At 61.1% G+C, this 56,959-nt stretch carries 54 protein-coding genes and 3 pseudogenes (1 of these 57 cut by a window edge); 37 read left to right on the forward strand and 20 right to left on the reverse strand.

Annotated features, from left to right (window positions below; all coding sequences use genetic code 11):
• Positions 1-624: 624 nt before the first annotated feature.
• Positions 625-1,069: pseudogene (locus tag ASC86_RS24020) on the forward strand (SRPBCC family protein).
• 25 nt (positions 1,070-1,094) lie between these two features.
• Complete coding sequence (locus ASC86_RS24025; RefSeq protein WP_056327228.1) at positions 1,095-1,574, forward strand: VOC family protein; 480 nt, start codon at positions 1,095-1,097, stop codon at positions 1,572-1,574.
• A 108-nt stretch (positions 1,575-1,682) separates the two neighbouring features.
• Here ASC86_RS24025 and ASC86_RS24030 read toward each other — a convergent pair whose 3' ends face one another.
• The 5 genes from ASC86_RS24030 to ASC86_RS24050 form a co-directional block, all read right to left on the reverse strand.
• Positions 1,683-2,927, reverse strand: coding sequence for a CapA family protein (locus ASC86_RS24030; protein WP_056327231.1), 1,245 nt, complete (start codon positions 2,925-2,927; stop codon positions 1,683-1,685).
• A gap of 103 nt (positions 2,928-3,030) precedes the next feature.
• Positions 3,031-4,710, reverse strand: coding sequence for an ABC transporter ATP-binding protein (locus ASC86_RS24035; protein WP_056327232.1), 1,680 nt, complete (start codon positions 4,708-4,710; stop codon positions 3,031-3,033).
• On the reverse strand, positions 4,700-5,581 hold the full coding sequence (locus tag ASC86_RS24040) for an ABC transporter permease (RefSeq protein WP_056327234.1): 882 nt from the start codon (positions 5,579-5,581) through the stop codon (positions 4,700-4,702). The genes ASC86_RS24035 and ASC86_RS24040 overlap by 11 nt, the downstream gene beginning before the upstream one ends.
• Positions 5,582-5,596: 15 nt before the next feature.
• Positions 5,597-6,568 (reverse strand): ABC transporter permease, encoded by a 972-nt coding sequence (locus tag ASC86_RS24045; RefSeq protein ID WP_056327236.1) that lies wholly within the window; start codon positions 6,566-6,568, stop codon positions 5,597-5,599.
• Between the two features lie 10 nt (positions 6,569-6,578).
• On the reverse strand, positions 6,579-8,171 hold the full coding sequence (locus ASC86_RS24050; RefSeq protein WP_056327238.1) for an ABC transporter substrate-binding protein: 1,593 nt from the start codon (positions 8,169-8,171) through the stop codon (positions 6,579-6,581).
• Between the two features lie 408 nt (positions 8,172-8,579).
• Between ASC86_RS24050 and ASC86_RS24055 the strand changes: the two genes are divergently transcribed.
• Positions 8,580-8,780 (forward strand): helix-turn-helix transcriptional regulator, encoded by a 201-nt coding sequence (locus ASC86_RS24055; protein ID WP_056327240.1) that lies wholly within the window; start codon positions 8,580-8,582, stop codon positions 8,778-8,780.
• Positions 8,781-8,843: 63 nt separating this feature from the next.
• Here the strand turns inward: ASC86_RS24055 and ASC86_RS24060 are convergent, their stop codons facing one another.
• The 3 genes from ASC86_RS24060 to ASC86_RS24070 all read right to left on the reverse strand — a co-directional run bounded on the left by ASC86_RS24060 (position 8,844) and on the right by ASC86_RS24070 (position 12,245).
• A complete protein-coding gene (locus ASC86_RS24060) occupies positions 8,844-10,259 on the reverse strand; it encodes a hypothetical protein (RefSeq protein WP_156387184.1) in 1,416 nt (471 codons plus the stop codon).
• 1 nt (position 10,260) lies between these two features.
• The gene (locus ASC86_RS24065; protein ID WP_056327242.1) at positions 10,261-11,331 is read right to left on the reverse strand and encodes a class I SAM-dependent methyltransferase; all 1,071 of its coding nucleotides are present in this window, start codon (positions 11,329-11,331) and stop codon (positions 10,261-10,263) included.
• Positions 11,332-11,537: 206 nt separating this feature from the next.
• Positions 11,538-12,245 (reverse strand): LuxR family transcriptional regulator, encoded by a 708-nt coding sequence (locus ASC86_RS24070; RefSeq protein ID WP_244477691.1) that lies wholly within the window; start codon positions 12,243-12,245, stop codon positions 11,538-11,540.
• A gap of 155 nt (positions 12,246-12,400) precedes the next feature.
• On the opposite strand from ASC86_RS24070, the gene ASC86_RS24075 reads away from it, so the two are divergent.
• Both ASC86_RS24075 and ASC86_RS24080 read left to right on the forward strand, forming a co-directional pair.
• Complete coding sequence (locus ASC86_RS24075; protein ID WP_280136997.1) at positions 12,401-13,297, forward strand: MFS transporter; 897 nt, start codon at positions 12,401-12,403, stop codon at positions 13,295-13,297.
• 22 nt (positions 13,298-13,319) lie between these two features.
• Positions 13,320-13,583 carry a hypothetical protein gene (locus ASC86_RS24080; RefSeq protein ID WP_056327249.1) on the forward strand — a complete coding sequence of 88 codons (264 nt, stop codon included), beginning with the start codon at positions 13,320-13,322 and terminating at the stop codon, positions 13,581-13,583.
• A gap of 193 nt (positions 13,584-13,776) precedes the next feature.
• Here ASC86_RS24080 and ASC86_RS24085 read toward each other — a convergent pair.
• From ASC86_RS24085 to ASC86_RS24100, 5 genes and pseudogenes are all read right to left on the reverse strand, one after another.
• Positions 13,777-14,552 (reverse strand): annotated as a pseudogene (locus ASC86_RS24085) (amino acid ABC transporter ATP-binding protein).
• A gap of 15 nt (positions 14,553-14,567) precedes the next feature.
• A pseudogene (locus tag ASC86_RS27090) lies at positions 14,568-14,652 on the reverse strand (amino acid ABC transporter ATP-binding protein); the annotation flags it as partial.
• Positions 14,653-14,668: 16 nt separating this feature from the next.
• Positions 14,669-15,823, reverse strand: coding sequence for an amino acid ABC transporter permease (locus ASC86_RS24090; RefSeq protein WP_056327251.1), 1,155 nt, complete (start codon positions 15,821-15,823; stop codon positions 14,669-14,671).
• A 1-nt stretch (position 15,824) separates the two neighbouring features.
• A complete protein-coding gene (locus ASC86_RS24095; protein WP_056327253.1) occupies positions 15,825-17,033 on the reverse strand; it encodes an amino acid ABC transporter permease in 1,209 nt (402 codons plus the stop codon).
• A gap of 166 nt (positions 17,034-17,199) precedes the next feature.
• A complete protein-coding gene (locus tag ASC86_RS24100) occupies positions 17,200-18,228 on the reverse strand; it encodes an amino acid ABC transporter substrate-binding protein (protein WP_056327255.1) in 1,029 nt (342 codons plus the stop codon).
• A gap of 341 nt (positions 18,229-18,569) precedes the next feature.
• Here ASC86_RS24100 and ASC86_RS24105 point away from each other — a divergent pair, with 341 nt between their 5' ends.
• Positions 18,570-19,760, forward strand: a complete 1,191-nt coding sequence (locus ASC86_RS24105; protein WP_056327257.1) for a cystathionine beta-lyase — start codon at positions 18,570-18,572, stop codon at positions 19,758-19,760.
• Here ASC86_RS24105 and ASC86_RS24110 read toward each other — a convergent pair whose 3' ends face one another.
• On the reverse strand, positions 19,761-20,900 hold the full coding sequence (locus ASC86_RS24110; RefSeq protein WP_056327259.1) for an FAD-dependent monooxygenase: 1,140 nt from the start codon (positions 20,898-20,900) through the stop codon (positions 19,761-19,763).
• Positions 20,901-20,934: 34 nt separating this feature from the next.
• Positions 20,935-21,183: a zinc-finger domain-containing protein gene (locus ASC86_RS24115; RefSeq protein WP_056327262.1), complete on the reverse strand. Its 249-nt coding sequence runs from the start codon at positions 21,181-21,183 to the stop codon at positions 20,935-20,937.
• A gap of 179 nt (positions 21,184-21,362) precedes the next feature.
• On the opposite strand from ASC86_RS24115, the gene ASC86_RS24120 reads away from it, so the two are divergent.
• The 9 genes from ASC86_RS24120 (at position 21,363) to ASC86_RS24160 (ending at position 29,259) form a co-directional block, all read left to right on the forward strand.
• A complete protein-coding gene (locus tag ASC86_RS24120; RefSeq protein ID WP_056327264.1) occupies positions 21,363-22,148 on the forward strand; it encodes an alpha/beta hydrolase in 786 nt (261 codons plus the stop codon).
• A gap of 84 nt (positions 22,149-22,232) precedes the next feature.
• Complete coding sequence (cysE, locus tag ASC86_RS24125) at positions 22,233-23,060, forward strand: serine O-acetyltransferase (protein WP_056327265.1); 828 nt, start codon at positions 22,233-22,235, stop codon at positions 23,058-23,060.
• A 128-nt stretch (positions 23,061-23,188) separates the two neighbouring features.
• Complete coding sequence (locus ASC86_RS24130; protein WP_056327267.1) at positions 23,189-23,392, forward strand: DUF3126 family protein; 204 nt, start codon at positions 23,189-23,191, stop codon at positions 23,390-23,392.
• Between the two features lie 233 nt (positions 23,393-23,625).
• A complete protein-coding gene (locus ASC86_RS24135; RefSeq protein ID WP_056327269.1) occupies positions 23,626-23,982 on the forward strand; it encodes a phasin family protein in 357 nt (118 codons plus the stop codon).
• A gap of 243 nt (positions 23,983-24,225) precedes the next feature.
• On the forward strand, positions 24,226-24,579 hold the full coding sequence (clpS, locus tag ASC86_RS24140) for an ATP-dependent Clp protease adapter ClpS (protein WP_056327271.1): 354 nt from the start codon (positions 24,226-24,228) through the stop codon (positions 24,577-24,579).
• Between the two features lie 9 nt (positions 24,580-24,588).
• Positions 24,589-27,117, forward strand: a complete 2,529-nt coding sequence (gene clpA, locus ASC86_RS24145) for an ATP-dependent Clp protease ATP-binding subunit ClpA (RefSeq protein ID WP_056327273.1) — start codon at positions 24,589-24,591, stop codon at positions 27,115-27,117.
• Between the two features lie 74 nt (positions 27,118-27,191).
• A complete protein-coding gene (locus ASC86_RS24150) occupies positions 27,192-27,938 on the forward strand; it encodes an AzlC family ABC transporter permease (RefSeq protein WP_056327275.1) in 747 nt (248 codons plus the stop codon).
• Positions 27,935-28,279, forward strand: a complete 345-nt coding sequence (locus tag ASC86_RS24155) for an AzlD domain-containing protein (RefSeq protein WP_056327277.1) — start codon at positions 27,935-27,937, stop codon at positions 28,277-28,279. The genes ASC86_RS24150 and ASC86_RS24155 overlap by 4 nt, the downstream gene beginning before the upstream one ends.
• A gap of 71 nt (positions 28,280-28,350) precedes the next feature.
• Complete coding sequence (locus ASC86_RS24160; protein ID WP_056327279.1) at positions 28,351-29,259, forward strand: phosphatase PAP2 family protein; 909 nt, start codon at positions 28,351-28,353, stop codon at positions 29,257-29,259.
• 14 nt (positions 29,260-29,273) lie between these two features.
• Here the strand turns inward: ASC86_RS24160 and ASC86_RS24165 are convergent, their stop codons facing one another.
• The 4 genes from ASC86_RS24165 to ASC86_RS24180 are packed head-to-tail and all read right to left on the reverse strand — an operon-like array spanning position 29,274 to position 32,120.
• Positions 29,274-29,699 carry an HIT family protein gene (locus ASC86_RS24165; RefSeq protein ID WP_056327281.1) on the reverse strand — a complete coding sequence of 142 codons (426 nt, stop codon included), beginning with the start codon at positions 29,697-29,699 and terminating at the stop codon, positions 29,274-29,276.
• A 23-nt stretch (positions 29,700-29,722) separates the two neighbouring features.
• The gene (locus ASC86_RS24170; RefSeq protein WP_056327283.1) at positions 29,723-30,916 is read right to left on the reverse strand and encodes a GNAT family N-acetyltransferase; all 1,194 of its coding nucleotides are present in this window, start codon (positions 30,914-30,916) and stop codon (positions 29,723-29,725) included.
• Positions 30,917-30,918: 2 nt separating this feature from the next.
• Positions 30,919-31,647, reverse strand: a complete 729-nt coding sequence (locus ASC86_RS24175; RefSeq protein ID WP_056327285.1) for a glycerophosphodiester phosphodiesterase — start codon at positions 31,645-31,647, stop codon at positions 30,919-30,921.
• A 5-nt stretch (positions 31,648-31,652) separates the two neighbouring features.
• Positions 31,653-32,120, reverse strand: coding sequence for a RidA family protein (locus ASC86_RS24180; RefSeq protein WP_056327287.1), 468 nt, complete (start codon positions 32,118-32,120; stop codon positions 31,653-31,655).
• 148 nt (positions 32,121-32,268) lie between these two features.
• Here ASC86_RS24180 and ASC86_RS24185 point away from each other — a divergent pair, with 148 nt between their 5' ends.
• From ASC86_RS24185 to lpxB, 14 genes are all read left to right on the forward strand, one after another.
• On the forward strand, positions 32,269-33,096 hold the full coding sequence (locus ASC86_RS24185; protein WP_056327289.1) for a cell envelope integrity EipB family protein: 828 nt from the start codon (positions 32,269-32,271) through the stop codon (positions 33,094-33,096).
• 337 nt (positions 33,097-33,433) lie between these two features.
• Complete coding sequence (gene rpsB, locus ASC86_RS24190) at positions 33,434-34,201, forward strand: 30S ribosomal protein S2 (protein WP_056327291.1); 768 nt, start codon at positions 33,434-33,436, stop codon at positions 34,199-34,201.
• Positions 34,202-34,436: 235 nt separating this feature from the next.
• Positions 34,437-35,360: a translation elongation factor Ts gene (gene tsf, locus ASC86_RS24195; RefSeq protein ID WP_056327293.1), complete on the forward strand. Its 924-nt coding sequence runs from the start codon at positions 34,437-34,439 to the stop codon at positions 35,358-35,360.
• 154 nt (positions 35,361-35,514) lie between these two features.
• A complete protein-coding gene (gene pyrH / locus ASC86_RS24200; RefSeq protein WP_056327295.1) occupies positions 35,515-36,237 on the forward strand; it encodes a UMP kinase in 723 nt (240 codons plus the stop codon).
• 36 nt (positions 36,238-36,273) lie between these two features.
• The gene (gene frr, locus ASC86_RS24205; protein ID WP_056327297.1) at positions 36,274-36,834 is read left to right on the forward strand and encodes a ribosome recycling factor; all 561 of its coding nucleotides are present in this window, start codon (positions 36,274-36,276) and stop codon (positions 36,832-36,834) included.
• Between the two features lie 38 nt (positions 36,835-36,872).
• Positions 36,873-37,619: an isoprenyl transferase gene (locus tag ASC86_RS24210; RefSeq protein WP_056327299.1), complete on the forward strand. Its 747-nt coding sequence runs from the start codon at positions 36,873-36,875 to the stop codon at positions 37,617-37,619.
• Positions 37,619-38,452, forward strand: a complete 834-nt coding sequence (locus ASC86_RS24215; protein WP_056327301.1) for a phosphatidate cytidylyltransferase — start codon at positions 37,619-37,621, stop codon at positions 38,450-38,452. The genes ASC86_RS24210 and ASC86_RS24215 overlap by 1 nt, the downstream gene beginning before the upstream one ends.
• 36 nt (positions 38,453-38,488) lie before the next feature.
• Positions 38,489-39,622, forward strand: coding sequence for an RIP metalloprotease RseP (gene rseP / locus ASC86_RS24220; RefSeq protein ID WP_056327302.1), 1,134 nt, complete (start codon positions 38,489-38,491; stop codon positions 39,620-39,622).
• A gap of 247 nt (positions 39,623-39,869) precedes the next feature.
• Positions 39,870-42,212: an outer membrane protein assembly factor BamA gene (gene bamA, locus ASC86_RS24225; protein WP_056327304.1), complete on the forward strand. Its 2,343-nt coding sequence runs from the start codon at positions 39,870-39,872 to the stop codon at positions 42,210-42,212.
• A gap of 48 nt (positions 42,213-42,260) precedes the next feature.
• Positions 42,261-43,322, forward strand: a complete 1,062-nt coding sequence (gene lpxD / locus ASC86_RS24230; RefSeq protein WP_056327307.1) for a UDP-3-O-(3-hydroxymyristoyl)glucosamine N-acyltransferase — start codon at positions 42,261-42,263, stop codon at positions 43,320-43,322.
• Positions 43,315-43,782, forward strand: a complete 468-nt coding sequence (gene fabZ / locus ASC86_RS24235; protein WP_056327309.1) for a 3-hydroxyacyl-ACP dehydratase FabZ — start codon at positions 43,315-43,317, stop codon at positions 43,780-43,782. Before lpxD ends, fabZ begins: the two co-directional genes overlap by 8 nt.
• Before the next feature lie 3 nt (positions 43,783-43,785).
• Complete coding sequence (gene lpxA, locus ASC86_RS24240; protein WP_056327310.1) at positions 43,786-44,598, forward strand: acyl-ACP--UDP-N-acetylglucosamine O-acyltransferase; 813 nt, start codon at positions 43,786-43,788, stop codon at positions 44,596-44,598.
• Positions 44,599-44,603: 5 nt separating this feature from the next.
• Entirely contained in the window at positions 44,604-45,482 is an 879-nt protein-coding gene (locus tag ASC86_RS24245; protein ID WP_056327312.1) for an LpxI family protein, read from the forward strand.
• The gene (gene lpxB / locus ASC86_RS24250; protein ID WP_056327314.1) at positions 45,482-46,657 is read left to right on the forward strand and encodes a lipid-A-disaccharide synthase; all 1,176 of its coding nucleotides are present in this window, start codon (positions 45,482-45,484) and stop codon (positions 46,655-46,657) included. The genes ASC86_RS24245 and lpxB overlap by 1 nt, the downstream gene beginning before the upstream one ends.
• Before the next feature lie 30 nt (positions 46,658-46,687).
• Here the strand turns inward: lpxB and gltA are convergent, their stop codons facing one another.
• Positions 46,688-47,977 (reverse strand): citrate synthase, encoded by a 1,290-nt coding sequence (gene gltA / locus ASC86_RS24255; RefSeq protein ID WP_056327316.1) that lies wholly within the window; start codon positions 47,975-47,977, stop codon positions 46,688-46,690.
• A gap of 313 nt (positions 47,978-48,290) precedes the next feature.
• On the opposite strand from gltA, the gene ASC86_RS24260 reads away from it, so the two are divergent.
• The 8 genes from ASC86_RS24260 to ASC86_RS24290 all read left to right on the forward strand — a co-directional run.
• Complete coding sequence (locus ASC86_RS24260) at positions 48,291-50,423, forward strand: ComEC/Rec2 family competence protein (protein ID WP_082510447.1); 2,133 nt, start codon at positions 48,291-48,293, stop codon at positions 50,421-50,423.
• A complete protein-coding gene (locus tag ASC86_RS25440; protein WP_156387185.1) occupies positions 50,420-50,725 on the forward strand; it encodes a hypothetical protein in 306 nt (101 codons plus the stop codon). The genes ASC86_RS24260 and ASC86_RS25440 overlap by 4 nt, the downstream gene beginning before the upstream one ends.
• A gap of 179 nt (positions 50,726-50,904) precedes the next feature.
• Positions 50,905-51,921, forward strand: a complete 1,017-nt coding sequence (exbB, locus tag ASC86_RS24265) for a tonB-system energizer ExbB (protein ID WP_056327318.1) — start codon at positions 50,905-50,907, stop codon at positions 51,919-51,921.
• A 4-nt stretch (positions 51,922-51,925) separates the two neighbouring features.
• Positions 51,926-52,354 carry a TonB system transport protein ExbD gene (exbD, locus tag ASC86_RS24270; RefSeq protein WP_056327321.1) on the forward strand — a complete coding sequence of 143 codons (429 nt, stop codon included), beginning with the start codon at positions 51,926-51,928 and terminating at the stop codon, positions 52,352-52,354.
• 173 nt (positions 52,355-52,527) lie between these two features.
• The gene (locus ASC86_RS24275; protein ID WP_056327322.1) at positions 52,528-53,196 is read left to right on the forward strand and encodes a protein-L-isoaspartate O-methyltransferase; all 669 of its coding nucleotides are present in this window, start codon (positions 52,528-52,530) and stop codon (positions 53,194-53,196) included.
• Positions 53,197-53,445: 249 nt separating this feature from the next.
• Positions 53,446-54,762, forward strand: coding sequence for a TolC family outer membrane protein (locus tag ASC86_RS24280; RefSeq protein ID WP_348270780.1), 1,317 nt, complete (start codon positions 53,446-53,448; stop codon positions 54,760-54,762).
• Positions 54,763-54,932: 170 nt separating this feature from the next.
• The gene (locus ASC86_RS24285; RefSeq protein ID WP_056327326.1) at positions 54,933-55,736 is read left to right on the forward strand and encodes a PopZ family protein; all 804 of its coding nucleotides are present in this window, start codon (positions 54,933-54,935) and stop codon (positions 55,734-55,736) included.
• A gap of 276 nt (positions 55,737-56,012) precedes the next feature.
• Positions 56,013-56,959, forward strand: the start of a protein-coding gene (locus ASC86_RS24290; RefSeq protein WP_056327328.1) for a valine--tRNA ligase. It continues 1,894 nt past the right edge of the window; 947 of the gene's 2,841 nt are visible here — the first part of the coding sequence; its start codon is at positions 56,013-56,015; its stop codon lies beyond the right edge, outside the window.

Genomic DNA, 56,959 nt, shown 5'->3' on the forward strand with positions numbered 1-56,959 from the left:
GGACGCGGACTTCAGGAGAAAATTTGTTCGTCGTTTTGCTTGTCATAGACCCTACTTCTCACGAGTTGGGGTCTCCGGCAAAGCCGGGGCGGTTCAGGATGGACCATAGGGTCGGCCGGATTTGATCCCCAAAACGATCCGCAGCTGATCCATCCGGGTTGGATTGGCTCCCGCCGAAGACACTCTCAGTAGGTCCAACTGGAATTGCCCAAGACCATAGCCGCTAACTCGACGGTGGTAATTTTCTTGGTCTTCGCGCAGGTCGCTCATCTTCTCCTCGTGCTTAATCGTAGCACCTTACCCCTTTCGGCGCTGACTGGGGCCCCAATCTGATTCGGGTTAAAGGACAGCCGTTGTTCAGGATTTTGAAATACTGCCGGCGTCAACGCCCCGCGCTAAGAAAGTGTCAGATCCTCTGCCGAACATAAGGAAATTGGAACTCACCCAATTCTTTTTTCAATGCGGTGTCGATTTCTTTCGGCTCTGTTCGTCATGACCGTATCGACAGGCAGTGGCCGCCCAGCGAGAAATACCGCCAGGGAGGCATGATCGCTTGATGTGTTTTCGGGCCAGCGCCCGACACGATTGATCAAACCTGTGAAACGAAGCCAAAGGGAGAAAACCATGCCCAGCACGATCCATCTGCACCGCGTTATTGCCGCCGAGCCAGACAAACTCTACCCCGCGTTCTTGGAACCAGACGCGGTCGCAAGCTGGCTTCCACCCGTACGGGTTCACCTGCACCGTTCACGAGCTGGATGCTAAGGTTGGCGGCCATCATAGGATGTCGTTCAGGAATTTTACGACAGGCCATAGCCATTCCTTCGGCGGAGCCTATCTGGAACTGGTTCCGGGTGAGCGCCTTGTTTACACAGATAGTTTCGACGACCTCCACTTACCGGGTGAGATGAGAGTTACAGTGAAGCTGAAGGCTGTGTCGGTCGGCACAGAGGTGAATATCGAACAGCAGGGTGTGCCGGATGTTATCCCCGCAGAGGCCTGCTACCTCGGTTGGCAGGAGTCCCTCTACAAGCTTGCGAGGCTCGTTGAACCCGAGATCAATCAATAGGCGCGCCGGAAAAGGAGGATGAACAATGACGATCGCCAAGAACATCATATGCCTGTGGTATGACCAGGACGCTGAGGCCGCCGCCAGATTTTACGCGGCTACATTTCCTGGCAGCTCGGTTGGTGCAGTCCATCGTGCTCCCGGCGACTACCCGTCGGGAACGGCTGGCGACGTGCTGACGGTCGAATTCACGGTTGCCGGCATTCCCTGCCTCGGCCTCAATGGTGGGCCTATGTTCAAGCACAACGAAGCCTTCTCGTTCCAGATCGCCACAGACGATCAGGAGGAAACGGACCGCTATTGGAACGCCATTGTCGGCAACGGCGGCCAGGAGAGCGCGTGCGGCTGGTGCAAGGACAAATGGGGCGTCTCCTGGCAGATCACACCGCGCGTTCTGACCGACGCGATGGCTGCCGGCGGCGATGAAGCAAAACGAGCGTTCGCGGCGATGATGGATATGAAGAAAATCGACGTTGCTGCAATCGAGGCTGCTCGGCGCGGCTGACGAGAAAACCGAGCGGGCGACCGGTCTGTTACCGGTCGCCAAGCCATCATTCGCGCAACACAGCCTTGTAAGCAGGGACGACAATCTCCGCTCCGTGCGCCAATTCGCTTATCCCGGATAAATTTTCAGAAAGCCCATATTTCCAGAAATCTCGATTTCCGTACCGAACGTCGCGGACTGCTCCCGAAATCGACGGAGAATCCGTTCCGCGTCCGGGCCGTCGACGACCTCAGGAACGAGGCGCATCTCCAGATCATAGCTCCGCGCCACCTCATTGCCCCCGATAGCAACGGGATGGAAACACATACTGGCCAGTTTACCGTCTTCGCCGAAGGAGCAAAGTCCGACCACGCTTTCCCACACCTCTCGCGCCTTCCAGGGTGAATTCGTCGATCGGACATGGAAGACGAAATTCCCCAGGCTGTAGAAGATCGGCCGGCCACGATAGATCTCGACCGGCTGCAGGACGGGAGCGCCGTGGCTGACAAACATGGCCGCCCCGGCATCGATGCATTGTTTTGCCACCGTGCCGACCCACTCCGGGACCTGGGCCCAGATCGGCGCCCAGTGATGGTGATGGAGATAGGCGATCACGAGGTGCCCTTCCTCAGCCGCCGAGGTGATCGCGGCAAGGTTTCGCGACAGATCGGCTTCATCGACCCTGACGTTTCGGCCGAACCTGCCGGAGCGCCTGAACACCGCCCGCGCGATGCTGACCTCGCTCTCGGCGTCGACATAGGGGGTATCGTCCGGCTGGCTGTCATTGGCGAGGTCCATTGTCGTATACTCGACCTTGTCGCGGAGGACACTCAACTGTGCGAACGTGTCGGCATCGACGTCTATGACCTTGGTCAATTTCAGCCGGTTCACGCCCGGCCGCTCAGGGCGGTTGTTGGCGGCATCAGCCGCATACATGAAATCAGGTCCCGGACCACCGTCCATGGCGACGAGGGCAACTTTCCTGCCTCCAAACGAACCTTTCCCCACGCGCGCAGCCGCCGTTTGATTGCGTCCGATGCCGGCATGAAGGAAGCCGCGCCTTTCGACCTCCTCAAGGGTGGAGAGGATACCGGAGGGACCGAGATCGAAAGCATGATTGTTCGATAGCGACAGACCGTGGATGCCAATTGCCTGGAGCGCATCGAGAACGACCGGCTGGCTGCAGCCGAAGACGGACCCCTTGAGCGGCCATCCCCCGTGACTGCCGAGGATCGTGCTCTCGAAGTTGGTGAAGGCAAAATCGGCCTGGCCAAGCAACGCCCGCACGCCGGCAAAGCCCGGTGTTTCGACGTTGCGAATGTCATGCTTGATCAGAGATTGCCCGGTGACGGCGATGGTAAACGTATTCGTCATGACAGACCTTTCCTGTGCGGCGCGTGAGCGCAGCATGGGTGTGAATGATTGGAGAAAGTTCGCGGCGAGGCGTCGCCTCGCGGCTTTCAGCGCGTGACTGCCGTTAATGCGTGAATCGCCGTGGGCGAGCGTCGATCAAGCTGCGCGTGTACGGGTTTTGCGAGTGGCCGAAGATGAACCGCGACGGACCAGCGTCTTCCACTCTGCCGTCTTTGAAGATGTAGATCGAACTGCAAAGCTCCTGCACGAGCGCGAGATCGTGCGAGATGAACAGCATCGAGATGCCCTGCTCGGTGACGATCTCTTTCAGAAGCGTGACGATTTCGGCCTGGACGGAGACGTCGAGCGCGGAGGTGGGTTCGTCCGCGACGATGATCCGTGGGCCGGCAAGAAGGGCGCGCGCGATGCAGACGCGCTGTTTCTGTCCGCCGGACAATTGATGGGGATAGCGGGCAAGGAGGGTTCGCGCCAATCGGAGGCGGCCGATCATCGAGAGCACATCCCGCTTCGGGTCGTGCGCGTGACGGCTGCCGAACCTTATGCTTTCCGACAACGTATCGCCAATCGACATGCGCGGGTTCAGCGACAGCGCGGGGTCCTGGAAAATCATCTGGACCTCACCGAGCAGCCCGCTCCGCCGACCGGGGCAGGAAATCTCGAATTGCCGGCCGTCGATACCGAGTTTGCCGGCGTTCGCGGTTTCCAGCCCTGCGATGATGCGGCCGATCGTGCTCTTTCCGCTGCCGCTTTCACCGACGATACCGGTGATCGCACCGCGCGCCAACTCGACCGAAACCTCGCGAAGCGCAGATTTCCGAGTGCCATTGCGGAGCCATCCGAGCCCGCTGACGGCAAAAACTTTGGTTATCCCCTGTGCAACAAGGATCGGCACCTCCCTGGATGGAGCGCCACTGTCTTGGACAGCTGGGCCGATCGTATCACTTGCTCGCCTGATCTTTACGTCTGCGCCAGACAGACGCAATCTGGGAACGGCGGCGAGAAGCTCGAGGGTGTATGCGTTTTGAGGCCTGTCGAGCAGCGTCGACGTGACGCCCTGTTCGATCACCTCACCATGCCGCATGACGACGACCCTATCGGTCACGTCCGAGATTACACCCATATCGTGCGTGACGAGAATGATCGACACACCGGTTTCTTCGACAAGTTCGCGCAGAAGGGCGAGAATCTGCTTTTGCACGGTCGCATCCAGCGCCGACGTCGGCTCATCAGCGATGATGATGTCGGGCGCGCCCGCAAGCGCTATGGCAATAACGATGCGTTGTCGCTGGCCACCGGAGAACTGGTGGGGATAGCTGTGATAGCGCTCGCGCGCGTCTGGAATTCCCACCCGCACAAGCAGATCGACGGCGATGTCGCGTGCTTCGTGGCGCAGTGTCTTGTCATTGGTCGCAAGGATGGCTTCTTCCAGCTGGCGCCCGATTGCCATGAGTGGATCAAGCGATGCAGTATGGTCCTGGAAGATCGCGGCAATCCGGCGCCCTCGGATAGACGCCCATTGCTGCTTGTCGATGCGGTCCAGTGCCATTTCCTCGAACCGGATCGTGCCGGACGTCCGCTCGAAGTCAGCGGAAAGCAGGCCGAGGATCGCATTGCCGAGCGTTGATTTGCCGGCGCCGGATTCACCGATCAGTCCGAGGACTTCTCCGCGCTGAAGGTTGAGGCTGACGTCGTTGAGGATCGTTGTGGCGCTGGTCGCTGTGCGATGTTTCACGGTTAGGTTGCTGACCACCAGCAATTGATCTTGGGCGATATCATACGTCATGGGAACGGCTCCTTGGATCGAGGCGGCGCCGGACGTCTTCGCCGACGAAATTGATGCTTGCGATAAGCGCGAACAGGGCAAGGCCGGGAAACAGGCTGATCCAGTATTGGCCGGTCATGAGATACTGGAAGCCGTTGGCGACGGTGGAGCCGAGCGAAGGCTTGTCGATCGGCACGCCGAGGCCAAGAAATGAAAGCGTCGCTTCGAGCGCGACGGCGTGCCCGAGCTCTATCGGGATCAGCGTGATCGCCGGGGCAATGCTGTTGGGGAGCAGATGGCGAAAGATGATGCGCCAGGTCGGCAAGCGCAGGAGCCGGGCCGCGTCCAGGTATGGTTTGCCGGTCTCGCTGAGCGCAACGCCGCGCGCAAGCCTGGCATACGTCGCCCACTGCACGATGACGATGGCCAATATGATGCGATCGACGCCGGGTCCGAGCGTGACGATCGCGATGAGCGCGACCAGAATGGTCGGCAAGCTGAGCTGGAGGTCGACGATACGCATGATGACGGCATCGACCCATTTGCCGAAATAAGCAGCGCTGACGCCGAGGACGAGCCCGATGAAGGCCGCGATCGCGGTGCTGGTCATGGCGACGAGCAGGCTGAGGCGCAGACCATAGGCAATGGTGCTGACGATGTCGCGGCCAAGTCCGTCAGTCCCGAGCAGATAAATGTAGCCGCCTCCCCCCATTGTTCCCGGCGGCGATGATGCCTCCCACGCCTGGATCTGCAGCGGATCGTAGGGGTTTTGCGGAACAACCAACGGTGCCGCAAGCGCCACGAGAACATATGCGGCGAGCAACAGCGCAGACAGGCTGAGGCGGTACTGTCGCGGGTATTTCCAGAGCGCGCGAAGTGTATCGGCCTTCATGGACAAGGTCTCCTTTCATGCGGAGCGGCGCACGCGCGGATCGAGCACGGCGTAGAGGAGGTCGACGAGCGCGTTTAGCGCGACGAAAGCGACGGCGACAAAGGTCAGGGTCGCCATCACGACCGGCCGGTCGAGGAGCTGGATGGAGTCGATGAGTAGCTTGCCGACGCCAGGCCAGGCGAAGATCGTTTCCACCACCACCGCGAAAGCCAGCATGCCCCCAAACTGCATTCCGACGATGGTCACGATGGGAATGCTGATGTTGGGTAGAGTATGGCGGAAGAGAATCCGGCGCGGTGACAAACCCTTTGCCCGGCAGAACCGAATGAAATCCTGGCTTTCAACCTCGATCGTTCCCGCACGTGCCAGCCGGGCGATAAGCGCCACCTTCGGGATGGCAAGGGCCATGGCCGGAAGCGCCAGATGCCTGAGCCCGTCCAGTGTCAGAAAACTCCATTCCTGGCCGAGGAGCGAGAGTGTCGCGCCGCGACCGCCTGGCGGGAACCAGCCCATCGCAATGGCGCCGACGAGGATGAGCATCATGCTGAGCCAGAAGGACGGAATGCTGAGCGCGAACACGCTTGTTTTGAGAATGGCGCGGTCAAGCATGCCGCCCTGCCGGCGGCCGGCCAGAAGACCGAGTAGCGTGCCGCATGGGGCGGCGATCAGCATGGCCGTCGTCGCCAGTTCAAAGGTGGCCGGCAGCTTGCTCATGATCAGACCAAAGGCCGGGAGATGATAGATGTACGATTTCCCGAAGTTGCCGGTGACCACGTTGCCCATGAACAGCAGGTATTGCCGCCACAATGGCTGATCGAGGCCGAGGGCAATCGTCGCGTTGCGAATGTCCTCGGCGGTGGCCGTTTCAATATTGACGATGTTGTAGACGGGATTGCCGACGCTGTGGATGCCCGCAAAGCCGATCACCGACATGACGAGGAGGAGAAGGAAGGCTTGTGAAAGCCTTCCTGCGATCGTGGTCATCATGGCAGCGCCCTCACTTCACCGCGGGGGCGGCCTGCATGGCCGTTGTCCATCCGCGCGGATGGACCGCATAGGTGCCGACCTTCTGCCCATGTCCGACAATCAGGTGGAAGTGGTAGAGCGGAACAATCGGATAATCAGCCATGACAAGTTCGGTCGCTTCGGCAAGCGCAGCATTCCGGTCGGGGCCGTCCTCCATGTCCATCGCCTTTGTGAGCTTCTCGTCGAACGCCGGGTTATGGTACTTGCCATAGTTCAGCGAACCGGATCCCGTTTCAGCATCGGGAGTGCCGACGAGCGCCTTGAGGCAGAACGTCACTGCTTCGCCGGAGCAGCCGCCATACCAGACCGGAAAGTCTCCGTTAGACCGCTGTGTGGCGAAGACGGAAAAAGGAGAAACCACGGGTTGGGCATTCACGCCGATCCTCGCCCAGTTCTGTGCGATCGACTGGAGGGATTCGCTGTCGCCCGGATAGCGGCCTGCCGGCCCAGCGAGCACGACGTTGAAACCATCCGGAAAGCCCGCTTCAGCCAGAAGCGCCTTTGCGCCTTCATAGTCCGGCGGGGTCACCTTCAGGTTCGCAGAGGTGCCCGGTAGTCCCGGCGGAAACAGTTGGGCGGCCGCGGTGCCATAGCCGAGGAGGATCTTGTCGGCGATGAAGGCGCGGTCGGTCGCCATCGTCAACGCCTGGCGCACACGCTTGTTGTGGAACGGATTTGCGATGGGTTTGCCTGATTTGTCCGTTACGCCCGGCGGTTCCTCCCGACCGATATCGAACTGCAGGAAATTTGCCCGGGCAGCACTGGTGCTGTCGATCCGCAGACCGCGCTGCTTGACGCCTTCGACGTCACGTGCGGGGATGTAGTCTGCAATGTCCACGTCTCCCGTCGTCAGCGCCGCGACACGTGCTGCCGGGCTTTCGATCACCCGGAACGAGACCTTTGACCAGGCCGGCGCTCCGCCCCAGTAGGCATCGTTACGCGTCAGATTGAGCCCTTCGCCGGATTGCCAGCTTTCGAATTTGTAGGGACCGGTCCCGATGGGAAGTGTGCCGGCGTTGAGTTCGTCAGTCGTCGCGAAGCCGTTCGCCTTGTGAGGCATGATGAAAATCGGTGTAAGCAGCAGAGGCAATGTCGGAACGTCGCCGTTCGTCTCGATGACGACTGTCAGCGGGTCCGGCGCCGTGACCGACTTGATGGCTTGCGTATACGACTGGTAACCGCCGCTCGGGGGCTTCAGGAAATCGCGGATGCGTTCGATCGAGTAGATAACGTCCTGGGCCGTGAAGGCCGAACCGTCATGGAACTTGACACCCTTCCGAAGCTTGAACTCCCACCGCGTTTCCGACAACCGCTCCCAGGACGTCGCCAACTGCGGCTCGGCGTTCATCTGCTGGTTCTGGTTCACCAGGTGCTCGTAGATGTGGGAGAGCAGCGAGTTTGTTTCGCTCAGATCGGCATAATGCGGGTCGAGCGTCATCAACTTGAACTGGGTGCCGACGCGCAGGTCCTCCGCGAGCGCCGAGCCGACGGTGAAGCCGCCCGACAAGGCGGTGGCCAGTCCGATGACGAAGACGGTCGAACGAAAATGATGTAGTGATAACATTGTTATGTTCCCTCCTTGGTTTTTGGCGCCGACCCGCTGCGATGAAGGAGTTCTTCATCGCGCACGTTTCCGCTCTCCGGGCCGAGGTGGTTCGGTCCGCAAGGCAGGTTGGCGAGATTTGAATTGGTGTCGGGGGCGGCGTCACTCTGCCGTAGCTGCTCTACAGCTGGAGATGCCCAGACGCTGCGAGGAGGTTTCTATGGATGATTGCAGACAAAGTTCTGCTATTCTCAGAATCAGCCATGATCCGAGCTCCTACCAGCTTGATTGTGGTTAGGTCGGGCAGGTGTTCCAGCACCTTCTCGACCGCGAGTGTCAATGTTTCCTACAGAATGATAGAAGTCAATCAGAAAGTTTGCCTTGAGTAATAATCATCTTACGGTGGCACAGTGCCGGGGAGCCCGAGCAATGTTGGCCTGGAGCCAAGGGCAGCTCGCGGAAGCAGCCAACGTGTCGCGTCAAACGATTGCTGATTTCGAACGCGGCGCGCACACGCCCATAGGCAACAATCTGGCCAGTATCGTCGCGGCATTTGAAAAGGCGGGAATTAACTTTATTCCTGAAAACGGTGGCGGCGCGGGAGTTCGCTTTAAAAAGCCAGCCGAATAGGCGGGACGATTGTCACGACGAGTGTCGTCGGTTTCGAATGAGGGCTATGAAGGGGAGGGGGGATTAGATCCCCGACCATTTCCATTCGTCTGAGGTTCGCGCGATCGCGCCGGACCTGATATGCTCCGAAATCTCCGCCCAGATGGGGTCTCCCGTAAAGCTCGCGAGATCGCCGCTTGTCTCGACCAGCGGCATTTCCGCATATCGTGATAGGAGCGGTAAGACCCCGCCAGCCTGTTCGACCTCCTGAAACGGGTAGCCGTCGGCGAGCCGCAACACGCGATGCCCCCAAACTCCCGGTCGCTCGTCACCTTCCAGCGCCGCCAGAAGGTCGGTATCGCCGGCCCGCTGTGCGCCTATAGCGGTCAGATACCGCATCAACGGCAAATAGACCGTCTGCCGGCATCCCCCCAGAACCCTGACGCCGGGCAGTATCGAGACGACCAGATAGGCGATGAACATGCCGGGCAGGATCGCACGCCCACGAAGCGCGGCGGCAAGGCATGCCGGCGTGAACTTCACTTCGAAGCTCGGCGATCTCGACGTCCTGAGAACACCGTCATGCAGATGCAGCGGCACGACCTTGTGCTCCTCAAGGCGCCAGAAGAAATCTGTCGAGCGGAGGATCCAACCGCGCCATGGCCCGCTATTCAGGCGATCGATCGTATCAAGGATCGAAACCGCGCCCCCGCCGCCGTGGACGAATAGCGATGACACCCAAGATCCGACGTCCTCCAAATGGTCGGCGATCAGGTCCGCCATGTCGAAGTCATCGAGCTGAAGGAGCTTTGTGGGTGCGTGGAGAATGCCGTGCCAGAGTGCAAGATTGCCCATCCTGATCGCTTCTGCGGCACAGGAAAACGCGCTGTCGGGCAATTCGGCAAGCAGGCGCGCGGCGGACGCATTCGGCGCCGACACGTGTTTCGAGTTCGAGAGCCTGAAGCGATAGGGCCCGTTGAAGCAGGCGATGCTACTGTCGATCAGTCGCCGACGTGGAAGACCGAATACGTTGAGCGCTTCACCCTCAAGCCGCAGCCAGCCTGGGCCCTTTTTTGCACTTTCCTTGAATGCCGATGTCGAGACCGAGTAGTTGATCTGCCATTGTCTGCGGTGGGCCGCGAGACCCATGAGACTGAACAACTGCGTGTAGAAGGCGTCGGGTTCCACAATGAGCAGGGCGTGCGGCCCGGTCTGCATGACCGGTGCCGCAACAAGTTCCGCGCCCGCGCCTTTTGCCTCGTCGTCGCCATAGCCTGATCTGCGGGCCGCTCGCTCGACGCAGAGGCGGAGCAGGTTCATCGCATGGCGGCGCCTTGCATTCCCGGAATGAAATGGTTCGACGTCGTAGATTGCGGCCGCGTATTCGTGGAGCGGTCGCTCCCAGTACGGAACGAGGCGTGGCAGCAGATAAGACAGCGAGCGTCTGACGTCGGCCGCGCTGCAAAACAGGTTCGCATCAACCGATGGATCATCGGTCATCTCAGGCGGCCAATCGGGGCTTCGGCGCGATCGACGTCATCGTGTTGGCCCTGCGCCACGAAAGGTCCGGGGTAAGCGGCTCAGCCTCGGTATCGATCACCACTGTCGGAAGCTTTTCGTAGCAGAAGCCAGGCGGTATCGCCGGCTTCACCATCAGCGATACGAACTCGAGGATCGATGCCCGCGAATTTGAGGAAACGATGGTGTAGAAGTTCCCGCTGTTCCAGGTCAGCACCGCGTAGCGGAAGAACAACCTCAGCGCGGCCACCGTCGCCTGCAGATCGACCTGGCAGTCCGTCATTGTGGTCAGGACTTCGGTCTTCTTTTCCGCGATCTGGCTTCTCGAGAAGTACCGGCTCTTGAACAGATCATCCTTTTGGCGCTCGCGCTCCTCGTAGATGCCCTCGTCTTCATGTGCCAGTTTTTGAACCTGGACGAGCACGCCGCCTTGGCGAAGGCGAGGGGTGATGAATGCCAGTTGTGCTGCCCGATCCCGGTCATACATCTGGAAGGTCGTGTCTTCGAAAAGGATGTCGAAACCCTCCCTGAATGCCAGGAGATCCGGGTCGTCTGCGTAGCGTTTGGCGTCCAGCTCGAAAAACGGTCCGAGAAAGAAATGCGCGTGTTCGCTTCCCCGCTTGGCGAAGAACGCCTCGCGGTTGGCTGGCGTCGGACTGCAGGCAAGGGTCTCGATCCGCCCACCACCAAGCGCCGCCAGCGACCGGGCAAGGCATCCCGTGCCAGTACCCAGAGTATAGATCGTTGCCGGGCGGGCCGCCCGCGCCCAGATGCGTTGAGAGAAGGAGAAGATCGCCGCGCCCAAGCGACAGGTTTCCTCGAGGCGGTAGGGAATGCTGGCGTAGTAATGATTGTCGAAAATGCCAAAAAGACGTGTGTCCGTGTCGCCGTAGATCGCGCAATCAAGATCGAAATCGAGGAGGCTGAGGTCCGGTTCCGGCCGTCCGAGATCCGGGGCGCCCCCCTTGCCACTTGCGGTTCGCTGGAAGAAATCGGCAAAGGACGTCAGTCGCGGCGCGTTTCGCCAGCGTTCCAAAGTTTGCGGATCAATCATCATCGCCTCCCGTTGAGAAGTTCATGCGATGCGAAGCCGCTCGGTCTGGTGCCACGTCACGGTTCGCGCCATCGCTTGATGGTCTCTGCAGGAATAATCTTCGACGGCAGGGGAGGGGGCTGCAATCTATCGAAATCGTCAGATTGCCAGTTCGGGGAAGGGCGGGTTCACTAGGTTAAAGAGCGTCGCGTTCGACAGCCGTGTGACTAGACATCGATGAGTTCGAGGTAACTCGCCTTGGCGACGGCATGATAGCTGGTGGTGGCGCTCAGCTTGCGCCTTGCCTTGCGCACATAGAGCCGGACGGCGCTTTCGGAAATGCCCAGTGTGGCCGCGATCTGCTTATAGATCTTGCCGGAGCCGAGCAACTGCAGGCATTGGCGCTCTCGGCCAGAAAGGCTGCGAAGAAGGGCCGGTTGGCGAAGGCCGGAGATCTCGAGCACCTGCTCGTGCAGATAGTAGGACAGAATGTGCAGGTCGTGCAGGGCCGACCCACGGAGAGCCGACCAGTCCTTTTCCGGGAGGTCGGAGGTGACTGAAAACAAACAACGCTCACCATTTGCACCGCGAACCGGGATCGTCAGCCCATTTGGGCCGATGCCATTGGCAGCGGCCTCATCGAAGAGCCGCTCGGCCTGAACGGATCGCTGGTCGAGGGTGGACCAATCCACGGGTAAAAGACCCCAGCGTGCGACGTCGATTACGGGGTCGATCGTGAAATAGTCGTTGGCAAGATAGGTCCGAATCCAGTCCGTCGGATAGGTGCTGCAGTAGTAGGGTGATGCTAGTGGACCGTTCGCGATCCGGACGACCAGAAACGTCATGTGCGATACGCCGTACCGGGCGCAGATCGTATGAAGCGCTCCGGCGAGATCCCCAGGATACACCAATGCCTGAAGGTCTGCCAGCGACACCGATAGCCGTCCTCGTTGGTCCGTTCGCATCCCAGCTTCCCACTTTGCCGAAGCCCGGACGGGACCGGATGAATATCCAGCAACCTCAGAGGCGTTCGTGTGGAAGCTAGCCCCGGCCTCTCCTTCCCGAAACTGCTAAAAATGCGAGTCACATGATGCGACGTGAAACGCGGGTGCCATCCGAGGCTATTTTCCTCGTTGTCGGGACTGGAATAGCGACGACGGCGCGGGCGATGACCCTCTCCTTCGTCGCGATAAAGCTCCAGCAGGAATTTGATGTCGGCCCTGCTATGATCGGCTTTCTTCTGGGGATCGGCTCGTTGATGGGGGCGGTCGCCGCGCCACTGGCCGGCGCATCGTCCGATAAAACGGGTCGCAGGGTGGTGCTGACATCGGTCATGATCGTTGTTGCTATCGCGATGATGGCGCTTGCTTTTGCCGAGACGGTACTGTTTTTTTGTGCCGCCCGAGCCCTCGCCGCTATCGGGATTTCTATTTTCGGGCCGATATCGCGAGCGCTGATAAGCGACGTCTGTCCAGAACCGCTACGCCTCAGGTGCTTTTCGTGGCGTCACATGGCGTCGAACGTCGGGTGGGCGGTCGGTCCGCTCATAGGAATTGCAGCGGGTGCAGCATCCAGCTCTGTGTTCCTGATGGCGGCTGGAATTTATGCGGCGCTTGCCTTCACTTTTCAGTTCCTGAGTTCGTCATCCACCGTTCGGGAGAACGATCTGTCGGCTGCCGAAGCGGTATCGCTAGCGGACAGTATCGGAGCCGCGATGAGAGACCGTCGGTTGCTCCACTACACGGGGGGCGGGGCCTGTCTACTCGCGGTATACGGACAGTGGACTGCTACGCTGGCGCCTTACCTTGCAGTCCGGTTCCCTGATGGGGCTGAAATCTTCGCCTATCTCGTTTCAATAAACGGTGCGGGTGTACTTATCGGCAACCCGATCGCGGCGCTTCGTTCAGTGCGTGGGGCCGCTGAAGGCCCTAGTGACGGGGTGCATATTCTTCATTGTCAGCCAGGTCGGCTTCATCGCGTCGGGTGACCTGGTGGGGCTGGCGACGTCGATGCTGATCTTCACCATCGGAGAAATACTTGTGATCCCGTCGGAATATGTCCTGGTCGACAACATCGCGCCGGCGCGCAATAGGGGCAGCTGTTTTGGTGCTCATTCAATCTCGGCGGTGGGCAGCTTCATTGGGCCGACGCTTGGGGGACTGATCCTTGGAATGCTTGGGGGGCCGGCGATGTTCGTTCTTTCCGCCGGGTTCGCAGCCGCAGGTTCTCTTCTCTTCGTGCGGGGTAGCCGCATTCGTGCCCCAGTCCTCTAGGCGAGAATTGTCGCGGTGCTGCGATAATCGGGGGGTCGATAGCGAATACCATGACCTTAGATCCGGAACTTCCTCCAGATTCTGGGGATCAGAGGAGATACTGTGATAACTCCGCATCAAGGCGCCATCCAGACATGACATCACCCCCGCGGTTTCAGTCAATCTTCATTTCGCAAGCACGAGAACACGGTCCTTAGTGCAGGATCTGGCTGAGGAACAGCCGGGTGCGCTCGTGCTGCGGATTGTCGAAGAATTCGGCCGGCGAGTTCTGTTCGACGATCTGGCCCTGGTCCATGAAGATCACGCGGTTGCGACCTGGCGGGCAAARCCCATTTCGTGGGTCACGCACAGCATGGTCATGCCTTCTTCGGCRAGCGAGACCATCGTATCCARCACTTCCTTGACCATTTCCGGRTCGAGGGCCGAGGTCGGTTCGTCGAACAGCATGATCTTCGGCTTCATGCACAGCGACCGGGCGATCGCCACACGCTGCTGCTGRCCGCCGGAGAGCTGRCCCGGATATTTGTGGGCCTGTTCCGGAATCTTGACGCGCTTGAGGTAGTGCATCGCCACTTCCTCGGCTTCCTTCTTCGGCATCTTGCGCACCCAGATCGGCGCCAGCGTGCAGTTTTCGAGGATCGTCAGGTGCGGGAAGAGGTTGAAGTGCTGGAACACCATGCCGACTTCGCGGCGCACTTCGTCGATCTTCTTCAGGTCGTTGGTCAGTTCGATGCCGTCAACGACGATCTGRCCCTTCTGGTGCTCTTCCAGACGGTTGATGCAACGGATCATCGTCGACTTGCCGGAGCCCGACGGGCCGGCGATGACGATGCGCTCGCCCTTCATCACCTTCAGATTGATGTCGCGCAGCACGTGGAAATCGCCGTACCACTTGTTCATGTTGACGATTTCGACGGCGACGTCGGTCGCCGAGACCGTCATCTTTTGCGCCTGGGCTTGGGTTGCCATACTTGTTTCCTCTCNCGTACCACTTGTTCATGTTGACGATTTCGACGGCGACGTCGGTCGCCGAGACCGTCATCTTTTGCGCCTGGGCTTGGGTTGCCATACTTGTTTCCTCTCTTTTATCGTTTGTGGCCCTTGTCGAGCCGGCGTTCGAAGAAGGCCGAATAGCGCGACATGCCGAAGCAGAAAATCCAGAACGTGAAGCCAGCGAAGATCAGGCCCGTCAAGGGCGTGACCGGCGTGATCCAGCCCGAATCCCCAAAACTCGCCTTCACGATGCCGAGCAGGTCGTACATCGAGATGATCGTGACGAGGGAGGTATCCTTGAACATGCCGATGAAGGTGTTCACGATGCCGGGGATCACGAGCTTGATGGCCTGCGGAAGCACGACGAAGGTCATTTTGTGGAAGTAGTTTAGACCAAGCGCATCGGCCGCTTCATATTGCCCTTTCGGAATGGCTTGAAGCCCGCCGCGAATGACCTCCGCCATATAGGCGGATGCGAAGATCGACACGCCGATCAGCGCGCGCAGGAACTTGTCAATATTGTTGCCGGGCTCCAGGAACAGCGGCAAAAGCACGCTGGCCATGAAAAGCACGGTGATCAGCGGCACGCCGCGTATCAGCTCGATGAAGGTGATGCAGACCGTTTTCAGGATCGGCATGGTCGAGCGCCGCCCGAGCGCCAGCAGGATGCCGATCGGTAGCGACGAGACGATGCCGACGAAGGAGATGATCAGCGTCACCATCAACCCGCCCCAGAGCGAGGTTTCCACATGCCGGAGGCCGAACACGCCGCCCAGCAACAGGAAATAGGAAATAATCGGGAAGACGACGAGTAGCAGCAGTGCGTTGAGACCCTTGCGTGGCGCCTTGGGCATCAGCATGGGGATGAGCAGCGCCACGAACATGGCGACGACCAGGAGGGGCCGCCAGAGTTCGTCACGCGGATAGGAGCCGAACATGAACTGCACGAACCGGTCGTTCACATAGGCCCAGCAGGCGCCACTCCAGCCGGACGGAAGCTGGCCACCCTGATCGACAGTCAGGCAGGCGGTGCGGTCGGTGCCGGACCAGACGGCCGAGAAGAACAGCCAGTTGAGGGCCTTCGGGATGTAGTAGACGATCGCCGTGATGGCGATGACCGTCAGGATGCCGTCCTTCCACGAGGGGAACAGGTTGTTGCGCACCCAGGCTAAAGCTGATTTTTCCGAAGCCGGCGGCTTTTCTGCGTCGATGAAGCGGTCGCGGACAAAGGTGATGTTTTCAGCCATCTCAGCGCTCCACCAATGCCATTTTGGCGTTGAACCAGTTCATGAACAGCGAGGTGATGAGGCTGATCGAGACATAGATCAGCATCCAGATCGAAATGATCTCGATCGACTTGCCCGACTGGTTGAGGATGGTGCCGCCGACCGCGACCAGATCGGCATAACCGACCGCGACCGCCAGCGAGGAGTTCTTGACGAGGTTGAGATATTGCGAGGTGAGCGGCGGAATGATGATCCGGAGCGCCTGCGGCAGCACGACGAGGCGCGTCGCTTGGCCGGGCCGAAGGCCGAGCGCGTAGGACGCTTCCGACTGGCCCTTTGAGACGCCACGGATGCCGGCGCGCACGATTTCGGCGATGAACGAGGCAGTGTAGAGCGACAGAGCGAGGTAAAGCGCCAGGAACTCCGGCCCGATGACCATGCCGCCCTTCATATTGAAGGAGCCGGGTATCGCATAATCGAGCGTCATCGGCTGGCCCATGACGATGAAGACGCCGAGCGGGAAGAGCACAATGAGCGCGAGATTGATCCAAAGCACCGGCGGGCGCTGGCCCGTGGCGCGCTGGCGGGCATTGGCCCAGATGGTGAAGGCGATGGCCGCGACGATGCCGATGGCAAGCGCGATCAGCACGACGCCGAAACCTTCGCCAAAGACCGGGGCCGGCATGTAGAGGCCACGGTTGGAAACGAAGAAGATAGAGCCGGGATCGTCCTTGACGCTCTGGAAGATCGAGCGGATCGACGGCAGCAGGGCAAGGACGCCGAGATACCAGAAGAAGATGACGAGCAACGGCGGGATGTTGCGGAAGATTTCCACATAGACGGTGCAGAGCCGGGCGACCAGCCAGTTGTGTGACAGTCGGCCGATGCCGACGAGAAGCCCGACGATGGTCGCGGTGATGATGCCGGCGACGGCGATGACCAGTGTATTGACCAGACCGACCTGCAGCGCGCGGAAATAGGTCGAATCGCTCGAATAGGAGATCAGCGTCTGGGCGATGTCGAAGCCGGCGCGGCTGTTCAGAAAGCCGAAGCCGGCGGTCATATTGGCGCGGGCGAGGTTCTGGACGACGTTGGACCACGCATACCAGACCGCTGAAACGATGACGACGACCGTCACGACCTGGTAGATGACGCTTCTCAGCGCCGGATTATAGAGTAGAGATACCTTCGGCGGTTCGCCGGACCCTGTTCGGGCATCCGCAAGAGCCATACATTTCCCCTGACTTATGTTCGCCCTGTTTTCCGGGCGTTTGTTTTTAGAGCGTTTTCGCCTGTTCTATTTCAAAGGCGAAACCGTTTCGGTCCGTATCGGAACGGACGCGAACGTTCCGAATATGCAATGAAGGGAGGGCAGTGACCTGCCCTCCCGCAGGATATCAGCGGATTGGCGGTGCGTATTGCAGGCCGCCCTTGCTCCACAGCGCGTTCAGGCCGCGGTCGATCTTGAGCGGCGAGCCCTGGCCGACGTTGCGCTCGAAGCTTTCGCCATAGTTGCCGACAGCCTTGATGATCTGCACGGCCCAATCCTTCGGCAGGCCGAGGTCGGCGCCGATGGTCGAATCGGCTTCTTCGCCGAGGAAGCGCTTGATGTCCGGGTTGGCGGACTTCTTCATTTCCTCGACATTGGCCTGGGTGATGCCGAATTCTTCGGCGGCCACCATCGCGTAGTGCGACCAGGTCACGACGTCGAACCACTTCGAATCGTTCTGGCGAACGGCCGGGCCGAGCGGCTCCTTGGAGATGATTTCCGGCAGAACCATGTGGTCGTCGGGGTTGTTCATCTTCAGGCGGATCGAATAGAGGCCGGAAGCGTCGGTGGTGTAGGCGTCGCAACGGCCGGCATTGTAGGCGGCGTCGGCTTCGTCCTGGGCTTCGAATACGACGGGCTTGAAGTCCATGTTGTTCGAGCGGAAATAGTCGGCGAGGTTGAGTTCGGTGGTCGTGCCGGACTGGACGCAGACCGAAGCGCCCGACAGTTCCAGCGCCGACTTCACGCCGAGTTCCTTCTTCACCATGAAACCCTGGCCGTCATAATAGGTGACGGGGCGGAAATCGAAGCCGAGCTGCGAATCGCGGCTGACGCTCCAGGTGGTGTTGCGCGACAGCACATCGACTTCGCCGGACTGCAGCGCCGGGAAACGATCCTTCGCCGAAAGCGGCGTGTACTTGACCTTGGTCGCATCGCCGAAGACGGCGGCAGCGACGGCCTTGCAGAGGTCAACGTCGAGGCCGGCCCAATTGCCTGCCGAATCCTGTGCGCCGAAGCCGGCGAGGTTCGAACCGTTGACGCCGCACTGTACGAAACCCTTTGCCTTCACGTCATCAAGCGTTCCGCCGAACGCCGTCTGAGTGCCAATCCCCATCACGGCAACGCCAAGCAGCGCTGTCAGGATTTTTTTTCCCATTTTTATAAACCTTTTTTAAGTTGTCGTTCTCGGTCCTGTGCCGTCTCTCCGAAGAAGACGGCTTCAGCCCCCGCCATCCTCCTGGCGCGAGTACCGGCTATCACATGCTTAAATGCCCGCAGGGTCAAGACTTCCTGCCGTTTTTTTGCCTTAAAGCAGATCAGACCTTGGACGGGCTTGCCGTTATCCCGGTTTTCTGCCGGCCCGGATCGATGCGTGTCGCAAGGCCGCAGATAGGATAGCGACCGTTGTTGTTTCTGTGGCAAGTTGAGGGCTTGACCCGCACCGACGACGGTAAGACAAGTCACACCACCCAATTGCCCCGCAGACGGAAATCCCCCATGAGCGATAAGAAAAATTTCCTCGACGACGCCGGCGTCAACACGCGCCTTTCGCATATCGGCAACGATCCCTCCAGCTATCACGGCTTCGTCAACCCGCCGGTGGTTCGCGCCTCGACGGTGCTGTTTCCGAATGCCCGCACGATGGAAACGCGTGCTCAGAAATACACCTATGGCACGCGCGGAACCCCGACCACGGATGCGCTTTGCGAAGCGATCGATGCGCTCGAAGGCTCGGCCGGCACCATCATCGTGCCCTCGGGCCTGGCGGCGGTCACGGTGCCGTTCCTCGCTTTCCTTTCGGCGGGCGACCATGCGCTGATCGTCGATTCGGTCTATGGCCCGACGCGGCTTTTCTGCGACACGATGCTGAAGCGGCTCGGTGTTTCCGTCGATTATTACGATCCCTCGGTCGGCGCCGGCATCGAGGCGCTGATCAAGCCGAATACGAAGCTGGTTCACACCGAAGCGCCGGGTTCGAACACCTTCGATATGCAGGATATCGGCGCGATTTCCACCGCCGCCCATCGCCACGGCTGCGTCGTGACCATGGACAACACCTGGGCGACGCCGGTCTATTTCAAGCCGCTCGATCATGGTGTGGATATCTCCATCCACGCTTCGACCAAATATCCGGCCGGCCATTCGGATATCCTGCTCGGCACGGTTTCGGCCAATGCCAAGCATTGGGAACAACTGCATGAGGCGACCATCACGCTGGGCATCTGCGGCGCTCCTGATGATAGCTACCAGGTGCTGCGCGGCCTTCGCACCATGGGCGTGCGGCTGGAGCGGCATCAGGAAAGCGCGCTCAATCTCGCCCGCTGGTTGGAGCAGCGCGAGGATGTGGCGCGGGTGCTGCATCCGGGGCTGCCGAGTTTTCCGGGCCATGAGCTGTGGAAGCGCGATTTCAGGGGCGCGAGCGGCATCTTCTCCATCGTGCTGAAGGTCGATGCGCCGGAGCGTTTCAAGGCGAAGGCCCATGCCTTCCTCGATGCGCTGAAGCTGTTCGGGCTCGGCTATTCCTGGGGCGGTTATGAAAGCCTCGCCCTCCATGCCTATCTCGGCGACCGCGTGATCGCCAAGGGGCCGACGGAAGGGCCGGTGCTGCGTCTGCAGATCGGTCTGGAAGATGTCGCCGATATCCGCAAGGACATCGAAGCGGGCCTTGCCGCGGCAGCGCAGGTCTGATCAGTCGAGCGCGCGGTAGCCGTAGAGCCAGTCGAAATCTCCGGCGAGGCTCTGCGGCTTGCGCAGCGATAGCACTATGTCGCGGCCGAGCTTCAACGGGCCGGCGGCGTGATAGGCAAAGCGGTTGAAGGCGCCGCGGGAGCGGACGCGGGCGATACGCCTACGGCGATGTTCTTCGAAAGCCTGCAGTGCGGCGGCCCTGTCCGCGCCGTTTGCGAGAAAATGCGCAAGCTCGAAGGCATCCTCGATCGCCATCGCCGCGCCCTGGGCGGCAAAGGGCATCATCGCATGGGCCGCATCGCCGATCAGCACCGTTTCACCGCCGTTATGCCATGCGCCGTCGGTGACTTCGTGCAGCGGCCAGCGGGTGATTTCGGGCGCGTGGCGGAGAAGGGCGGTCAGTTCCGGGTGCCAGCCGGCGAAGGCCCGCTGCAATTCGCCGCGATCCGGCACTTCGGAATTCCAGTTTTCGCCGAGGGCCGCGCCCTTCGAAATCGCGACGATGTTGAAGCGCCCACCGCTCAGCGGATAGGCGACCATATGGGCGCCGCCGCCGAGAAAGGCGGTGACACGGCTGATATCGAAGAAAGACGGCAGATCTGCCTGCCGCAACGTCATACGCCAGGCGATATTGCCGGAAAATCTCGATTTACCAGCGCCTTGCAGATGGTTTCTGGTCTTCGACCAGACACCATCGGCGCCGATCTGCAAGCCATGGCCGGCGGGCGGGCCGCCGCTGTCTATGCGCTGTGAAAGGGTCACATTGCAGCGAGGTTCGTTCGAAACCGCTTCGAGAAGAATGCGCTGCAGGTCGCCGCGATGAAAGACCGCATAGGGGCTTCCCCAGCGTTCGCGCGCGAAACGGCCTGCGGGCACGGTGGCAAGCCTGCGCAGCGATTTGCCATCCGCGAGATCGACGGTTTCCGGCAGTTGCCAGACGGATTCGAGCGCTGGGCGCAGGCCAAGCGTTTCAAGGACGCGGGTAGCATTAGGGGAAAGCTGTAGCCCGGCGCCGACTTCGCTCAGCGTCGTCGCCTGATCGAATATCGATACGGAAAACCCTTTTCGCGCAAGCGAAAGCGCCGCCGTCAGGCCGGCAATGCCGGCCCCCGCGATCGTGATGGGACCGGCTTCAGCCATGGGGTGTCCGTGAGGCGGGATCGCGCGGGCGCGATCAGGCGGCCTGGGTGTCGTGGAAGATGCAGCCGTCCGGCACCGTCTGCTCGGCCTTCAGCGCCGGATTGTAGCGGTAAAGCGTCGAGCAATAGGAGCAGACTTTCTCGTTGTCGTCGCCCATATCGATATAGATGTGCGGATGATCGTAGGGAACCGAGGCACCCGTGCACATGAATTCCTTCACGCCGATCTCGATCACCTGGTGACCGCCGTCGTTCTGGAAATGGGGAATACCGTGCCCGGCCATGTCATGCTCCACTTGCAAGTCTGGATGTTCGTCTGTTGGCGCGCACCATAGAAAGCTTTGACGCAAATGTGTAGCGGCAAAGATGTCGCTGCCCCGCGTTTTTTAGCGTGCCGGGGGTTTTCTCGCTGCCGAAGAGGGCATAGGTTCCCGCCGAATTCAGACCCGCCCGGACAGATCACATGGACCTCAACCCGCCGCCCTTCTCGACATTCCAGCACGACGGCCTGTCGATCGCCTATTTCGACGAAGGGGATGCGGCCGGCGAGCCGGTGCTGCTGATCCACGGCTTTGCCTCCAGCGCCAATGTCAACTGGGTGTTTCCAGGTTGGCTGAAGACGCTGGGCGACGCTGGCTACCGGGTGATCGCGCTCGACAATCGCGGCCATGGCAAGAGCAGCAAGCCGCGCGATCCTGCTGTCTATCATCCGCCGGCCATGGCATCGGATGCGATCGCGCTGCTTGATCATCTCGGCATCGCGACCGCTAATGTCATGGGCTATTCCATGGGCGCGCGCATCACCGCCTTCCTGACGCTTGCCAATCCGCACCGGGTGCGCAGCATCATCTTCGGCGGGCTCGGCATCGGCATGGTGGAGGGCGTCGGCGACTGGGACCCGATTGCCGATGCGCTCCTTGCCCCGTCGCTCGATGACGTCAGCCATGAGCGCGGCCGCATGTTCCGCGCCTTCGCCGATCAGACGAAGAGCGACCGACAGGCGCTGGCCGCCTGCATCTCCACCTCGCGCGATCTCCTGACGCCGGAGGACATGGCCCGCATCGACGTGCCGGCGCTGATCGGCGTCGGGACGAAGGACGATATTGCCGGTTCCCCTGAGGCGCTTGCGGCGCTGATGCCGCATGCTACGGCGCTCGACATCCCCGGCCGCGACCATATGCTGGCCGTCGGCGACCGGGTGTTCAAGAAGGCGGCGCTGGAGTTTCTGGAGGCGCACGGCCGGGGCTGAGGCAAGGCCGTGAGCCGCCCATTTCTATTGGCGGCGATTTGCCTTATATCTTGAGAAGACGACGGATCACGAAGGAGAGCGACGATGGTCGCCAGGACTGACATTCGCCCGACCGAAACCGTGAAGATGATGGACCCGATCTGGGACAGTCTTCAGGAAGAGGCGCGCGTTGCCGCGCTCGAAGACCCGCTTCTAGCCGCCTTTCTCTATTCGACGGTCATCAACCAGCGTTCGCTGGAAGAGGCCGTGATCTACCGCATCTGCGAACGGCTCGATCACCCGGACCTGCAGGCCAATCTCCTGCGCCAGACCTTCGTCGAGATGATGGAAGACTGGCCGGAATGGGGCTCGATCCTGCGTGTCGATATCCAGGCGATCTACGACCGTGATCCCGCCTGCACCCGCTTCATCGAAGCCGTTCTGTATTTCAAGGGTTTTCACGCGCTGCAGACCCATCGGCTGGCCCACTGGCTGCTGGAGCGCGGCCGTCGCGATTTCGCGCTCTACCTGCAAAGCCGTTCCTCCTCGGTCTTCCAGACGGACATCAACCCGGCAGCCCGCATCGGCAAGGGAATCTTCCTCGATCACGCGACCGGCCTCGTCGTCGGCGAAACCGCCGTCATCGGCGACAACGTCTCGATCCTGCACGGCGTGACGCTTGGAGGGACCGGCAAGGAGGGCAGTGATCGCCATCCTAAGATCGGTAACGGCGTGCTGATCGGTGCCGGCGCGAAAATCCTCGGCAACATCCATATCGGCCACTGCTCTCGGATTGCGGCCGGGTCGGTCGTGCTGAAGCCGGTGCCGCCGAAGACCACGGTTGCCGGCGTGCCGGCCCGTGTGGTCGGCGAGGCCGGCTGCTCGGAGCCCTCGCGCTCGATGGACCAGATCCTCGCCTCTTACGAAATCTGATCGAACCCTCCGCGTTTTCCGGTTGCCGGTCCAGTGTGAATTGGCAGCCCGGAGCGGCTTTATGGGTTTACACCGCTGGAATCTCTGTGCGAGAAGCGACGCACTTTCAAAGCTCATGGAGAAAAGACTTGAAGCCCGAAGAAATCCGCAAGCTCGAAGCCTATTTCAAGCGCGCTATCAATCCGTCGATCGTCATCAAGGCGCGTCCGCGCAAGGACGAATCTGCTGAAGTCTATCTGGGCGACGAGTTTCTGGGCGTGATCTTCCGCGACGAGGAAGACGGCGAACTGTCCTATAATTTCTCGATGGCCATCCTCGACATCGATCTCTGATCGTCGAACATCGCCCTTTTGAATTCTACCCGGCCCGATACTATCAGGCCGGGTTTTTTGTAAAAATCGTACTTTTCACGCCTATTTTGATGAATTTTTTGGTGAACTAGCCGAATTGCCGGCAAGTCGTTGACACGCCTGTATTTTATTGCGGCGCACCGATACATTGACTTTATTGTGCAGTGCACATAAACTTACGGGTATCAACGGGCTGAACTAAGGAGCACCCAGGAATGTTCAATTTCGAAGATGCCAATAAGAAGAGCAAGGAAACGATCGACACGATGCTGAAGAACTACGCATCGGTGACGAAGGGCTTCCAGGCGATCGCGACGGAAGCTGCCGACTACTCCAAGAAGGCCTTCGAAGACAGCGTTTCCCATTTCGAAAAGCTTGCCGGCGTCAAGAGCGTCGAAGCCGTTTTCGAGCTTCAGACCAACTACGTGAAGTCCGCTTACGAGGCTTATGTCGCTGAAGCCCAGAAGCTCGGCGAAATGTATGCCGATCTCGCCAAGGACGCCTACAAGCCCTACGAAGCGCCGGTCGCCAAGACCACGGCTGCTGTCAAGGCTGCTGCTGCGGCTGCCTGATCGACCGATCGAGCCTCTATCGCATGAGTGATGACCGGCCGTGGTTTCCACGGCCGGTTTTTTTGTTGTTTGCCGCCGGGGAACGGCGGGATAAAAGTAGTCAATCTTCGCGATGACGACGCAATTGTGATTGCAGTGCGGAAGAACGGCCTTAAAATCCGGAAAAGAACCACTAGATTATGTGTCACGTAGGGTCGCGGACCACTCGCCCTTCGCGCGATACGACCAAGGGAATGAAGACGCATGAAAGTGATGCCGGTCCGGCTGCAGAATGAGGATGGCGGGGATGCCGGCAACGGTAGTCGCGGCACCTCCGTTATTACCCGGACAAAGCCGAAGACGAAGAAGCCGAGTCTATATCGCGTGCTGCTTCTCAATGACGACTACACGCCGATGGAGTTCGTGATCCACATTCTGGAGCGTTTTTTCCAGAAGGATCGCGAAGCGGCGACCTTGATCATGCTGCATGTCCACAATCACGGCGTGGGCGAATGCGGTGTCTTTACCTATGAGGTCGCCGAAACCAAAGTGACGCAGGTGATGGATTTTGCCAGACAGCATCAGCATCCGTTGCAGTGTGTCATGGAAAAGAAATGAGGAACGAACGTGCCAACATTTTCGACCAGCCTTGAAAAGGCGCTGCACCAGGCTCTGACACTGGCCAACGAGCGTCATCACGAATACGCGACGCTGGAGCACCTGCTCCTGGCGCTGATCGACGATTCGGATGCGGCGGCGGTCATGGGCGCGTGCAACGTCAATCTCGACAGCCTTCGCAAGACCGTGTCGGATTACGTCGATAACGAACTCGGCAATCTGGTGACGGGCTATGACGAGGATTCCAAGCCCACGGCCGGCTTCCAGCGCGTCATCCAGCGCGCAGTGATCCATGTGCAATCCTCCGGGCGCGAAGAGGTGACCGGCGCCAACGTGCTCGTCGCGATCTTCGCCGAGCGCGAAAGCCACGCCGCCTATTTCCTGCAGGAGCAGGAGATGACCCGTTACGACGCGGTCAACTTCATCTCGCACGGCATCGCCAAGCGCCCCGGTTCCACCGAAGCGCGCACGCCGCGGGGTGCCGAAGAATCCGAATCGGAACAGAAGGCCCCGCGTAGCGGCGGGGACCAGGAAGAGGGCGGCGCCAAGAAGCAGCAGGATGCCCTGACCGCTTACTGCGTCAACCTCAACGAGAAGGCCAAGGTCGGCAAGATCGATCCGCTGATCGGCCGTCATGCCGAGGTCAACCGCACGATCCAGGTCCTGTGCCGCCGTTCGAAGAACAACCCGCTCTATGTCGGTGATCCCGGCGTCGGCAAGACCGCGATCGCCGAAGGCCTCGCCAAGCGCATCGTCGAAAAGAAAGTGCCTGAAGCGTTGCAGGATGCGACGATCTTCTCGCTCGACATGGGCACGCTGCTCGCCGGCACCCGCTATCGCGGCGATTTCGAAGAGCGCCTGAAGCAGGTCGTCAAGGAACTGGAAGACTATCCGGGTGCCGTGCTGTTCATCGACGAAATCCACACCGTCATCGGTGCGGGCGCGACCTCGGGCGGCGCCATGGATGCGTCGAACCTGTTGAAGCCGGCTCTGTCCTCCGGGGCGATCCGCTGCATCGGCTCGACCACCTATAAGGAATACCGCCAGTTCTTCGAAAAGGACCGGGCGCTCGTCCGCCGCTTCCAGAAGATCGACGTCAACGAGCCGACCATCGACGACGCCATAGAGATCATGAAGGGCCTGAAGCCCTATTTCGAGGACTATCACAAGCTGAAATACTCGAACGAGGCGATCAAGTCGGCAGTCGAGCTTTCGGCACGCTACATCAACGACCGCAAGCTGCCGGACAAGGCGATCGACGTGATCGACGAGACCGGTGCGGCCCAGATGCTGCTGCCCGCCAACAAGCGCCGCAAGCTGATCACCGAAAAGGAGATCGAAGTCACGATCGCCACCATGGCCCGCATTCCGCCGAAGACCGTTTCCAAGGACGACGAGACCGTTCTCGCCAACCTCGAAAAGGAACTGCGCTCGGTGGTCTATGGCCAGGATCTGGCGATTGAGGCCCTGTCGTCGGCGATCAAGCTGGCGCGTGCGGGCCTGCGCGAACCGAACAAGCCGATCGGCTCTTACGTCTTCTCCGGCCCGACCGGCGTCGGCAAGACGGAAGTCGCCAAGCAGCTTGCCGCCTCGCTCGGCGTCGAACTGCTGCGCTTCGATATGTCGGAATATATGGAACGCCACACGGTCTCGCGACTGCTTGGCGCACCTCCCGGCTATGTCGGCTTCGATCAGGGCGGTCTCCTGACCGATGGCGTCGATCAGCATCCGCATTGCGTGCTGCTGCTCGATGAAATCGAAAAGGCGCATCCGGACCTGTTCAACATCCTGCTGCAGGTCATGGACCACGGGTCGCTGACGGACCACAACGGCAAGAAGATCGACTTCCGCAACGTCATCCTGATCATGACGACCAATGCGGGCGCGTCTGAAATGGCCAAGGCCGCCTTCGGCTTCGGTTCGTCGAAGCGGGAAGGCGAGGATGTGGAGGCACTGAACCGCCTGTTCACGCCGGAGTTCCGCAACCGTCTGGATGCGGTGATCCCGTTCGGCTCGCTGCCGACGCCGGTCATCCATCAGGTCGTGCAGAAGTTCGTCATGCAGCTGGAAACGCAGCTTGCCGAGCGCAACGTCACCTTCGACCTGCATCCCGATGCAATCGCCTGGCTGGCGGAGAAGGGGTACGACGAAAAGATGGGTGCCCGTCCGCTGGCGCGCGTCATCCAGGAAAACATCAAGAAGCCGCTCGCCGACGAAATCCTCTTCGGCAAGCTGAAGAAGGGTGGCGTCGTCTCCGTCTCGGTTGGCATCAAGCCGGACGGCACGAAGGGTATTCTGCTCGATGCCGTGCCGGAAACCGCACGCATCAAGCCAAAGGCCGAGATCGTCACCCCGGTCAAGAAGTCCAAGGCCGTAAAGCCGAAGGACGTCGAGACTGTCGGCGCCGAAAACGACGTCAAGCCGAAGCCGAAAAAGGCCGCCGCGAAGGCGACCGCCAAGGCGGAAGCTCCGCCGGCCGTCGCCTCCGATGCGCCCCGTAAGGGCCGCACGGTTCCGAAAGTGCCGCGCAAGAAATAAGCATCGGTAGCAAAACAGGAGATGCCGGGTTAAAAGCCCGGCATCTTTTTTATGAACAAGACGCAGGCAGATTGATGGATCAGGAAAACAGCGCGTCGCATGCCCATTGGTTTCTAATGGGCATGCGCGGCATTGCCAGCCTTCCGGCCATGATCCTGATGCTGTCCTTCGTCGGGTTCTGCGCGCTGACGGTGCAGGCCGGCATTCCCGTCGAGCAGGTGGTGTTCATGGTCGGCGCGGTCTGGGCGCTGCCTGCCAAGGTCATTCTCGTCAGTTCGATGATGGCCGGCGCCAATTTGCTCACCGCCTTCATCGCCGTCACCCTGTCTTCCGTGCGCATGATGCCGATGGTCGCGGCCCTAGTGCCGGAAATCCGCGGGCGCCGCACCCCCACCTGGCTGCTGCTGTTCCTGTCGCATTTCGTGGCGATCACCGCCTGGGTCTATGCCATGGAAAAGGTTGTGAGCGTGCCGCGGGAGCGCCGCATCGCCTTTTTCGCCGGTTTCGGTATCACGCTCGTTCTGGCGAACATGCTGCTGGTCGCCGTCGCCTACCGCTATGTCGCAACCTTCCCGCCGATCGTCGCCGGCTGCCTCTTCTTCCTGACGCCGGTCTATTTCCTCGCTTCGATCTGGAATTCCGCGCGCCATCGCGTCGTCCATATCGCGATGGTGCTCGGGCTTGTCGGCGGGCCGCTGTTTTACTGGCTCGTCCCGGAGTTCGACATCCTGCTGGCGGGGCTGATCGGTGGCACGCTCGCCTGGGCCGTCGAACGGACGTGGCGGGTCCGGCAGGCGGAAAAAGCGGAGATCGAAGCATGACAGCGCTCGACGGCTGGTGGCCCTATGTCTTCATCGCGGTTGCCGGCTGGTTGGCAACCGATATCTGGCGCTGGCTCGGCGTGCTCACCGGCAATCGCCTTCGGGAGGATTCCGAAGCCTTGAACTGGGTGAGGGCGGTCGCGACCGCACTGGTCGCCGCCGTCGTCGCAAAGCTCATCGTCTATCCGACAGGCGTTCTCGAAGCCTCACCGCTCTGGCTGCGGTTGGGGTCCGTGACCGTCGGGGCTGCCGCCTTCTTCGCGGCCGGCCAGAGGCCTGCTGTCGGGATCGGCACGTCGATCACAGCGCTTGCAGTTGGCCTGTATATGCTCGGGTTCTGAGGTTGGCGTACCACGGCTTATGACAATCTTAAAATTAATCGGCTATCTGCTGTCTGAAGCAGGAGGCAGCCATGCACGTTCTTCCGGTCGAGCGTTTTATCCTCATACTGATTACGACGCTGGCTGTTCTCGATGCCGGCCTGATGGTGCTGAACGGCGTAGCGGTTGATGTCGTGGGCTATGCGGCGCTGCTATCCTGCGGCATCCTTTGCCTCGCGATCGGCCAGTTCTATCGCGGTGTGCGCAGCGAGGCCCGGATTTCGGTTCCGGTGACGGCTGCCGGCCTCTTTATCCTGTTTTCGATCGTCGGCTCGGTTTTCAACTATCTGCTGCTGCCGGTCCGCTTTCCGCCGATCGATGCCATGCTGGTACGGTCGGATGCGGCGCTCGGTTTCGATTGGCCGGGCTTGATGACCTGGATGGCGCACTATCCTGTCGTTGTAAGGGCACTCGGCTTCGTCTACCAGACGTCGCTGGTGCAGATGATCGCGGTGATCCTCATTCTTGGCTTTTCCGGAAAATTCCTGCTGCTGCACCGCTTTTTGCTGACGGGTATCGTCGGTTCGCTGCTGGCAATCGTCTTCTGGTTCTTTTTCCCGGCCTTCGGGACATCCTATGTCTATGATGTATCGGCGATTGCGGGACTGCCGCTGGTGGTCAACTCCGGCTATGGTGAGGAACTGCGGCACCTGGCGCAAAATGGTATCGCCATGCTGATGCCGGGAAAGGTGCTCGGGCTCGTCGCCTTTCCCTCCGTCCACACGCTGATGGCTTGCCTCTCCGTGTTTTTCCTCAGGGGCAACCGGTTTATCTTTCCGGTGGTGGCATGCCTCAACCTGTTGATGCTGCCCGCCATCATCATTCATGGCGGGCATCATCTGAGCGACATGCTGGGCGGTTTCGCCCTATTTGGCGTGGCCTACGGCCTGACAAGCAGGCTGATGCGGGTAAGCGCCGGAGAGCCGGTTGTCGCCGCCTGAGCGATGGAAGCACGTTATCGGCCGAGCGCCGCCTTGATCTTCTCGGCATTGGCCGCAAGCACCGCACCATCTTCCATCGTGCCGGAATGCGGTCGCATCGCAATGCCGTCCCAGCGCGGCACGACGTGGAAATGCAGATGAAAGACGGATTGTCCGGCCGGCGCTTCGTTGAACTGCAGTATGGTGATGCCATCGGCATCGAAGGCCTTCTTGGCGGCCACCGCAACCTTCTGCACGACCGGAATGAGCGCTGTCAGCGTCGCCGGATCGGCGTCGAGGATATTGCGCGACGCTGCTTTCGGCACGACCAGCGTGTGGCCTTCCGCCTGCGGCATCACATCCATAAAGGCGACCACGTTGTCATCCTCATAGACGCGGTGCGAGGGGATTTCGCCGCGCAGGATCTTGGCGAAGATGTTATTGTCGTCGTAGCCTCTCATGGCCTCTTCCTTCCCTGTGGATGTCAATCGTCGTGCTGCTGGCGCTCGCCCTTGCGGAAAGGGCTGTGCTCGCCAAGGATTTCCCCGATCTCCTCGATCTCGTGCCGCTCGCGCACGAGATAGTCGGCAACGGCGCGCCGGAGGCCCGGATGGGTGATGTAATGCGCCGAATGGGTGATGACCGGCATATAGCCGCGCGCCAGCTTGTGTTCCCCTTGAGCGCCGGCCTCGACGCGGGAAAGGCCCTTGCTTATCGCAAAATCGATCGCCTGATGGTAGCAGACCTCGAAATGCAGGAACGGATGATCCTCGATCGCCCCCCAATGACGGCCGTAAAGCGCATCACCGCCGATGAAATTGATGGCGCCGGCAATGTATCGGCCGTTGCGCTTCGCCATGACGAGCAGGATATCGTCGGCCATGCGCTCGCCGATCAGCGAATAGAATTTGCGCGTGAGGTAAGGCCGGCCCCACTTGCGGCCGCCGGTATCCATGTAGAAGGCGAAGAACTGATCCCAGATTTTTTCGGTGAGATCGGAACCGGTCAGCCAGTCGATGGTGATGCCGTTTTCCAGCGCCGCGCGGCGTTCCTTCTTCAGGGCCTTGCGCTTGCGGGAGGCGAGCGTTTCTAGAAAATCGTCATGGCTGCCATAGCTGGCATTTGTGAAATGGAATTGCTGGTCGGTCCGGTGAAGGAAGCCGGCCGCTTCGAGCACCGGCAATTCGTTTTCGGGCAGGAAGGTGATGTGGGCGGACGAGGCGTCGTGGCGGCGTGTCAGTTCCATCAGGCCGGCGGCAAGGGCCGCCTGTGTAGCCTGCCGGTCTTCGCCGGGTCGCACGAGAAGCCGTGGGCCGGTCGCGGGCGTGAAGGGTACCGAGCTTTGCAGTTTGGGATAATAGTGTCCGCCGGCGCGGGTAAACGCATCCGCCCAGCCATGGTCGAAGACATATTCGCCCTGGCTGTGGTTCTTGAGATAGCCGATCAGGCCGCCGGCCATCCGGCCAGCCTGATCTTCGATCAACAGATGTTGTCCAAGCCAGCCCGTTTCCGCCGTCGCCGAACCCGATTCCTCCAGTGCCGAGAGATAGGCGTGCGACACGAACGGATTATAGACGCTTTCCGGCTGGCCCTTGGCCGCGCCGGAAAGGCTGTTCCACTCGTCCTTCGCGATATCGGCGAAGGAGGTTTCTACGCGGATTTTTATCTCGCCGGTCATCCTTAGGCGATAGTTCCTTCCCTGGGGTCGAAGCCCTCGAATGTCATCTGGTCGGCATGGGCGTAGGTGTAGTCGACGGCCTTGCCATCCCGAACCGTCCAGGTGATCACCGGACGGCCCTGCGCACGCTGCGCCGTGATGAAGGAATTTGGCAGATCTCCATAGAAATAGGAAATGAAATCAAGCCCGAGCTGCATCGCTTCTTCGTGAAGGAAGAAAGTTTCAGGAGTCGAGCCCTCCGCCGTCAAGCCGATCGGGTAGGGCGGATCGAGCGCCTTCAGGTCCTTCAGCAGCCAGTGGTCGAAGCTCATCAGCGCCACATGGCCCTGATAACCCTCCAGCGCCTCGACAATGGCATCGGCAAAACCGTCGTCATCGCCTTTGCGGCCCTTGAGTTCGATGATGAGGGGCACACGGCCCTTGACGAGACGCAGCAATTGGCCGAGCGACGGCACCTTGTCGGCGGTACCGCCAACGGCCATCAGCGCCAGTTCGCCGACGCTTTTGGCACGCACGTCACCCTTGATGCCGCAGAGCCGCAGCATGTCGTCGTCATGAAAGACGACCGGAACGCCATCGGCCGAATATTGCACGTCGCACTCGATGGCGTAGCCATTTTCGACCGCGCGTGAAAAAGCCGAAAGCGTGTTTTCCCAGATCGCGTGGTTCATGTCATGATAGCCGCGATGGGCGATCGGTTGCGCGGTCAGCCAGGAGATATCCTTCGTCATGGCAATCAGGCGATTTCGATCACGGCGTCGATCTCGACGGCGGCGTTGAAGGGCAGGGCGGCCATGCCGACGGCGGCGCGGGCATGCTTGCCGGCATCGCCGAGAACGCCGGCGATCAGGTTCGAGGCGCCGTTGAGAACGAGATGCTGCTCGACGAAGCTCGGTACGGAGGCGACGAAGCCGTTGAGCTTGACGACGCGCTTGATGCGACCGAGATCGCCGTTAAGCGCCGCATTTGCCTGCGCAAGGATGTTGATGGCGCAAAGTTCGGCGGCGCGCTGGCCGGTCGGGACATCGACGCCGTCGCCGAGATGACCGGTAACCGCAATCTTGCCGTTTTCCATCGGAAGCTGGCCGGAAATATAAAGATGCGAGCCGCTGATGACATAGGGCACGTAATTTGCGGCGGGCGCTGCGGCCTGCGGCAGGGTGATTCCCAGGTCTTTCAGGCGGGCTTCGATGGATGCGGACATGGATGACTCCCGGAGAATGTTGTCTTTTCCTTGTAAATACGGCATGCACAGCCGAGATTCACGAGGTCGTCGCGTAAGCGTCGCGAGTGGATGTGCCTCGCTTCCGATGTTCTATCGCATCGCAGGCGAGTCCAACAGGAGGAAACGGATGTTTCGTGCAGGCGCCCTCATGGCGTTGCCCTTCGTAACGGGGGCATGTATCTCGGGTGTGACGGCAGCCCATGCCGCGCCGGGCAGCGGGCTCGTGCCGCATCGCGCCGTCTACGATCTCGAACTGAAGGACGCCTCCGAACGCTCCGGCATTTCCGGCATGTACGGTCGCATGGTCTATGAGTTCAACGGCTCGGCCTGCGAGGGATATACCGTCAGCTTCCGCTTCGTTACCAAGGTCGATACCGGCGAAGAGGTGAAGCTCACCGACCAGCAGACCACGACCTACGAGGATATCAAGGGCGGCAATTTCCGTTTCCTCACGCGCTCCTTCACCGATGAAAAGCTCGACAAGGAAGTGCGCGGTTCCGCCCATGACGATAAGAAAGGCGTTGTCGTCGATCTGACCGAGCCGGAAAAGCGTAAGGTCGATCTCGCCCAGAGCCTGTTCCCGACAGAGCATATGCTCGAAGTCATCGACCGGGCGAAAAAGGGGCAGACGCTGTTCGAATCGCGCATCTTCGACGGCTCGGATTCCGGCGACAAGACGCTGATCACCACGACGCTGGTCGGCAAGCAGCGCAAGCCATTGGCCGACGATCCCGATGTGAGCAAAGCCGGCGAAATGGCCGATAAGGTCTATTGGCCGGTGACGATCTCCTACTTCGACGACGACCAGAGCGGCGATGCCCTGCCGATCTACCGCATGGAGTTCAAGCTCTACGAGAACGGCATCACCCGCGATCTCACTATGGATTACGGCGATTTCGTTCTGAGCGGCAAGCTGGCCGATCTTGAGCTTTTCCAGCCGGCTGATTGCAAGTAATGTGTTCCAAGGAGCGTGTGTCTCTCTCCTCCGTCATGGTCGGGCTTGACCCGACCATCTTCCACGGACTCCGCGCTGACGAGGGGCCGGCAGATCCTCAGGACAAGCCCGAGGATGACGAAGGAGAGTGAGGGGGAGGGAGTGTTCCCTTCCTCGATACCTTCGTGTTTTCTCACCCCAGGGCTTGATTAATCGAGCAGTCCGCTGTATGGCGACCCCATTCCACACGTAGGGTTTGGGATTTTCCGGGAGAAATCCGGAAGGTTCCGCCGGTGGCGTTCTTCAAGAGAAGACGCTGTTTGCCCTGCGGAGGTTAACCGGAAAAGGAGAAAAAGGCATGGCATTGCCTGATTTCAGCATGCGCCAGCTTCTGGAAGCTGGTGTTCACTTCGGCCACCAGACCCACCGCTGGAACCCGAAGATGAAGCCGTACATCTTCGGCGAACGTTCCAACGTCCACATCATCGACCTCGCGCAGACCGTGCCGATGCTGTCGCGCGCCCTGCAGATCGTCAGCGACACCGTTGCCAAGGGGGGCCGCGTTCTGTTCGTCGGCACCAAGCGCCAGGCTTCGGAAATCATTGCTGACGCTGCCAAGCGTTCGGCCCAGTACTACGTCAATGCTCGCTGGCTCGGCGGCATGATGACCAACTGGAAGACCATCTCGAACTCGATCCAGCGCCTGCGCAAGCTCGACGAAATCCTCGCTTCGGAAGGCTCCGGCTATTCGAAGAAGGAGCGTCTGAACCTCGAGCGCGAACGCGAAAAGCTGAACCGCGCTCTCGGCGGTATCCGCGACATGGGCGGCGTTCCGGACCTGATGTTCATCATCGACACCAACAAGGAATCGATCGCCATCCAGGAAGCCAAGCGTCTCGGCATCCCGGTTGTCGCCATCATCGACTCCAACTGCGATCCGGACCAGATCGACTTCCCGATCCCCGGCAACGACGACGCTTCGCGCGCGATCTCGCTCTACTGCGACCTGATCTCGCGTGCCGCTCTCGACGGCATTGCCCGTCAGCAGGGCGCTTCGGGCCGTGACCTCGGCGCTGCAGAAGACCTGCCGCTCGAGCCGGCTCTGGAAGAATCTGCCGAAGCCTGATCGTGTCGGGCGGCCGGATGACCGGCCGCTCCTCGATATAAAATCTGGACGAGGCCGTTTGCGATCGAAGAAGTAAACGGCCTTGTTCTTTTGCACGGGACGAAGGTTCGCGTTGCACCGTCGCGATGGCTTTCATCACGATGTCACATTCAGGGGTCATTCCCTGCCACACCCTCCTGGTCGGGCGCCGGAACTCTGGCAGCACACCAGCCGAACAAGCAAAGAGGCAAAGAAGATGAGCGTTACTGCAGCAATGGTGAAGGAACTGCGCGAAAAGACCGGCGCAGGCATGATGGATTGCAAGAAGGCCCTGGCCGAAACCAACGGCGACATGGAAGCCGCGATCGACTGGCTGCGCGCCAAGGGCATCGCCAAGGCCGACAAGAAGTCGGGCCGTGCAGCCGCTGAAGGCCTGATCGGCATCGCATCCGCCGGCACCAAGGCCGTCGTCGTCGAACTGAACTCCGAAACCGACTTCGTTGCCCGCAACGATGCCTTCCAGGATCTCGTCCGCGGTATCGCTGGCGTTGCCGTCAACACCGACGGCTCGGTCGAAGCGATCAGCGCTGCGACCTATCCGGCAACCGGCAAGCCGGTTTCCGAAACCATCGTCGACGCGATCGCGACGATCGGTGAAAACATGACGCTGCGCCGCTCGGCTCTGCTGTCGGTCGAAGACGGCGTTGTCGCCACCTACATCCACAACTCGGTTGCCGACGGCCTCGGCAAGCTCGGCGTTCTCGTCGCGCTGAAGTCGACCGGCGACAAGGACGCTCTGACTGCCATCGGCCGCCAGGTTGCCATGCACATCGCTGCGACCAACCCGCTCGCCATCCGTTCGAGCGAAGTCGATGCCGCCGTCGCCGAGCGCGAGCGCAACGTCTTCATCGAGCAGGCCCGCGAATCCGGCAAGCCGGATGCGATCATCGAAAAGATGGTCGAAGGCCGCATGCGCAAGTTCTTCGAGGAAGTCGCCCTTCTCTCGCAGGCTTTTGTCATGAACCCCGACCTGACCGTCGAAGCCGCCGTCAAGGAAGCTGAAAAGTCGGTTGGTGCGCCGATCGAAATCACCGGCATGGCCCGTCTTCTCCTCGGCGAAGGCGTCGAGAAGGAAGAAAGCGATTTCGCAGCCGAAGTGGCAGCCGTCGCCAAGGGTTGATTTCTTCATCCCGATTTGGAAAACCAAGGGGCATCGCGTGACAACGCGGTGCCCTTCGTGTATCCGGCATCACCATAATTTGGCGCAGGCCCGCTTTCGGATCGTTTCGAGAGGCGAGAGGCCGCGCGGATACGATCATAGCTCAGGAGCGACAATGTCGGCGAAACCACTCTACAAGCGCGTTCTGCTCAAGGCTTCCGGCGAAGCCCTGATGGGCAATCAGGGCTTCGGCATCGATGTCGCCGTGGCCGACCGCATCGCCAGCGATATCGCCGAAGCGCGCGCCATGGGCGTCGAAGTCGGCGTGGTGGTCGGCGGCGGCAACATTTTTCGCGGTGTCGCTGTTGCTTCGAAGGGCGGCGACCGGGTGACCGGCGACCACATGGGCATGCTGGCGACCGTCATCAACGCGCTGGCGCTGGCGACCTCGCTGCGCAAGCTCGATATCGACACCGTCGTTCTCTCGGCCATCGCTATGCCGGAAATCTGCGAGAGCTTCTCGCAGCGCGCCACGCTCTATCACCTGTCTCTCGGCCGCGTGGTGATCTTTGCCGGCGGCACCGGCAATCCGTTCTTCACCACCGACTCGGCCGCAGCCCTGCGCGCGGCTGAAATGGGCGCTGAGGCGATCTTCAAGGGCACCCAGGTCGATGGCATCTATTCGGCCGATCCGAAGAAGGACCCGACCGCGACCCGCTACGACCATCTGACCCACGATCAGGTTCTGCAGCAGGGCCTCGCCGTCATGGATGTTGCAGCCGTGGCGCTGGCGCGCGAAAACAGGATACCGATCATCGTCTTCTCGATCCACGAGAAGGGTGGTTTTGCCGAAATTCTGACCGGCGGTGGCCGTGCAACCATTGTAACCGACAACTAATCCACGATCTCGACGTCGAAAACCGGAGTTTGATCCATGAGTGAAGGTATTGATCTGGGTGATGTGAAGCGCCGTATGGATGGCGCTGTGAACGCCTTCAAGAGCGACATCGCCTCGTTGCGCACTGGCCGCGCCTCGGCCAACGTTCTCGATCCGGTGATGGTCGAGGCCTATGGTTCGCGTGTGCCGCTGAACCAGGTCGCCAACATCACCGTTCCGGAAGCCCGCATGCTCGGCGTTTCCATCTGGGACAAGTCGATGGTCAATGCCGTCGATCGTGCCATCCGCGAATCGAATCTCGGCCTCAACCCGATCGTCGATGGCCAGAACCTGCGCATTCCGCTACCGGAACTGAACGAAGAGCGCCGCAAGTCGCTGGTCAAGGTTGCCCATGATTATGCCGAAAAGGCCAAGATCGCGATCCGCAACGTGCGCCGCGACGGCATGGACACCTTGAAAAAGGCGGAAAAGGACGGTGATATCGGGCAGGACACGAGCCGTAGCCAGTCGGAAAAGGTCCAGAAGATTACCGATGACATGATTTCGGACATCGACCGCTTGCTCGTCGAGAAGGAAAAAGAAATCATGCAGGTGTAGTCTGCATTTTTTCCGAGTCTCTTTTTTCCGGGCCGTCGATGTCGATACCTCCCTTGAGCAATGTTCCGACCCACGTGGCCATCATCATGGATGGCAATGGCCGCTGGGCCAACAAGCGCGGCCTGCCGCGCACCATGGGACATCGCAAGGGTGTCGAGGCGGTCCGCGAAGCGGTGCGCACGGCGGGTGAAGTCGGCGTGCGCTACCTCACCCTCTTTGCCTTTTCGTCCGAAAACTGGACACGGCCGGAAGACGAGATTTCCGATCTGATGGGCCTGCTCAAGGCTTTCATCCGCCGCGATCTTGCTGACCTGCACCGCCAGAACGTCCGCATCCGCGTCATCGGTGACAAGACCAACCTGCGCAGCGATATTCTGCCACTGCTGCTGGAGGCCGAGGAAACGACCCGCAACAACTCGGGAATCACCCTCGTCATCGCCTTCAACTACGGCGCCCGCGATGAGATGGCGCGCGCCATGCGCTCCCTGGCCGTCGATGTGAAGGAAGGGCGGATGCTGCCCGAGCAGATCACGCCGGAGCGGATCGCAAGCCGTCTCGACACAGCCGGCATTCCCGACCCAGATCTGGTGCTGCGCACCAGCGGCGAGGAGCGGCTTTCCAATTTCCTGCTCTGGCAGGCGGCCTATTCCGAGCTTTTGTTCGTGCCGGAGCTTTGGCCTGATTTCAATCGCGACAGTTTCCTGGCGGCGCTTGAGCGCTACGCCACGCGCGAGCGTCGTTTCGGCGGTCTTTCCAAGCCGGCGACACTGGCGGTCGGCTCCTGATGCAGAAAGAACTCAAGCTTCGCATCGTCTCCGGCATCGTACTGGCCGTGGTCGCCCTTGCGGCCACCTGGGCCGGCGGTCCGGCCTTCCGGCTGCTTTCGGTGGCCATCGCGCTGCTCGTCTATTCCGAGTGGTCGACGATCACCAGGCTCGGCGAACAGGATTTCAAGGGCAATGCCTTCGGATGGCTGAGTCAGGCCGTGTTGGCTGGCCTCGTGCTTCTGGGTGAAACAAGCTGGACGTTGCCGGTGCTCGGCGCGGCCGCAGTTCTGTCCATCGCCTGGGTGCTGGTTCAGAAGACAAGCTGGTGGTTGCCGGGCGGCATCGTCTATGCGGGCCTCACAGGCATCTCGCTGTCCGCCATCCGCGATGACGCCCATATCGGCCTGATCGCGATGATTTTCGTCTTCGCCATCGTCTGGGCCACCGATATCCTCGCCTATTTCGTCGGACGGGCGATCGGCGGGCCAAAACTTGCGCCGAAAATCTCGCCTGGCAAGACATGGTCTGGCGCGATCGGTGGAACCGTGTCGGGCATCATCGCCGGGGTCGCTATCTATATGGCGGAGTTTTCCACGCTCGATTGGCGCATCCCGTTGCTGGCACTGTTCCTGTCGGTATCGAGCCAGATCGGCGATTTGTTCGAATCCTTCATCAAGCGCCGTTTCGGCGTAAAAGACTCCGGTCGTATCATTCCGGGGCATGGCGGCGTGATGGATCGGGTCGACGGACTTGTTTTTGCCAGCTTTGCGGCGCTTTTCGTTGCAATGCTGACGATTCTGGGGCAGGGCGGTAATGTCCAGCTCGTCGGCGCTGCCCTGTTGGGCCTGTAGTCGTCGTAGATTCTGCGACAGATAAGAGGGTACAAAATGGCTTTCGCCGCCGATGTGACGCATTTCCTGGTCGGCTATATGGTGCCGTTCCTGCTGGTGCTGACGCTGCTCGTGTTCGTCCATGAGATGGGGCACTACCTGGTCGGCCGTTGGTCGGGCATCCGTATTCTTGCCTTTTCGGTCGGATTCGGCCCTGAAATCATCGGCTTCACCGACCGGCACCAGACGCGCTGGAAGATCTGCGCCATTCCGCTCGGCGGCTATGTGAAGTTCTACGGCGACGAGGATGCGGCCAGCACCTCCGTCGGCACCAACCTCGATACCCTGACGCCGGAAGAGCGCGATCGCACCTTCCTCGGCGCGACGCTCTGGAAGCGCGCGGCAACGGTTGCCGCTGGCCCGATCGCCAATTTCCTGCTGGCGATCGCTATTTTCGCTGTGCTGTTTTCGATCTACGGCCGGCAAGTCGCCGATCCCGTGGTTGCCGAGGTGAAGCCCGAAAGTGCCGCTGCTGCCGCCGGTATTCAGCCGGGCGACCTGCTCGTTGCTATCGACGGTACGGCGGTCAAGACCTTCGACGATGTGCGCCGCTATGTCAGCATTCGGCCGGAAACGCCGATCGTCATCCGCATCGAGCGCAAGGGCGCCTTCCTCGACCTGCCGATGGAGCCGCGCCGCACGGAGATCGAGGATCAGTTCGGCAACAAGGTTGAACTCGGTGTCATCGGCATCCTGACCAATCAGGAAACCGGCAATTTCCGCCGTGTCAGCTATAGTCCGATCGAGGCCGTCGGCCAGGGCGCGGTCGAAAGCTGGAACATCGTCACCGGCACATTCAAGTATATTTCCAACCTCGTGACGGGCCGCATGAAGGCCGATCAGCTGGGCGGACCGATCCGTGTGGCCCAGGCATCCGGCCAGATGGCGACCATCGGCATCGATGCGGTGCTGCATCTGGCCGCCGTTCTGTCAGTTTCCATTGGACTTCTTAACCTCATGCCCGTTCCCGTACTTGATGGCGGGCACCTGATGTTTTATGCGGTGGAGGCCGTGCGGGGTAAGCCGCTCGGACCTCAGGCACAGGACATCGCCTTCCGGATCGGTTTTGCGATGGTTCTGATGCTGATGGTCTTTGCGACCTGGAACGACATAAGCTCACTTCTGGGCTGAGGTTTTGCCCAAGCGAAAGCGGGGCCGGAGAGGGGCTAGGGAAGCTGTTAGAGGGGTTCCTATCCATCGTTGGAAAGGAACTGTTTACGATAATCCAAGTCCGTAGTGGCCGTTAGGCCACGGTTTGAATTGAAGTAAACAGAAATTAACGAGCGACCTTGCTTGTATGGGAAAAGCGGTTAAAACGGCAACCGTGACCGGAGTCGGTGCGAGTTCGCTGCGGGACATTTGGAAGAAGGTAAAGTTTATGAAAGCTGGTTCAAAGTTTTTGAACGCGGTGTCGGCCGTTGCCCTGTCGACCAGCATGGTGGCAACGGGCTCGGGTGTCCTGACCCTTGCAAGCGCATCTGTCGCAGAAGCCGCAACGATCAGCCGTGTCGAAGTTCGTGGTGCAACCCGTGTCAGCGCCGAAACCGTGCGCGCCAACATCACGATCGTTCCCGGCAAAAGCTTCAGCAATGCCGATATCGATTCTTCCGTAAAGCGCCTGTACCAGACCGGCTATTTCTCTGATGTCAGCATCAATGTCGCCGGTGGTACGCTCGTCGTTTCCGTCAAGGAAAACCAGCTGCTCAACCAGGTCGTCTTCAACGGCAACCGCAAGATCAAGGATGACAAGCTGCAGGCCATCGTGCGCTCGCGTTCTCTTGGTCCCTACAGTGAAGCGACGGTGGAGGGTGATATCCAGTCGATCAAGGACGCCTATGCGGCGACCGGTCGTAGCGACATCACGGTGACGACGCAGGTCGTTCCGATCGCCGAGGGTCGCGTCAATCTTGCGTTCGTCATCGACGAAGGCAAGAAGACCAAGATTCGCAACATCAATTTTGTCGGCAACAATGCCTATAGCGACGGCCGTCTTCAGTCGGTCATTGCCACGAAGGAATCCGGCTGGTTCTCGTTCCTGACCCGCAAGGACGTCTATAACGAAGACAAGCTCCGAGCTGACGAAGAGTTGCTGCGCCAGTTCTATTTCAACCGTGGCTACGCCGACTTCCGCGTGGTGTCTTCGGATGCCGTTCTGGATGAGGCAAGCAACGAATACACCGTCACGATCACCGTCGAGGAAGGCGAGCGCTACGATTTCGGCGCCGTCAACGTCGAATCGACCGTCGATGGCGTCGATGCAAACGAGTTGAAGGGGCTGGTCGAAAGCTCCGAGGGTTCGCTCTATCGGGCCAGGGACGTCCAGAACACCATGTCCGCGATCTCCAAGCGCGTCGCGGCTCAGGGGTATCCCTTTGCCCGCGTGACTCCGCGCGGTAACCGCGACTTCGGCAGCCGCACCATCGCCGTCGACTATCTCGTCGATCAGGGCGAGCGCGCCTATGTCGAGCGCATCGAAATCCGCGGCAATACCCGCACACGCGATTACGTCATCCGCCGCGAATTCGACATGAGCGAAGGCGACGCGTTCAATCAGGAAATGATCGCCTCGGCCAAGCGCCGCCTTGAAGCTCTCGGTTACTTCTCCACGGTCAATATCTCGACCCAGCAGGGTTCGGCTGCAGACCGCGTCGTCGTCGTCGTCGATGTTCAGGATCAGTCAACCGGTTCGTTCGGTATCGGCGCGGGTTATGCGGCCGGTAGCGGCGGCGGCCTGTTGCTCGAAGCCTCGATCGAGGAAAAGAACTTCCTTGGCCGTGGCCAGTATATCCGTCTTGCCGCGGGTCGTGGCCAGGATACGAAGACCTATAACTTCTCGTTCACCGAGCCGTATTTCCTCGGTTACCGCCTTGCAGCGGGTTTCGATATCTTCAAGAACGAAAACGACTTCAACGACGACAACTATGACTACAGCGACCAGGGTTTCAGCCTGCGTATAACCGCGCCGATCACGGAATCGCTGTCCACAACGTTCCGCTACAACTACACGCAGCTGGATTACAGTGGTACGGATCAGTACGGCGACGATCTTGCCTCGCCGTTTGTCGATGCCGTTCGTGGCAGCAAGTGGACCCGGTCTTCGATCTCGCAGAGCCTGACGTACAATACGCTTGACGATCCGCAGTTGGCCCACGAAGGTATTCTCGCCTCGGTCACGCAGGAGTTCGCTGGCCTCGGCGGCACGTCGGACTACTACAAGCTGACGGCCAAGGGTAAGTGGTTCTACACGCTCAACGACGACGCCGATATCATCGGGTCCCTCGCTGGTACGGCAGGCCATGTCTTCAAGACCTCGGGTGATCTCGAAGTCTTCGACCAGTTCCAGATCGGCACGAACGAAATCCGTGGTTTCGAGCGTAACGGTATCGGTCCGCGAAGCCTCAAGTACGATCAGGCAATCGGTGGCACGACCTACTTCACGGCTTCCGCCGAAGCGACGTTCCCTCTGCCGGGCATTCCGCGTGACTCGGGCTTCCGTGGTGCGGTGTTCGTCGATGCCGGCACGCTTTACGGTAACGATGTGAAGACGCGCCCTGATGACGATATCAGCGATACTGGTGCGTCGCTGCGTGCGTCGGTTGGTGTCGGCCTGCTCTGGGCATCGCCGTTCGGTCCGCTGCGTGTCGACTACGCGATCCCGGTTGCCAAGGAAGACTACGACCGCGTTCAGAACATTAAGTTCGGCATTTCGTCGTCGTTCTGATCCCCGCAGTCCAGAACTGCCTGCCAAATCTGTTCTGGAGTTTCGGCCATGGAACATAACTGGTTTTTTCCACCACACGGTGGCATTCGCCTGAGCGATCTGTCGGATGCTGTCGGGGCTAGCCTGGAAAACAAAGATGCAGCGGACCGCCTTGTGCGGTCCGTTTCGCCTGTATATCGGGCCAAGGAGGGCGATGTCTGCTACATGCTGTCGCGAAGACATCGCGAAGAGCTTGAGACGTGTCAGGCAACCGCGATCATTTGCGATAAGGCCCTTGCGCCGCTTATTCCGTCATCTATTCCGATCCTGCTGACTCAGCAGCCGCACACTGCCTTTGCGGTTGCCGGCAATCTTCTTCATCCTGCCGCCCTTCGTCCCGCGCTGGTTTTGAGCGAGGCCTCGGTTTCCGACCGGGCCGCCGTCGATCCGACGGCGCGGCTGGAGCCGGGCGTCGAGGTCGAGCCGTTCGCGGTCATCGGCGCCGGTGCTGAAATCGGTGAGGGAACCCGCATCGGGGCAGGCTCGGTGATCGGCGCCGGCGTGCGGATCGGGCGCGATTGCACCATTTCGGCCGGTGCCAGCATTCTCTGCGCGCTCGTCGGCAACAATGTCATCATCCATCCAGGCGCCCGTATCGGCCAGGACGGCTTCGGTTTTGCGCCTGGACCGCGCGGCATGATCAAGATCGTTCAGATCGGCCGGGTCATCATCCAGGACAATGTCGAGATCGGCGCGGGAACGACGATCGACCGCGGCGCCATGGATGACACAGTCGTCGGCGAGGGCACCAAGCTCGATAACCAGATACAGATCGGCCACAACGTCCGCATCGGTCGCCATTGCGGCATCGCCAGCCAGGTCGGCATCGCCGGCAGCACCAAGATCGGCGACGGCGTCCTGATCGGTGGTGCGAGTGCGATAAATGGCCATATCACCATCGGCAGCGGCGTTCAGATCGCAGCGATGAGCGGTGTCGCTTCCGATATCCCGGCAGGGGAAAAATACGGCGGCATTCCCGCCCGGCCGATGCGCGATTTCTTGCGTGACATTGCCGAAATACAGGCACGCAGCCACAAGAGACAGAAGACGACCGGAGGCAAAGATGAGTGAAGCAGCAAGCACCGTACTCGGCGTAGCCGATATTAAGGAAATCCTGAAGCTGTTGCCGCACCGCTATCCTTTCCTGCTGGTCGATCGAATCATCGATATCGACGGCGACAATTCGGCGATTGGCATCAAGAACGTCACGGCAAACGAGCCGCATTTCACCGGCCACTTCCCCGAAGAACCGATCATGCCGGGTGTTCTGCTGATCGAGGGCATGGCGCAGACGGCCGGCGCGATCTGTGCGCGCAAGACCGGCGGCGGAAGCAACCTCGTCTACTTCATGACCATCGATAACGCCCGCTTCCGTAAGCCGGTCGTGCCGGGCGACCGGGTGGAATTCCACGTCGTCAAGCAGAAGCAGCGCGGCAATATCTGGAAATTTCATTGTGAAGCAAAAGTTGACGGGCACCTTGCTGCGGAAGCTGATATCGGCGCGATGATTGTCAGCAAGGAAGTAGACTGAACCATGATCGCAGCCAGCGCAAAGATCCACCCGTCATCGGTCATCGACGACGGTGCAGTGATCGGCGACAACGTCAAGATCGGCCCGTTTTGTTACATCGGGCCGAAAGTCGTTCTCGGCGACAATGTCGAGCTTATTTCCCACGTCACGGTGCTGGGCCGCACGACGGTTGGCAAGGGCACGAAGATTTTCCCGTCCGCGGTCATCGGCGGCGATTCGCAGAGCGTGCACCACAGCGCCGTCGATACGACGTTGTCGATCGGCGAGAACTGCACGATCCGCGAAGGCGTGACCATGAACACGGGCACGGTCGAGCATGGCGGCGCGACCGTCGTCGGCAACAACAACCTGTTCCTGGCTTACGCTCACGTGGCGCATGATTGCCGCCTCGGCAACAACATCATTCTATCCAACAACGTCATGCTGGCCGGCCATGTGACGGTAGAGGACCGCGCCATTCTCGGTGGCGGCTCGGCCGTACACCAGTTTACCCGGATCGGCCGTCAGGCCTTTGTCGGCGGCCTCTCGGGCGTGGCCTACGACGTCATTCCCTATGGCATGCTGAACGGCAATCCGGGCGTCTTGAACGGCCTCAACATCGTCGGCATGACACGCGCCGGGTTCGACAAGGCGACGGTTCATACAGTTCGCCGCGCTTACAAGCAGATTTTCGAAGGCGCGAACGCGATCCGCGCCAATGCGGCGGCGATCCGGGAGGAATATGCCGATTGCCCGCCGGTGATCGAAATCCTCGATTTCATCGCCTCCGATAGCGATCGCGCCTTGTCTTCGCCGAGCCGGGGTAAAAAAGGCTGAGCGCCATGACCTTCGAAGGCCGGCCTCAGACGACGGGAAGGCTGGCCATCATCGCCGGCGGTGGCATGCTGCCGCATCATGTGGCGGATGCCGCCCGCCTGCATGGCGAAGATCCGTTCATCATCGCACTCTCGAACGAGGCCGATCAGGATTGGACCGGCTTCGACCATCGTGCCCTTGGCATCGGCAATTTCAGGGAGATCACCGCGACGTTCCGCGCCGAGGGGATCGATCGGGTCGTGCTTTCAGGCGGCGTTCGCCGCCGCCCTGAATGGCGGGATATCAAGCCGACATTCAAAACGCTGGCGAAGGTGCCAAGCGTGCTGAAAACCCTGCTTTCCGGCGGCGACGATGCAGTGCTGAAGATGGCGATCGACCTCATCGAGGCTAGCGGCGCGCGCGTCATAGGCGTTCAAGAGATCGTGCCGGAACTGCTGGCCGAGGTCGGGCCGCTTGGTGCTCTTCAGCCGAACGGCGAGGACCGCCGCGACATCGAGGTTGCGGTCGAGGCTGCGGTTGCGCTCGGGCGGCTGGATGTCGGGCAGGGTGCCGTCGCCGTCGGCGGACGCGTCGTGGCGCTCGAGGGACCGGAGGGCACGGATGCCATGATGCGGCGTGTCGCGCAGCTGCGCGCCGATGGCCGCATCTCCAGCCGGCGCAAGGGCGTGCTGGTCAAACTGTGCAAGCCGCAGCAGGAACAGCGTGCCGATCTGCCGTCCGTCGGTCCATCGACCGTCTTCGGCGCTCTTGAAGCGGGACTGTCCGGCATTGCCGTGGAGGCGGGCCGTGCTCTGGTCCTGGAGCGCGAGACGATGCTGGCCGCCGCCGCAGCTCACGGCATTTTCGTGATCGGCATAGACCGAACCCATCCGGGAGACGTGTGATGACGGGGCTGAAGCTTGCCGTGATTGCTGGCGAAGTTTCCGGCGATCTTCTGGGGGCGGACCTCGTGCGGGCGCTGAAGCCGATGGTGGACGGCCCGGTCGAACTCGTCGGTGTCGGCGGCGAAGGGCTGGAGGCGGAGGGGCTGCAGTCACTCTTCGATTATTCCGAGCTTTCGATCATGGGCATCGCTCAGGTTCTGGCGCGGCTGCCGCTGCTCATCCGGCGCATCGGCCAGACAGCGAACGCGATCATCGCGGCGAAACCGGATGCGCTGCTGATCATCGACAGCCCCGATTTCACCCACCGCGTCGCCCGGCGAGTTCGCAAGGCTCTGCCCGGCCTGCCGATCGTCAATTATGTCTGCCCGAGCGTCTGGGCCTGGAAGGAAAAGCGCGCGCCCGCGATGCGCGCCTATGTCGATCACGTGCTTGCGGTTCTGCCGTTCGAGCCCGAAGTGATGAAGCGGCTCGAAGGCCCGCCGACCACCTATGTCGGTCACCGGCTGGCAAGCGACAGGGACGTGCTTGCTGTCCGTGCCGTACAGCTTGCCAAGCGGGAGCAGGGGCGCAAATCCGCGACCTGCCTGTTGCTGCCGGGATCGCGCGCCAGCGAAATCACCCGGTTGCTGCCCGATTTCGCCGGGACCATGGAGGTTCTGCGCCAGCGAAACCCGGATATGCGCTTCCTGCTGCCCACCGTCCCGCGTCAGGAAGCCCTGGTGCGCCGGCTGGTGGCGGAGATGCCGATCAAGCCCGAGATCAGCGTCGGGCCTGCGGAAAAGTGGAAAGCATTTTCGCAGGCCGATGCGGCCCTTGCAGCGTCTGGAACGGTTATTCTCGAACTCGGTCTTTGCGGCATCCCGGTCGTTTCGGCCTATCATGCCGACTGGATCATCCGCCTCATGCACAAGCGCATCCGCATCTGGACGGCCGCGCTGCCGAACCTGATTGCCGATTACGTCATCGTGCCGGAATATCTGAACGAAGCCATCCGTTCCGGCGCCTTGGCGCGCTGGGTCGAACGGCTGGTGGCGCCGACGCCCGAGCGCCGGGCGATGATGGACGGTTATGAGACAGTCTGGCAGCGTATGCAGACCAAGCGTCCTCCGGGCGAAAGCTCCGCAGCTATTCTGCTTTCCACCATCGCGGAAAAGAAAAAGCCCGGCCATTCCTGACCGGGCTTTTCTGTTTCAACGCCGTTGCGCTCAGCGCTTGGAAACCGGCACGTAGTCGCGCGACGGTTCGCCGATGTAGAGCTGGCGCGGACGGCCGATGCGCTGTTCCGGGTCTTCGATCATTTCGTTCCACTGGGCGATCCAGCCGACGGTGCGGGCGAGCGCGAAGAGAACGGTGAACATGGTGGTGGGGAAGCCCAGCGCCTTCAGGGTGATGCCCGAATAGAAGTCGATGTTCGGATAGAGCTTCTTTTCGATGAAGTAGCTGTCGGTGAGCGCGATGCGCTCCAGCTCCATCGCCACTTCCAGCAGCGGATCGTCCTTGTGGCCGAGTTCCGCCAGAACCTCATGCGTCGTCTTCTGCATGATCTTGGCGCGCGGATCGTAGTTCTTGTAGACGCGGTGGCCAAAGCCCATCAGGCGGAAAGGATCGTTCTTGTCCTTTGCGCGGGCGACGAATTCCGGAATGCGGTCGACCGTGCCGATTTCAGCGAGCATGTTGAGCGCTGCTTCGTTGGCGCCGCCGTGTGCCGGGCCCCAGAGGCAGGCGATGCCGGCCGCGATGCAGGCGAACGGGTTGGCGCCCGAGGAGCCGGCCAGACGAACGGTCGAGGTCGAGGCGTTCTGCTCGTGGTCTGCATGCAGGATGAAGATACGGTCCATGGCGCGGGCCAGAACCGGGTTGACCACATAATCCTCGCACGGCACGGCAAAGCACATGCGCAGGAAGTTCGAAGCGTAGTCGAGGTCGTTCTTCGGGTAAACGAAGGGCTGGCCGATATGGTACTTGTAGGCCATGGCGGCGAGCGTCGGCATCTTGGCGATCATGCGCAGCGAAGCGACCATGCGCTGATGCGGATCGGTGATGTCGGTCGAGTCGTGGTAGAAGGCAGAAAGAGCGCCGACGCAGCCGCACATGACGGCCATAGGGTGCGCGTCACGGCGGAAGCCGGTGAAGAAGCGCGACATCTGCTCGTGAACCATCGTGTGATGGGTGACACGGTGGTCGAAATCGAGCTTCTGGGCCTTGGTCGGCAGTTCGCCGTACAGCAGGAGGTAGCAGACTTCGAGGAAATCGCCGTGCTCGGCCAGCTGCTCGATCGGGTAGCCGCGGTGCAGCAGCACGCCTTCGTCGCCATCGATATAGGTGATCTTGGACTCGCAGGATGCGGTCGAGGTGAAGCCGGGATCGTAGGTGAAACGGCCGGTTTGCTTGTAAAGCGAGCCGATATCGACCACTTCCGGACCGATGGACCCCGCTCGCACCGGCAACTCGACCGATTTGTTATCGATTGTCACAACTGCGCTGTGTTCCGTCATAGGGTATCCTCCGTTTGCCGCAAACTGGCACATAAATATGCCGCATATATTAACGCCGACCATGTGCTATCCGATTTAAACACGACTGCCAAGTTGGACCAAAGCCAAATTGGTGCGCTGCAAAAATAGGCATGCGGCGGCGCAATAGTTGCATGTTTTTTCCACCTGTCCAATGGTCAAACCGCGAAGTAGCGAGCGATGTTCGTTCACGCTCTCGCGATTGCCTGTTTTTTAGGCGACTTGCCTTCTGGTTGCGAAATCCGGTTTTTGGTTGCACACTCCGTCGCGGGGATTGGCGACGGGGACGCGAGGCATGGAGCAGGGACCGGGGACGAAAACCGTCTTCGAGGCGCGCGCCTTTCGGCCGGGCGCGATCACTCTGGCGGAGGGGGCGCCAACCCCCGGATTCTCCGATGGCGAAGAGAGCCGAGCCCGCGGATGGGCACGGCGGTTCCGCGCGCTGGTCTTCGATATATCTTTACTGCCGGCCTCGCTGCGGCTCGCCATTGCCCGCGCGGTCGATCACGAGCGGGCCTATGGGCATGGGTTTCTGTTCGTTCCGGTGTCGCTCGGGCTCGGGTCCCTGGCGTGGTTTTCGGCCACAAATCCGCCGCAGTCCCTCAAACTTGCAGTGCTGCTGTGCATTTTTGGCATAGCGGCGTGGTGGATGCGCCATTCCGCGACAGCGTGGCGGCTCGTCTTTCTCCATGTTTTCCTGTTCGTCGCGGGCATGATGCTGGCCCAAGGACAGACAGCAAGGCTCGGCACCGTGCTCATCGATACGCCGGTGACGACGATGCTTTCCGGCACGGTTGAGGGGCGGGAGGTAACCGACAAGGGCTATTGGCGTTACACCGTCACTGTTACCGCCACGACCGACCCGGAGCTGAAACGACCGCCGGAGCGGGTGACGCTGCTGTCGCGCCAGCGCGACCTGCCGATCGCCATCGGCGAGGGGCTGACGGGCAGGGCGCGACTATCACCGCCTTCCGGGCCTGCTTTGGCCGGCCTGAACGATTTCGCCTTCGACAGCTATTTTAACGGCATCGGCGCAGTCGGCTATTTCCTGGGCAAGCCGGCGGCGACGGGTCGGGGTCTTGAGCCTGCCCCATGGTTTCAGTCTGCCTCCGAAAATCTCGCGCGATTGCGGGCAGCGATTGGCGAACGCATCCGCTCCGCCTTGAACGGCGATGTCGCCGCGATTGCCGCAGCATTGGTCACCGGCGAGGAGAGGGCGATCGGCCGCGAGACCGTCGAGGCGCTGCGACAGGCCGGCCTTGCCCATGTCCTAGCGATTTCCGGCCTCAACATGGTACTGGCGGCGGGCACGCTGCTTGTCGGGGTGCGGCTCGCGCTCAGCGTTGTTCCCGGCCTTGCCCATCGCGTGGCGATCAAGAAGATCGCGGCGGCGGGCGCGGTGCTGATGGTCTGCTTCTATGTGCTGATCTGCGGCGGCGCGGTTTCGGCGGTGCGATCCTGGATCATGATTCTGCTGATGCTGGTGGCGGTGTTCTTCGACCGGCAGGCGATCAGCCTGCGCAATGTCGCGCTGTCGGCCATCCTCATCCTGGCCGTCACGCCCTCGGCCGTCACCGGGCCGGGGTTCCAGATGTCCTATGCGGCGACGCTGGCGCTGGTCGCGGGCTATGGCCATTGGCGCGGGCGGCCGCAGTCGCAAGCCGTCGCCGCGCCGGCCGGGCTTATGATTTTGAGGGCGACGGGGCTTTTCGTCGGCGGCCTGCTGCTCAGTTCCCTGATCGGCGGGCTTTCGACGATGATCTATTCGGTCGGTCATTTCCACCGGATCGCGGCTTATGGGCTGGTCGGCAATATGTTGGCCATGCCGATCATCTCCGTGCTCGTCATGCCCTTTGCATTGATTGCCATGCTCGCCATGCCCTTCGGGCTCGAATACCTGCCGCTGCAGGTCGTGGGACTGGGGCTGGAGTGGATGATCGCGATTGCCGACATGGTGTCGCATTGGGGCGGCGAAATCACCACCGGGCGCATCGCGCCGGCCGGCTTCCTGCTCGTGGCGCTCGGCGGAATTCTGTTCTGCCTCCTTCGCAGTTGGTTGGCGACGGTTGGTGCCGTGATGGCGCTGGCGGGTGTGACCGTCATTGTGCTTTTGCCGCCGGCCGGTCCCGAGGCCGTGATTTCCGAAGACGGGCGGCTGGTTGCGCTGATCGATGGCGGCACGGCGGCCGTCAATCGCTTGCGTCCGCCCGAATTCATCTTCTCGCAATGGGAAAGAGCCCTGCAACTGTCGCAAGTCACGCCGCCGTTGATGCGCCGGGATCTCGCATTGCCGCTGCCGGACAGGAAAGCGGACGCGGCCAAGACAGGCTCCCTTGACGAGGAGCGGGCGCGGGCCGCGCTTTCGACGCTGATGCGGCGGGCGGCCCCGGCCGGTTTTCCTGCGTGGCGCGGCAATGGTGCGGCGTGACGGCGAAAGGCGGGTTGAAGATTGCGGCGGTGGAGGATGCCCGGCTTGCCGGCCCGGCCTGCGATGTCGCCGATCTCATCGTGGTCGCCGCCATGCTGCGCCTCGAAGCCTGTCGCTCCGGCGCAAGGCTGGTGACGGCGGCGACGCTGAGACGCACCGGGGCGCTCGAGCTTCAATCGTCGCCCGGCGGCGTGGTTCCGCTCGATATCATGCGCCCCGCCATTGCGCCGGAGGAGCTTGGCCATGCCTGGCAAAGGCACCGGCTTTACGATTGGCGTAGCCGCCGCTTCGCGGACCCGTGAGACGCCGTCCTTAATATTCTTGAGAAAATTACTCCACAAATTCTTGTCTTCGTGTTTCACTCGTCGTATGTAGCCGCGATTGGTGCTGTCCTGCAGCTTTGCCCGACAGCCACCGCATGAATTTCATGAAGAGTTCCTGCGCCTCTGGGCGAAGGAAAGGGATACGGATAGGATCGATCATGCCGAACCGGGTGATGTCGAGAGGGGCGATGCTGGCAATGATCTTGCCGGTCGTCTTCATGGGCCAGACGCTTCATGCTCAGGAGAGCGCGCCGACACCGGCCGCGACTGCCATTGAGCAGCCCGCGGCAACCACCGGGCAGGCAGCGCCCGCAATGGCGCAGCCGGCCACGACCGGAAATCAGCCGTCGACCGAGACCCAGGCTCCTGTCGGCACAGAGCCGGCGGCGGAACTGACTGTGGCGGGAAGCTCAGCCGAAGCAGGCCCGAACCCGGTTCTACCCCACGATCTTTCGCCGCTCGGCATGTTCCTCGCTGCCGATATCGTCGTCAAGGGCGTGATGGGCGCTCTGGCGCTGGCCTCGGTGATGACCTGGGCGATCCTGCTGGTCAAGACGATGGAAGTCGGTGCGGCGAAGGCCCGCATCAAGCGCGCCATCCGGGCTCTGAGCGCCGCCGGCGTGCTGCGCGATCTCGGCGACCGCAAGGAAATCAAGGGCGGCCCGGCCGGCCATATGGTGGCCGCGGCGATCGAGGAACTCGGCAAGTCCGAACCGGTCCTCGATATCGTGCCGCAGCAGGGCGTCAAGGAGCGTGTCGCTTCCCAGCTCGGCCGCATCGAGGCAGGGGCCGGCAAGCGCATTGCCGGCGGCACCGGCATTCTCGCCACCGTTGGCTCGATCTCGCCCTTCGTCGGCCTGTTCGGCACGGTCTGGGGCATCATGAATTCGTTCATCGGCATCAGCCAGGCGCAGACGACAAACCTCGCCATCGTGGCGCCGGGCATCGCCGAGGCGCTGCTGGCGACGGCCGTCGGTCTTGTCGCCGCGATCCCGGCCGTGGTGATCTACAATTACTTCTCCCGCTCGATTTCCGGCTATCGCATGATGCTGGCAGATGCGTCGGCCGCCGTGGAGCGTCTCGTCAGCCGCGAGCTTGATTTCCGCCATGCCGGCAAGCTGTCGCGCAGGCCGGACGGCCATGCCGCCGAAGCCACCATCGCCCGGATAGGATAACGCCATGGGAAGCAGATTGGGCGAAAGCGGCGGGGGCGACCTCGAGGAAAACAGCGAAATCAACGTGACGCCGTTCATCGACGTCATGCTGGTGCTGCTCATCATCTTCATGGTCGCGGCCCCGCTTGCGACCGTGGACATGAAGGTGGATTTGCCGCAATCGGCGGCCCAGCCGGTCAAGCGCGACGACAAGCCGATCTTCGTGACCCTGAAGGCCGACCTGACGCTGGCGCTCGGCAATGACGAGACCACGCGGGACGGGTTCGTCGCCAGCCTCCGGCAAATTACCGAGGGCAACAAGGAAACCCGCGTCTTGCTCCGGGCCGACAAGGCCGTGGACTACGGCGACCTGATGAATGTGATGAACATGATCCAGCGCGCCGGTTACACCAGGATTTCCCTCGTCGGCCTCGAAGCGGCACCCGCCGGCTGATTGCGCTGCCATTCCGGCAGCGTATGCTTGCTTTTTTGCGGGAACTGCATTCCATAGCTTGAAACCGTTCCCCCGCGGATTTATGAGCGTAGCGGATAAGCACGCCCGGCGACGGGCGCGCGGAGCGGCAACAGAACGCTGAGGCCGGACGACATCCGGATCACGAGGGCAAGATGGATTTCCAAGCAGCACGCACAAAGATGGTCGACAACCAGATCCGCACGACCGACGTCACGTCGCACACCGTGCTTTCGGCATTCCTGTCCGTGCCGCGCGAGGCGTTCGTGCCGGCCCGCCGCAAGGACCTCGCCTATATCGACACCGATGTCGCGCTGGAAACGGAAGACGGCGCGGCGACCGGCCGCTACCTGATGGAACCGTCACCGCTGGCCAAGCTGCTGCAGCTTGCCGCCGTGACCTCCGAGGACAGCGTGCTCGAAATCGGCTGCGGCAGCGGCTATGCCTCGGCGCTGCTGTCGCAACTCGCCGCATCGGTCATCGCCCTTGAAAGCGATGCCGCGCTTGCCGCGCAGGCATCGGCAAATCTTGCCGCGCAGGGTTGCTCGAACGTAACCGTCGTTACCGGCGAACTGGAAAAGGGCCACCCCGCGGGCGCCCCTTACGACCTGATCTTCATCAATGGCGCCGTCGAGACTATACCGGACAGCCTTTTCGCTCAGCTCAAGAATGGCGGTCGTCTCGTGGCCGTCGTCGGCGTCGGCAATGCCTCGCAGGCGCGCCTCTATTTCCACGAAAGCGGCAACACCTCCGAGCGCCTCGGTTTCAACACCGCCGTCAAGCCGCTTCCGGGTTTCCGTCTGGCGCGCGAATTCGTTTTCTGAGCCGCATTCGGAATCGATCATTCCAAAGGGCGCCACGGGCGCCCTTTTTGTTGCGAAAGCGCAACGCAACTCCCGGTTCTGCAGGGATGGCGCAGGTGCCGCCTCTGTCTCCCGTTGTGGCGCCCGCAATCCCGGTCCAAAGAGCATGGGAGGCCTGCAGGGGGCAGGGAGACCATACCGGAGTAGCAAAGAGTGCCGAACATTCGTCGCACGGTCGAAGCCGCCGCGTTCAGCGCAGCACTCGCTCTTTTGTCGATACCGGCGAGTGCCGAAACGATCACGGGCGCCATGGAAAAGGCCTATGTGAACAACCCCGACCTGAACGCTGCCCGCGCGGCACTGAGGGCGACCGACGAGGGCGTTCCGATCGCCAAATCCGGCTATCGTCCGCAGGTGGAAGCGTCGATGACCGGTGTTCAGACGCGCTTCGACCGTCAGTTGGCTCCGCCCACCGACTATCATACAGGCACGGCCAGCATCACCATCACGCAGCAGATTTTCGACGGTTTTCAGACGCTGAACAATGTTCGCGCCGCAGAGGCGACCGTGTTTTCCAGCCGCGAGACCCTGAAGGCAAACGAGATTTCCATCCTGCTGGCGGCGGCCCAGTCCTATGCCAATATCGCCCGCGATCAGGAGATCGTTTCCATCCGCAAGCAGAACCTCGCCTTCCTCAAGGAACAGGTGAGGGCGGCGACGTCGCGCACGGATCTGGGCGAAGGCACGCGCACTGATGTCAGCCAGGCCGAGGCCGAACTGGCTCAGGCCAAGGCCTTGCTGGTGACGGCGGTGTCGCAGCTGAAGCAAAGCGAAGCGACCTACGTCCAGATTGTTGGCGATACGCCGGAGGGAATTAAGCAGGCAAAGCCGGCCAGCAAGGGCGCCTTGAGGAACCTCGATCAATCCGTGGCCGCGGGCTTGCGGGATCACCCCTCGATCGCCGCCGCACAATATAGTGTGAATGCGGCGGGCTATCGGGTCAAATCCGCGGAAGGCAGCATGTTGCCGGGTGTGGTGGTGCAGGGGTCCGTGTCTCGCAACACCGGGGATAACCCGAGTTCGTTCGGGCTTGAAAGCAGCACAGGGTCCGTTGTTGCGCGCTTGCAGGTGCCGATCTATCAGGGCGGTGCCGAATACGGCCAGATACGCCAGGCGAAGGAACGGCTTGGCCAACAGCAGATTCTGGTCGATTCCGCCCGCGCCGAGGTACAGCAGACCATCGTGACCGCCTATGCCCAGCTGGAGGCCGCGCTTGCGACCATCACCGCGAGCCGGGAGCAGATTTCTGCATCCCGCCGCGCGCTTTCGGGCGTGATCGATGAACTCAAGGTCGGCCAGCGCACGACGCTCGACGTGCTCGATGCGCAGCAAAGTGTGCTTGTGGCGCAGGAAAGCCTCGTGACCGCCCAGCGCAATGCCGTCATCGCCAGCTATGGCCTCCTGGCCGCCATGGGTCGGCTCACGGTCAAGAGCCAGGGCCTGCATGTCGCCGAATACCGCGCCGAGGAGCACTATGAGGCCGTCAAGGACAAGTGGTTCGGCCTGCGCACCGTCGACGGCAAATAGCCTCGCTAGTTTCGGGGATGGTCCCGAAGGTGACGCCGCCAACAAATCTGTGCATGATTCCCGATAGATGATTCGCGGGCTTTCGCCGGAAACCGAACTCGCGATACAGTTCCTGCTAACGATTTTGCTGCGGTGCCCGCGATATCAGGGACGCAGAAACGGGGAAGAAAATGGCACAGCCCAATGTAGCGCGTGAACCGTCGATGGATGAGATCCTGGCATCCATCCGGAAGATCATCGAAAGCAACGAACCCGGTATTCCCGGCTTTCCGGCCAATGACATCGGCGCACCGTCTTCCTTCCGTTCCACGCCCTATGAGGACGAGGATCAGCATATCGACGATATCCACTTGACCATCGACGATGCCGATCTGGCGGCCGAATTCGAAGCCGAAGAGCGCCGGCTGCAGGAACAGGCCAGCTCCGTGCCGGCTGCCACGGCGGCGCACGTTGCCGCTCCGGTCGAGACGCCAGCCGTCGAGGCCGCGCCGCCGCAGTCCCTGGCCGATGTCGCCGCGCGCGTGCGCGCCGCCTCCGAGCGCCATGCGACGGCCGCCCGCGCGACCGACGTCGAAATCGAAAACCGCCTGCGGCCGAGCCTGCCGCTTGCCGCTGCACCCCTGACGCCCCAGGTCGAAACGCCGGTCGTTTCCAAGGTCGCTCCCAGCGTCGCCGCCGAGGTTCCGACGCCGGTTGTGGAGCCGATAAAGGTCGAAGCGATGGCGGTGCCGGTCGTGGCGGAGCAGGAGGCGACCGCGATCGTTTCCCCGGAGGTCGGCGCGCAGGTCGCCCGTTCCTTCGACGATCTGGCGCTGGCGCTGGATGCCGGTCCGCGCCGCTCCTTCGATGAGATTGCCCAGGACATGCTGCGCCCGATGCTGCAGGAATGGCTTGACGACAATCTGCCGACGCTGGTCGAGCGCCTTGTGCGCGAGGAGATCGAGCGCGTGGCGCGCGGCCCCCGCCGCGGCTGATGTCGACGTTTTCGAATGGATCAGGCGGGGCGGGAAACTGCCCCGCCTGATTTTTTGTCGAAAGCATGTCGCGCAAAAGTGTTCCGCGGTTTTGCGATAACGACAGGCGGAACAACAAAAATCAAAAGCACAGGAGGCGAATCCGAAGGATCGCTATGCGCTTTCGGGCGCACCATATAAGATGCGGACCTCTCGTCCGCCGCTCCCGTGTTGACTCAGCGACAGCCTTCCGATTTACACGAAGTAAGACAACAACCAGCAAGTTTGGCCCCAGAAATGCTTGACAAGACCTACGATTCCGCCGCCGTCGAACCGACCATCGCCAAGAAATGGGACGATCAGGATGCTTTTCGCGCAGGCGCTGGTTCAAAGCCGGGTGCTGATACGTTCTGCATCGTCATCCCGCCGCCGAACGTGACCGGCTCGCTGCACATGGGCCACGCGCTCAACAATACGCTGCAGGACGTCATGGTTCGGTTCGAGCGTATGCGCGGCAAGGACGTTCTCTGGCAGCCGGGCATGGACCATGCCGGCATCGCGACTCAGATGGTCGTCGAGCGCAAGCTGATGGAGCGGCAGGAGCACCGTCGCGAGATGGGCCGTGAGGCCTTCATCGACAAGGTCTGGGAATGGAAAGCCGAATCCGGCGGCCTGATCTTCAACCAGCTGAAGCGCCTCGGCGCCTCCTGTGACTGGTCGCGCGAACGCTTCACCATGGATGAGGGCCTGTCGAAGGCCGTTCTCGAAGTCTTCGTCTCGCTCTACAAGGAAGGCCTGATCTACAAGGACAAGCGTCTGGTCAACTGGGACCCGAAGCTGCTGACGGCGATCTCCGATCTCGAAGTCGAGCAGCATGAGGTCAACGGTAATCTCTGGCACCTGCGCTATCCGCTGGAAGAGGGCGTCACCTATCAGCACCCGATCGCCTTTGACGAAGACGGTAAGCCGACCGAGTGGGAAAAGCGCAACTATCTGGTCGTCGCCACCACCCGACCGGAAACCATGCTCGGCGACACCGGCGTTGCCGTCAATCCCGAGGACGAGCGCTACAAGTCGATCATCGGCAAGCATGTCGTACTGCCGCTGATCGGCCGCCGCATCCCGATCGTCGGCGACGACTATGCCGACCCGACCGCCGGCACCGGCGCCGTCAAGATGACGCCCGCCCATGATTTCAACGACTTCGATGTCGGCAAGCGCCACAATCTGCGTCAGGTCAATAT

It is taken from the genome of Rhizobium sp. Root1212, from assembly GCF_001424985.1.
Classification (GTDB): domain Bacteria; phylum Pseudomonadota; class Alphaproteobacteria; order Rhizobiales; family Rhizobiaceae; genus Pararhizobium.

Coding starts and splice junctions, on each gene's coding strand:
- ASC86_RS24180 (WP_056327287.1), bottom strand. CDS start 32,120: ATGTCCGCATCCATCGAAGCCCGCCTGAAAGACCTGGGAATCACCCTG.
- ASC86_RS24110 (WP_056327259.1), bottom strand. CDS start 20,900: ATGGCTGAAGCCGGTCCCATCACGATCGCGGGGGCCGGCATTGCCGGC.
- lpxD (WP_056327307.1), top strand. CDS start 42,261: ATGGAACATAACTGGTTTTTTCCACCACACGGTGGCATTCGCCTGAGC.
- gltA (WP_056327316.1), bottom strand. CDS start 47,977: ATGACGGAACACAGCGCAGTTGTGACAATCGATAACAAATCGGTCGAG.
- ASC86_RS24055 (WP_056327240.1), top strand. CDS start 8,580: ATGTTGGCCTGGAGCCAAGGGCAGCTCGCGGAAGCAGCCAACGTGTCG.
- ASC86_RS24185 (WP_056327289.1), top strand. CDS start 32,269: ATGTTTCGTGCAGGCGCCCTCATGGCGTTGCCCTTCGTAACGGGGGCA.
- ASC86_RS24245 (WP_056327312.1), top strand. CDS start 44,604: ATGACCTTCGAAGGCCGGCCTCAGACGACGGGAAGGCTGGCCATCATC.
- ASC86_RS24175 (WP_056327285.1), bottom strand. CDS start 31,647: ATGACGAAGGATATCTCCTGGCTGACCGCGCAACCGATCGCCCATCGC.
- rseP (WP_056327302.1), top strand. CDS start 38,489: ATGGCTTTCGCCGCCGATGTGACGCATTTCCTGGTCGGCTATATGGTG.
- cysE (WP_056327265.1), top strand. CDS start 22,233: ATGGTCGCCAGGACTGACATTCGCCCGACCGAAACCGTGAAGATGATG.
- tsf (WP_056327293.1), top strand. CDS start 34,437: ATGAGCGTTACTGCAGCAATGGTGAAGGAACTGCGCGAAAAGACCGGC.
- ASC86_RS24095 (WP_056327253.1), bottom strand. CDS start 17,033: ATGGCTCTTGCGGATGCCCGAACAGGGTCCGGCGAACCGCCGAAGGTA.
- ASC86_RS24080 (WP_056327249.1), top strand. CDS start 13,320: ATGCTGATCTTCACCATCGGAGAAATACTTGTGATCCCGTCGGAATAT.
- ASC86_RS24135 (WP_056327269.1), top strand. CDS start 23,626: ATGTTCAATTTCGAAGATGCCAATAAGAAGAGCAAGGAAACGATCGAC.
- ASC86_RS24150 (WP_056327275.1), top strand. CDS start 27,192: ATGGATCAGGAAAACAGCGCGTCGCATGCCCATTGGTTTCTAATGGGC.
- ASC86_RS24275 (WP_056327322.1), top strand. CDS start 52,528: ATGGATTTCCAAGCAGCACGCACAAAGATGGTCGACAACCAGATCCGC.
- ASC86_RS24170 (WP_056327283.1), bottom strand. CDS start 30,916: ATGACCGGCGAGATAAAAATCCGCGTAGAAACCTCCTTCGCCGATATC.
- ASC86_RS24090 (WP_056327251.1), bottom strand. CDS start 15,823: ATGGCTGAAAACATCACCTTTGTCCGCGACCGCTTCATCGACGCAGAA.
- ASC86_RS24260 (WP_082510447.1), top strand. CDS start 48,291: ATGGAGCAGGGACCGGGGACGAAAACCGTCTTCGAGGCGCGCGCCTTT.
- lpxA (WP_056327310.1), top strand. CDS start 43,786: ATGATCGCAGCCAGCGCAAAGATCCACCCGTCATCGGTCATCGACGAC.
- ASC86_RS24100 (WP_056327255.1), bottom strand. CDS start 18,228: ATGGGAAAAAAAATCCTGACAGCGCTGCTTGGCGTTGCCGTGATGGGG.
- ASC86_RS24155 (WP_056327277.1), top strand. CDS start 27,935: ATGACAGCGCTCGACGGCTGGTGGCCCTATGTCTTCATCGCGGTTGCC.
- fabZ (WP_056327309.1), top strand. CDS start 43,315: ATGAGTGAAGCAGCAAGCACCGTACTCGGCGTAGCCGATATTAAGGAA.
- ASC86_RS24285 (WP_056327326.1), top strand. CDS start 54,933: ATGGCACAGCCCAATGTAGCGCGTGAACCGTCGATGGATGAGATCCTG.
- lpxB (WP_056327314.1), top strand. CDS start 45,482: ATGACGGGGCTGAAGCTTGCCGTGATTGCTGGCGAAGTTTCCGGCGAT.
- ASC86_RS24035 (WP_056327232.1), bottom strand. CDS start 4,710: ATGACGTATGATATCGCCCAAGATCAATTGCTGGTGGTCAGCAACCTA.
- ASC86_RS24165 (WP_056327281.1), bottom strand. CDS start 29,699: ATGAGAGGCTACGACGACAATAACATCTTCGCCAAGATCCTGCGCGGC.
- ASC86_RS24040 (WP_056327234.1), bottom strand. CDS start 5,581: ATGAAGGCCGATACACTTCGCGCGCTCTGGAAATACCCGCGACAGTAC.
- ASC86_RS24215 (WP_056327301.1), top strand. CDS start 37,619: ATGCAGAAAGAACTCAAGCTTCGCATCGTCTCCGGCATCGTACTGGCC.
- bamA (WP_056327304.1), top strand. CDS start 39,870: ATGAAAGCTGGTTCAAAGTTTTTGAACGCGGTGTCGGCCGTTGCCCTG.
- pyrH (WP_056327295.1), top strand. CDS start 35,515: ATGTCGGCGAAACCACTCTACAAGCGCGTTCTGCTCAAGGCTTCCGGC.
- frr (WP_056327297.1), top strand. CDS start 36,274: ATGAGTGAAGGTATTGATCTGGGTGATGTGAAGCGCCGTATGGATGGC.
- ASC86_RS24120 (WP_056327264.1), top strand. CDS start 21,363: ATGGACCTCAACCCGCCGCCCTTCTCGACATTCCAGCACGACGGCCTG.
- ASC86_RS24105 (WP_056327257.1), top strand. CDS start 18,570: ATGAGCGATAAGAAAAATTTCCTCGACGACGCCGGCGTCAACACGCGC.
- ASC86_RS24115 (WP_056327262.1), bottom strand. CDS start 21,183: ATGGCCGGGCACGGTATTCCCCATTTCCAGAACGACGGCGGTCACCAG.
- ASC86_RS24045 (WP_056327236.1), bottom strand. CDS start 6,568: ATGATGACCACGATCGCAGGAAGGCTTTCACAAGCCTTCCTTCTCCTC.
- clpS (WP_056327271.1), top strand. CDS start 24,226: ATGAAAGTGATGCCGGTCCGGCTGCAGAATGAGGATGGCGGGGATGCC.
- exbD (WP_056327321.1), top strand. CDS start 51,926: ATGGGAAGCAGATTGGGCGAAAGCGGCGGGGGCGACCTCGAGGAAAAC.
- rpsB (WP_056327291.1), top strand. CDS start 33,434: ATGGCATTGCCTGATTTCAGCATGCGCCAGCTTCTGGAAGCTGGTGTT.
- ASC86_RS24050 (WP_056327238.1), bottom strand. CDS start 8,171: ATGTTATCACTACATCATTTTCGTTCGACCGTCTTCGTCATCGGACTG.
- ASC86_RS24160 (WP_056327279.1), top strand. CDS start 28,351: ATGCACGTTCTTCCGGTCGAGCGTTTTATCCTCATACTGATTACGACG.
- ASC86_RS24025 (WP_056327228.1), top strand. CDS start 1,095: ATGACGATCGCCAAGAACATCATATGCCTGTGGTATGACCAGGACGCT.
- ASC86_RS24210 (WP_056327299.1), top strand. CDS start 36,873: ATGTCGATACCTCCCTTGAGCAATGTTCCGACCCACGTGGCCATCATC.
- exbB (WP_056327318.1), top strand. CDS start 50,905: ATGCCGAACCGGGTGATGTCGAGAGGGGCGATGCTGGCAATGATCTTG.
- ASC86_RS24060 (WP_156387184.1), bottom strand. CDS start 10,259: ATGACCGATGATCCATCGGTTGATGCGAACCTGTTTTGCAGCGCGGCC.
- ASC86_RS24030 (WP_056327231.1), bottom strand. CDS start 2,927: ATGACGAATACGTTTACCATCGCCGTCACCGGGCAATCTCTGATCAAG.
- ASC86_RS24075 (WP_280136997.1), top strand. CDS start 12,401: ATGCGACGTGAAACGCGGGTGCCATCCGAGGCTATTTTCCTCGTTGTC.
- ASC86_RS24065 (WP_056327242.1), bottom strand. CDS start 11,331: ATGATTGATCCGCAAACTTTGGAACGCTGGCGAAACGCGCCGCGACTG.